Annotated in this window: 58 protein-coding genes (1 of these 58 cut by a window edge); 32 read left to right on the top strand and 26 right to left on the bottom strand. The window is 66.5% G+C overall.

The window, feature by feature from the left end:
* Together OK17_RS03390 and OK17_RS03385 are read right to left on the bottom strand one after the other, a co-directional pair.
* A protein-coding gene (locus OK17_RS03390) for a DUF1542 domain-containing protein (RefSeq protein ID WP_461416667.1) crosses the window boundary here: on the bottom strand, positions 1 to 329 show its 5' portion. The gene continues 469 nt to the left of window position 1, outside the view; the window shows 329 of its 798 coding nt (coding positions 1-329); the start codon lies at positions 327 to 329; the stop codon falls past the left edge of the window.
* A 149-nt stretch (positions 330 to 478) separates the two neighbouring features.
* Complete coding sequence (locus OK17_RS03385) at positions 479 to 1,024, bottom strand: YceI family protein (RefSeq protein ID WP_461416666.1); 546 nt, start codon at positions 1,022 to 1,024, stop codon at positions 479 to 481.
* A gap of 77 nt (positions 1,025 to 1,101) precedes the next feature.
* Between OK17_RS03385 and OK17_RS03380 the strand changes: the two genes are divergently transcribed.
* The gene (locus tag OK17_RS03380) at positions 1,102 to 1,902 is read left to right on the top strand and encodes a crotonase/enoyl-CoA hydratase family protein (protein ID WP_461416665.1); all 801 of its coding nucleotides are present in this window, start codon (positions 1,102 to 1,104) and stop codon (positions 1,900 to 1,902) included.
* A gap of 42 nt (positions 1,903 to 1,944) precedes the next feature.
* Here OK17_RS03380 and OK17_RS03375 read toward each other — a convergent pair whose 3' ends face one another.
* The gene (locus OK17_RS03375) at positions 1,945 to 3,522 is read right to left on the bottom strand and encodes an FMN-binding glutamate synthase family protein (protein WP_461416680.1); all 1,578 of its coding nucleotides are present in this window, start codon (positions 3,520 to 3,522) and stop codon (positions 1,945 to 1,947) included.
* A 304-nt stretch (positions 3,523 to 3,826) separates the two neighbouring features.
* Here OK17_RS03375 and OK17_RS03370 point away from each other — a divergent pair, with 304 nt between their 5' ends.
* A complete protein-coding gene (locus OK17_RS03370; protein ID WP_461416664.1) occupies positions 3,827 to 4,531 on the top strand; it encodes an esterase/lipase family protein in 705 nt (234 codons plus the stop codon).
* Between the two features lie 104 nt (positions 4,532 to 4,635).
* Positions 4,636 to 5,040 carry a VOC family protein gene (locus OK17_RS03365; RefSeq protein WP_232715327.1) on the top strand — a complete coding sequence of 135 codons (405 nt, stop codon included), beginning with the start codon at positions 4,636 to 4,638 and terminating at the stop codon, positions 5,038 to 5,040.
* A 7-nt stretch (positions 5,041 to 5,047) separates the two neighbouring features.
* Here OK17_RS03365 and OK17_RS03360 read toward each other — a convergent pair whose 3' ends face one another.
* Positions 5,048 to 5,779: a DUF6319 family protein gene (locus OK17_RS03360; protein ID WP_232715326.1), complete on the bottom strand. Its 732-nt coding sequence runs from the start codon at positions 5,777 to 5,779 to the stop codon at positions 5,048 to 5,050.
* Between the two features lie 91 nt (positions 5,780 to 5,870).
* Between OK17_RS03360 and OK17_RS03355 the strand changes: the two genes are divergently transcribed.
* The 6 genes from OK17_RS03355 (at position 5,871) to OK17_RS03330 (ending at position 10,582) form a co-directional block, all read left to right on the top strand.
* On the top strand, positions 5,871 to 6,074 hold the full coding sequence (locus tag OK17_RS03355) for a zinc-ribbon domain-containing protein (RefSeq protein WP_232715325.1): 204 nt from the start codon (positions 5,871 to 5,873) through the stop codon (positions 6,072 to 6,074).
* Positions 6,075 to 6,120: 46 nt separating this feature from the next.
* On the top strand, positions 6,121 to 7,626 hold the full coding sequence (locus tag OK17_RS03350) for a protein adenylyltransferase SelO (protein ID WP_461416663.1): 1,506 nt from the start codon (positions 6,121 to 6,123) through the stop codon (positions 7,624 to 7,626).
* Positions 7,627 to 7,707: 81 nt separating this feature from the next.
* The gene (locus OK17_RS03345; protein WP_461416662.1) at positions 7,708 to 8,145 is read left to right on the top strand and encodes a hypothetical protein; all 438 of its coding nucleotides are present in this window, start codon (positions 7,708 to 7,710) and stop codon (positions 8,143 to 8,145) included.
* Positions 8,146 to 8,207: 62 nt separating this feature from the next.
* Positions 8,208 to 8,579 (top strand): TraR/DksA family transcriptional regulator, encoded by a 372-nt coding sequence (locus tag OK17_RS03340; protein WP_232715322.1) that lies wholly within the window; start codon positions 8,208 to 8,210, stop codon positions 8,577 to 8,579.
* 118 nt (positions 8,580 to 8,697) lie between these two features.
* A complete protein-coding gene (locus tag OK17_RS03335; protein WP_461416661.1) occupies positions 8,698 to 9,741 on the top strand; it encodes an NAD(P)-dependent alcohol dehydrogenase in 1,044 nt (347 codons plus the stop codon).
* A 112-nt stretch (positions 9,742 to 9,853) separates the two neighbouring features.
* Positions 9,854 to 10,582: a lysophospholipid acyltransferase family protein gene (locus OK17_RS03330; RefSeq protein WP_232715320.1), complete on the top strand. Its 729-nt coding sequence runs from the start codon at positions 9,854 to 9,856 to the stop codon at positions 10,580 to 10,582.
* A gap of 9 nt (positions 10,583 to 10,591) precedes the next feature.
* Here OK17_RS03330 and OK17_RS03325 read toward each other — a convergent pair whose 3' ends face one another.
* Positions 10,592 to 10,942: a winged helix-turn-helix transcriptional regulator gene (locus OK17_RS03325; RefSeq protein ID WP_232715319.1), complete on the bottom strand. Its 351-nt coding sequence runs from the start codon at positions 10,940 to 10,942 to the stop codon at positions 10,592 to 10,594.
* Positions 10,943 to 11,039: 97 nt separating this feature from the next.
* Between OK17_RS03325 and OK17_RS03320 the strand changes: the two genes are divergently transcribed.
* Positions 11,040 to 11,699 (top strand): FMN-dependent NADH-azoreductase, encoded by a 660-nt coding sequence (locus tag OK17_RS03320; protein WP_461416660.1) that lies wholly within the window; start codon positions 11,040 to 11,042, stop codon positions 11,697 to 11,699.
* 84 nt (positions 11,700 to 11,783) lie between these two features.
* On the top strand, positions 11,784 to 12,857 hold the full coding sequence (locus OK17_RS03315) for a YihY/virulence factor BrkB family protein (protein WP_232715317.1): 1,074 nt from the start codon (positions 11,784 to 11,786) through the stop codon (positions 12,855 to 12,857).
* Positions 12,858 to 12,939: 82 nt separating this feature from the next.
* Here the strand turns inward: OK17_RS03315 and OK17_RS03310 are convergent, their stop codons facing one another.
* From OK17_RS03310 to OK17_RS03300, 3 genes are all read right to left on the bottom strand, one after another.
* Entirely contained in the window at positions 12,940 to 13,728 is a 789-nt protein-coding gene (locus OK17_RS03310; RefSeq protein WP_461416659.1) for a thioesterase family protein, read from the bottom strand.
* A 121-nt stretch (positions 13,729 to 13,849) separates the two neighbouring features.
* A complete protein-coding gene (locus OK17_RS03305; protein WP_461416658.1) occupies positions 13,850 to 14,485 on the bottom strand; it encodes an isochorismatase family protein in 636 nt (211 codons plus the stop codon).
* 102 nt (positions 14,486 to 14,587) lie between these two features.
* Entirely contained in the window at positions 14,588 to 15,007 is a 420-nt protein-coding gene (locus tag OK17_RS03300; protein ID WP_232715314.1) for a DUF1622 domain-containing protein, read from the bottom strand.
* A gap of 158 nt (positions 15,008 to 15,165) precedes the next feature.
* On the opposite strand from OK17_RS03300, the gene OK17_RS03295 reads away from it, so the two are divergent.
* Positions 15,166 to 16,413, top strand: coding sequence for a cation:proton antiporter (locus OK17_RS03295; protein WP_232715313.1), 1,248 nt, complete (start codon positions 15,166 to 15,168; stop codon positions 16,411 to 16,413).
* Here OK17_RS03295 and OK17_RS03290 read toward each other — a convergent pair.
* Entirely contained in the window at positions 16,406 to 17,881 is a 1,476-nt protein-coding gene (locus tag OK17_RS03290) for a flavin-containing monooxygenase (RefSeq protein WP_232715312.1), read from the bottom strand. The two genes, OK17_RS03295 and OK17_RS03290, sit on opposite strands and share 8 nt — an antisense overlap.
* Positions 17,882 to 18,008: 127 nt before the next feature.
* Between OK17_RS03290 and OK17_RS03285 the strand changes: the two genes are divergently transcribed.
* Positions 18,009 to 18,344, top strand: coding sequence for a hypothetical protein (locus tag OK17_RS03285; RefSeq protein WP_461416657.1), 336 nt, complete (start codon positions 18,009 to 18,011; stop codon positions 18,342 to 18,344).
* 10 nt (positions 18,345 to 18,354) lie between these two features.
* Here the strand turns inward: OK17_RS03285 and OK17_RS03280 are convergent, their stop codons facing one another.
* Entirely contained in the window at positions 18,355 to 20,145 is a 1,791-nt protein-coding gene (locus OK17_RS03280; RefSeq protein ID WP_232715310.1) for a thiamine pyrophosphate-requiring protein, read from the bottom strand.
* Between the two features lie 211 nt (positions 20,146 to 20,356).
* On the opposite strand from OK17_RS03280, the gene OK17_RS03275 reads away from it, so the two are divergent.
* Positions 20,357 to 21,013: a hypothetical protein gene (locus OK17_RS03275; RefSeq protein ID WP_232715309.1), complete on the top strand. Its 657-nt coding sequence runs from the start codon at positions 20,357 to 20,359 to the stop codon at positions 21,011 to 21,013.
* Positions 21,014 to 21,077: 64 nt separating this feature from the next.
* Here OK17_RS03275 and OK17_RS03270 read toward each other — a convergent pair whose 3' ends face one another.
* Positions 21,078 to 21,872 carry a hydroxymethylpyrimidine/phosphomethylpyrimidine kinase gene (locus OK17_RS03270; protein ID WP_232715308.1) on the bottom strand — a complete coding sequence of 265 codons (795 nt, stop codon included), beginning with the start codon at positions 21,870 to 21,872 and terminating at the stop codon, positions 21,078 to 21,080.
* A 166-nt stretch (positions 21,873 to 22,038) separates the two neighbouring features.
* On the opposite strand from OK17_RS03270, the gene OK17_RS03265 reads away from it, so the two are divergent.
* From OK17_RS03265 to OK17_RS03235, 7 genes are all read left to right on the top strand, one after another.
* Positions 22,039 to 23,187 carry a zinc-dependent alcohol dehydrogenase gene (locus tag OK17_RS03265; RefSeq protein WP_232715427.1) on the top strand — a complete coding sequence of 383 codons (1,149 nt, stop codon included), beginning with the start codon at positions 22,039 to 22,041 and terminating at the stop codon, positions 23,185 to 23,187.
* A gap of 12 nt (positions 23,188 to 23,199) precedes the next feature.
* Positions 23,200 to 23,775 carry a hypothetical protein gene (locus OK17_RS03260; RefSeq protein ID WP_232715307.1) on the top strand — a complete coding sequence of 192 codons (576 nt, stop codon included), beginning with the start codon at positions 23,200 to 23,202 and terminating at the stop codon, positions 23,773 to 23,775.
* Positions 23,776 to 23,886: 111 nt separating this feature from the next.
* A complete protein-coding gene (locus OK17_RS03255) occupies positions 23,887 to 25,143 on the top strand; it encodes a lipase family protein (protein ID WP_232715306.1) in 1,257 nt (418 codons plus the stop codon).
* A gap of 71 nt (positions 25,144 to 25,214) precedes the next feature.
* Entirely contained in the window at positions 25,215 to 25,868 is a 654-nt protein-coding gene (locus OK17_RS03250) for a UdgX family uracil-DNA binding protein (protein WP_461416656.1), read from the top strand.
* Between the two features lie 178 nt (positions 25,869 to 26,046).
* Positions 26,047 to 26,484: a nuclear transport factor 2 family protein gene (locus tag OK17_RS03245; protein WP_461416655.1), complete on the top strand. Its 438-nt coding sequence runs from the start codon at positions 26,047 to 26,049 to the stop codon at positions 26,482 to 26,484.
* Between the two features lie 123 nt (positions 26,485 to 26,607).
* On the top strand, positions 26,608 to 27,930 hold the full coding sequence (locus tag OK17_RS03240) for an NAD(P)H-binding protein (RefSeq protein ID WP_461416654.1): 1,323 nt from the start codon (positions 26,608 to 26,610) through the stop codon (positions 27,928 to 27,930).
* Positions 27,931 to 28,061: 131 nt separating this feature from the next.
* Positions 28,062 to 29,078 (top strand): YihY/virulence factor BrkB family protein, encoded by a 1,017-nt coding sequence (locus OK17_RS03235; RefSeq protein ID WP_232715302.1) that lies wholly within the window; start codon positions 28,062 to 28,064, stop codon positions 29,076 to 29,078.
* Positions 29,079 to 29,083: 5 nt separating this feature from the next.
* Here OK17_RS03235 and OK17_RS03230 read toward each other — a convergent pair whose 3' ends face one another.
* From OK17_RS03230 to OK17_RS03215, 4 genes are all read right to left on the bottom strand, one after another.
* A complete protein-coding gene (locus OK17_RS03230; protein WP_461416679.1) occupies positions 29,084 to 30,598 on the bottom strand; it encodes an acetyl-CoA hydrolase/transferase family protein in 1,515 nt (504 codons plus the stop codon).
* A gap of 141 nt (positions 30,599 to 30,739) precedes the next feature.
* Positions 30,740 to 31,060, bottom strand: a complete 321-nt coding sequence (locus tag OK17_RS03225) for a DMT family transporter (RefSeq protein ID WP_232715301.1) — start codon at positions 31,058 to 31,060, stop codon at positions 30,740 to 30,742.
* Positions 31,061 to 31,062: 2 nt separating this feature from the next.
* Entirely contained in the window at positions 31,063 to 31,413 is a 351-nt protein-coding gene (locus OK17_RS03220; RefSeq protein ID WP_232715300.1) for a DMT family transporter, read from the bottom strand.
* 99 nt (positions 31,414 to 31,512) lie between these two features.
* Positions 31,513 to 31,977: a DoxX family protein gene (locus tag OK17_RS03215; RefSeq protein WP_461416653.1), complete on the bottom strand. Its 465-nt coding sequence runs from the start codon at positions 31,975 to 31,977 to the stop codon at positions 31,513 to 31,515.
* 115 nt (positions 31,978 to 32,092) lie between these two features.
* Here OK17_RS03215 and OK17_RS03210 point away from each other — a divergent pair, with 115 nt between their 5' ends.
* Positions 32,093 to 32,563, top strand: coding sequence for a MarR family winged helix-turn-helix transcriptional regulator (locus tag OK17_RS03210; RefSeq protein ID WP_232715298.1), 471 nt, complete (start codon positions 32,093 to 32,095; stop codon positions 32,561 to 32,563).
* 3 nt (positions 32,564 to 32,566) lie between these two features.
* On the opposite strand, the gene OK17_RS03205 is transcribed toward OK17_RS03210, so the two are convergent.
* Positions 32,567 to 33,418: a helix-turn-helix transcriptional regulator gene (locus tag OK17_RS03205; RefSeq protein WP_232715297.1), complete on the bottom strand. Its 852-nt coding sequence runs from the start codon at positions 33,416 to 33,418 to the stop codon at positions 32,567 to 32,569.
* Positions 33,419 to 33,518: 100 nt separating this feature from the next.
* Here OK17_RS03205 and OK17_RS03200 point away from each other — a divergent pair, with 100 nt between their 5' ends.
* Entirely contained in the window at positions 33,519 to 34,277 is a 759-nt protein-coding gene (locus OK17_RS03200; protein WP_232715296.1) for an SDR family oxidoreductase, read from the top strand.
* A gap of 11 nt (positions 34,278 to 34,288) precedes the next feature.
* On the opposite strand, the gene OK17_RS03195 is transcribed toward OK17_RS03200, so the two are convergent.
* The 4 genes from OK17_RS03195 to OK17_RS03180 form a co-directional block, all read right to left on the bottom strand.
* Positions 34,289 to 37,753: a protein kinase domain-containing protein gene (locus OK17_RS03195; protein WP_461416652.1), complete on the bottom strand. Its 3,465-nt coding sequence runs from the start codon at positions 37,751 to 37,753 to the stop codon at positions 34,289 to 34,291.
* Positions 37,754 to 37,918: 165 nt separating this feature from the next.
* Complete coding sequence (locus OK17_RS03190; RefSeq protein WP_461416651.1) at positions 37,919 to 38,932, bottom strand: nitronate monooxygenase; 1,014 nt, start codon at positions 38,930 to 38,932, stop codon at positions 37,919 to 37,921.
* A gap of 18 nt (positions 38,933 to 38,950) precedes the next feature.
* Positions 38,951 to 40,420, bottom strand: coding sequence for a sugar porter family MFS transporter (locus tag OK17_RS03185; protein WP_461416678.1), 1,470 nt, complete (start codon positions 40,418 to 40,420; stop codon positions 38,951 to 38,953).
* A 177-nt stretch (positions 40,421 to 40,597) separates the two neighbouring features.
* A complete protein-coding gene (locus OK17_RS03180; protein ID WP_461416650.1) occupies positions 40,598 to 42,994 on the bottom strand; it encodes a sensor domain-containing protein in 2,397 nt (798 codons plus the stop codon).
* Between the two features lie 293 nt (positions 42,995 to 43,287).
* On the opposite strand from OK17_RS03180, the gene OK17_RS03175 reads away from it, so the two are divergent.
* The 3 genes from OK17_RS03175 (at position 43,288) to OK17_RS03165 (ending at position 46,347) form a co-directional block, all read left to right on the top strand.
* Positions 43,288 to 44,445 (top strand): beta-ketoacyl synthase N-terminal-like domain-containing protein, encoded by a 1,158-nt coding sequence (locus tag OK17_RS03175; RefSeq protein ID WP_461416649.1) that lies wholly within the window; start codon positions 43,288 to 43,290, stop codon positions 44,443 to 44,445.
* Between the two features lie 96 nt (positions 44,446 to 44,541).
* Positions 44,542 to 45,432, top strand: a complete 891-nt coding sequence (locus tag OK17_RS03170; protein ID WP_232715291.1) for a hypothetical protein — start codon at positions 44,542 to 44,544, stop codon at positions 45,430 to 45,432.
* Between the two features lie 48 nt (positions 45,433 to 45,480).
* Positions 45,481 to 46,347, top strand: a complete 867-nt coding sequence (locus tag OK17_RS03165) for an LLM class F420-dependent oxidoreductase (protein WP_232715290.1) — start codon at positions 45,481 to 45,483, stop codon at positions 46,345 to 46,347.
* 125 nt (positions 46,348 to 46,472) lie between these two features.
* Here the strand turns inward: OK17_RS03165 and OK17_RS03160 are convergent, their stop codons facing one another.
* From OK17_RS03160 to OK17_RS03145, 4 genes are all read right to left on the bottom strand, one after another.
* On the bottom strand, positions 46,473 to 48,065 hold the full coding sequence (locus tag OK17_RS03160; RefSeq protein ID WP_461416648.1) for an ABC transporter permease: 1,593 nt from the start codon (positions 48,063 to 48,065) through the stop codon (positions 46,473 to 46,475).
* A 1-nt stretch (position 48,066) separates the two neighbouring features.
* Positions 48,067 to 49,008: an ABC transporter ATP-binding protein gene (locus OK17_RS03155; RefSeq protein WP_232715288.1), complete on the bottom strand. Its 942-nt coding sequence runs from the start codon at positions 49,006 to 49,008 to the stop codon at positions 48,067 to 48,069.
* Between the two features lie 80 nt (positions 49,009 to 49,088).
* Positions 49,089 to 49,928: an alpha/beta fold hydrolase gene (locus OK17_RS03150; RefSeq protein ID WP_461416647.1), complete on the bottom strand. Its 840-nt coding sequence runs from the start codon at positions 49,926 to 49,928 to the stop codon at positions 49,089 to 49,091.
* A 95-nt stretch (positions 49,929 to 50,023) separates the two neighbouring features.
* Complete coding sequence (locus OK17_RS03145; protein WP_232715424.1) at positions 50,024 to 50,227, bottom strand: hypervirulence associated TUDOR domain-containing protein; 204 nt, start codon at positions 50,225 to 50,227, stop codon at positions 50,024 to 50,026.
* Between the two features lie 81 nt (positions 50,228 to 50,308).
* Between OK17_RS03145 and OK17_RS03140 the strand changes: the two genes are divergently transcribed.
* From OK17_RS03140 to OK17_RS03115, 6 genes are all read left to right on the top strand, one after another.
* On the top strand, positions 50,309 to 50,905 hold the full coding sequence (locus OK17_RS03140) for a sulfite oxidase-like oxidoreductase (RefSeq protein WP_232715286.1): 597 nt from the start codon (positions 50,309 to 50,311) through the stop codon (positions 50,903 to 50,905).
* Entirely contained in the window at positions 50,902 to 51,618 is a 717-nt protein-coding gene (locus tag OK17_RS03135) for a ferredoxin reductase (protein ID WP_461416646.1), read from the top strand. Before OK17_RS03140 ends, OK17_RS03135 begins: the two co-directional genes overlap by 4 nt.
* Before the next feature lie 65 nt (positions 51,619 to 51,683).
* Positions 51,684 to 52,160: a glutathione peroxidase gene (locus tag OK17_RS03130; protein WP_461416645.1), complete on the top strand. Its 477-nt coding sequence runs from the start codon at positions 51,684 to 51,686 to the stop codon at positions 52,158 to 52,160.
* Positions 52,161 to 52,186: 26 nt separating this feature from the next.
* Complete coding sequence (locus OK17_RS03125) at positions 52,187 to 53,092, top strand: DUF1295 domain-containing protein (protein ID WP_461416644.1); 906 nt, start codon at positions 52,187 to 52,189, stop codon at positions 53,090 to 53,092.
* Positions 53,089 to 54,246: an FAD-dependent oxidoreductase gene (locus OK17_RS03120; protein ID WP_461416643.1), complete on the top strand. Its 1,158-nt coding sequence runs from the start codon at positions 53,089 to 53,091 to the stop codon at positions 54,244 to 54,246. Before OK17_RS03125 ends, OK17_RS03120 begins: the two co-directional genes overlap by 4 nt.
* A gap of 348 nt (positions 54,247 to 54,594) precedes the next feature.
* Complete coding sequence (locus OK17_RS03115) at positions 54,595 to 54,972, top strand: hypothetical protein (RefSeq protein ID WP_461416642.1); 378 nt, start codon at positions 54,595 to 54,597, stop codon at positions 54,970 to 54,972.
* Positions 54,973 to 55,056: 84 nt separating this feature from the next.
* Here OK17_RS03115 and fadD5 read toward each other — a convergent pair whose 3' ends face one another.
* On the bottom strand, positions 55,057 to 56,664 hold the full coding sequence (gene fadD5 / locus OK17_RS03110) for a fatty-acid--CoA ligase FadD5 (RefSeq protein WP_461416641.1): 1,608 nt from the start codon (positions 56,662 to 56,664) through the stop codon (positions 55,057 to 55,059).
* 110 nt (positions 56,665 to 56,774) lie between these two features.
* Positions 56,775 to 57,082 (bottom strand): AMP-binding enzyme (locus tag OK17_RS03105; protein ID WP_461416640.1); only part of this gene is annotated, 308 nt, incomplete at its 5' end.

Genomic DNA, 57,082 nt, shown 5'->3' with positions numbered 1-57,082 from the left:
TTCATCGCGACCCGCGCCGCACGGATGTAGTAGAGACCCTCGATCGCGGTCTGCTTGGCCAGGCGCGCCTGCGCGGGCGAGTTGGCCTGCTCGATCTGTGACCCCGCCGCGGTATAGCGCTCCCCGGCGTCGGCGAGAGCCTGCTTTGAGGCCGGTCCGTCGCCCACCAGCATGAACACCTGCCCGCCGAGACGTTCGATCGCTTGCCTCGCGTCGGCCTTCGCATCGTCCAGGGTCCGAGCGGCGTTGGCCCCGGAGCGCTGCTGTGCGACGACCACCACCGCGACGACGATCAGGACTATGACGGCGATCAGGATCAGTGCTTCCATGGGTTTCTCCAGCTCATATGTGTCCGACGGACTCGTCCTGCTCAAGCCGCTGAGCGCAGACGGCCTGGCCGACAAATCGGGCACCCTCGAGCGTACCGATCGGGCAGGCACCGGAACCTTACTCGGCCCGGCGTGCGTCTCTCCGGAGGTCAGCGAGTGCGGGCGGCCTCGACGACGATGCGGACGTCGTCGACGACTTTCAGTGTGCCCATCATCAAGGAGTACGGTTTGATCCCGAAGTCACTCTGGGTGACGGTGGACTCGGCCGAGATCCGCCAGCCATCCGGGGCCTCGACGACCTGTAGGTCCAGCGCGTGCGGGCGTGACCTGCCGTGGATCGTCAGTACTCCGTCGGCTCGGTAACCGCCGTCCGTGGCGCTGAATATGCTTGCCTCGTAGGTGATCTCGGGGTACTTGTCGGCGTCCATGGACTTCAGGGCGTTCATGCGGGCCAGCGACTTCTCGGCCCCGGTCATCGGGGTGAGTCCGCCTTCCCCGGATTCCACATGCAACGAGTCGACCGAGACCGTGGCCTTGAGATCCGTCGGCACGAGGTCGGTCAGTGTCACCGACGCCGACCAGGTGCGCATCGCGATCGTCAGCCGGTGGCCGGTGCGCGCCGCCCGCCCGCCCACGTCGGTGTGCACGACAACCGAACCATCGGATTCGGTGAATTCCCAGACAGATTCCGCCACGGCCGTAGTGTAAGCGCTCGGAGTACGCGGCCGGGCTCATTGCACGGCGGACGACACACGGCGAGGTGGTGAAGACGATGACGGAACAACGGATTCTGCTCGAAGTCGACGATGCGGGAGTCGCGACGGTCACGCTCAACAGGGCGGACAAGCACAATGCCTTGGACCCCGCGATGTTCGATGCGTTACTCGCGGTGACAAGCGAACTGGCGGCCGATCGTCGAGTACGGGCGGTCGTCGTCCACGGCGCCGGGAAGAGCTTCTGTTCCGGCCTCGACATCTCGTCCCTCGGCGGTGACGAACTCGGCGGCTCACTGCTGGATCGCGACGACGCCGACCGCGGAAACCACGCGCAACGGGTGTCTCTCGACTGGGGCCATGTGCAGGCACCGGTGATCACCGCGATCCACGGCAACTGCTTCGGAGGTGGCCTGCAGATCGCACTCGGCGCCGACATCCGCTACGCGACCCCGGATGCGCGACTGTCCATCATGGAGGTCAAGTGGGGTCTGGTGCCGGACATGGGCATCACCCAGACGCTTCCGCGTCTCCTTCGGGCGGACGTCGCCAAGGAACTCACCTTCACCGGCCGTGTGCTCTCCGGAGCCGAGGCCCACGAGCTCGGGCTGGTCACCGGTACTGCCGACGACCCACTCGCCCGTGCATTGGAGCTCGCCCACGAGATCGCGGCGATGTCGCCGCACGCGGTCCGCGCCGCGAAGCGCCTCTACGACGAGACATGGACCGGTGCCGACCCGTCGGCCGCGCTGTTGCTCGAGAGCAAACTGCAGGTCGAGCTGATCGGTTCACCGAACCAGCTCGAGGCCGTGCACGCCGGAATGGCCCGGCGCGAACCGCGGTTCACCGACCCGGACTGAGCGACCGAACCGGTGGGTTGGGATGGTCACCCGGTGCTCTCTTCAGCTCGGGCCCGCTGCCGATGGCGGCGCCGACCCGCCGCTTCCCTGGCCGAGCATCAATCGGATCACCGCGGCGCGATCCGCCTCGGATGGCAGACCCATCCCCGGCGAGTACCCGTACACCTCACTCAGCGGGCTGGACCCCTGTCTGCCGTCGACGATCTCCACTGAATCGGTCGAGATGAGTCCGGGGTGCTCCACTCCGCACGCCTGCGACACTTTGACCAGGTCACGCCGCAGCGTCGTGATGTAGTTCGCGACACGAGTTGCTTTCTCGTCTGGCACCAATCCTCGTGTGAGCCAGTTGTTCTGGGTGGCGACGCCTGTCGGGCACGTGTCGGTGTGGCATTTCTGGGCCTGGATGCAACCGATCGACAGCATCGCCTCGCGCGCGACGTTGACCATGTCGCACCCGAGCGCGAACGCTAGGACCGCATTGTCGGGCAGACCCAGCTTGCCGCTTCCGATGAACGTGACCTGTTCGTGGAGGTTTCGCTCGGCGAACACCCGATAAACCCTGCTGAAACCGAGCAGGAACGGCAGCGACACGGAGTCGGAGAACAACAGGGGCGCCGCTCCGGTGCCTCCCTCCCCTCCGTCGATGGTGATGAAGTCGACGCCACGGTCGGTGTCCGCCATCAGGTCGGCGATCTGGTACCACGCATCGATGTCGCCCACTGCGGATTTGATCCCGACCGGCAGTCCCGTTTCGACCGCCAGGAGTTCGACCCAATCGAGCATGCTGTCCGCGTCGGAGAATTCCGCATGCCGTGACGGGCTCACGCAATCACGTCCCGCGGGAACGCCGCGCGTCGCGGCTATCTCCGCAGACACCTTCCGGCCGGGTAGGAAACCACCCAGGCAAGGTTTCGCGCCTTGGCTGAGTTTGATCTCCAAGGCGCGGACCGGGGCTTCGGCCACGAGGTCTCTCAATCGGGCGAGGTCGAACCGTCCCTCTGCGTCTCGGCAGCCGAAATAGGCTGTGCCGAGCTGGAAAACTAGGTCGCCACCGTGTCGGTGATAGGGCGAGACCCCGCCCTCGCCGGTGTTGTGCAGCGCGCCCGTCAGGGCGGCCCCGCGATTCAATGCCTCGATGGCGTTCGCTGACAGGGCCCCGAAACTCATCCCGGAGATGTTGACCAACGACTCCGGACGGAATGCGTTCCTCCGCCGGCGCGCTTCGCCGACGACTTTCGCGCAGGGCAGCATGACCTCGTGGCCCGCCTCGGGTGTCGAGGCCGGCACCGAACCCGGATTGAATGTTCGATGCTTGATCACCGGGTAACCGGATGTGTACTCGACATCGTTGTCGGTGCCGAACCCGAAGTAGTTGTTCTCCTTCTTGGACGAGGAATAGATCCAACGTCGCTGGTCGCGGCTGAACGGACGCTCCTCGTCGTTCGAGGCGACGATGTACTGGCGCAGCTCGGGCCCGACGGTCTCCAGCAGGTAACGCGCATGCCCGATCAGGGGGTAGTTGCGTAGCAACGAATGTCTGCGCTGGAACAGATCGCGAACGACAACCGCCGCCGCGGTGGTGGCGGCGCCGACCGCGACAGCAGATCTCCTCCGGCTCATGGAGCCAGTGTTCACCCGTCCGGATCGCCGGTGTCCCGAATCGGTCAGCTCTGCACATGACATTCGTGCAACGGTCGGGTCGCTTGGCCTCGACCTGACGCCGTTGGTCTGGTCAGTGCGGGTTGGCGACCTGTTGTCACCGGTGGTGAACCACCCATACTGGCAGCGGAGTCGGGCGTGAACACTGCCATGGCCGCCCACACCCGCCCGGCTCGACGACGGTCGTCTCTGAAGGGAGAGGTCACGAACCATGAAGCAGTTCAGCCGGTTGGCGGCCATTTGGCCACCGGTTCGATTGTCGGTCTTGTCCATCGTCTCGGTGATCGCCGTCTCGGTTGTCTTCTCCGCCGCCGCTTCGGCGGATGCCCCCGGCACTCGTAACCCGGTGATCCTCGTCCACGGTTGGACGGCGGGCGGTCTTCTGCCAGCGGATCTCTCGGTCTTCGAGCCGATGCGAGACGCACTCGAGTCCGACGGTCACCCGGTCTATATCGCGAAACTGCCCGGCGATACGAACAGGGTCAACGCCGCTGTGATCGCCGGGATCGTCGCAACAGCGCTACACCGACACGCAGGCTCGAAGGTTGACCTCGTCGGCCACAGCATGGGCGGGCTGTCGACGCGCTACTACCTCAAGTACCTGAACGGGGCCGCACGCGTGGACAACTACGTGTCTCTGGGCACCGGCCAATACGGCTGGTCGGTGACGTGCGCCCTGCCGCTACACGCGGGTGGGGAGATGTGCCCGACCGGCGCCTTCCTGAGCGCTCTCAACCGAGGCGACGACACTCCCGGCGGCGTTGACTACACAACCCTGCGGACCGTCGCCGACGACGAACCGTCGCAGGGCCGACCCGCCCGGCACCTCGACGGTGGCGTGTGCGCGAAAGACGCCATCGACGGCGGACCGCACGAGGACGAACCGGGCAACCCGACGATGATCGCGCTGGTTCGCCAGACGCTCGACGGGATGTGCCCGGGCAAGCCGATCGATCTGCCGATCACCTGATCGGTCGTGGTCGGGTAGAACGAGCGGTCTGGTTTGTAGCTCCGGCGATAAACTGTTCGGTGCCCGGAGTTCCATCCGGCGCCCTTCCTCGGAGGAGGCATCCGATGCCTGCATTTCCCGCTCTCACCCACGTTGCCATCACCGTGAGTGACCTGGCTGCGAGTACCGCTTGGTACGCGAAACTGTTCGACGCCAAACCGGTCCTGGACGAGGACGAAGAATCCGGGGATTTCCATCACACGGTCTTCGCACTCGACGGCGGAACACTTTTCGGACTCCACACCCACACCTCGAGTGGGCCGGACACAGCCGGCTTCGACGAACGGAACGTGGGACTGGATCACATCGCGTTCGCCTGCACTCAGTCCGAACTCGAGGAGTGGGTTTCGCGTCTGGACAAAGCCGGGATCCCGCACAGCGGCATCAAGCACGCCCATTACGGCTCAGGAATATCGTTCCGCGACCCGGACAACATCGCGCTGGAGCTCTTCGCCCCGCCGGCGGGATGACGACGAGTCAGCTCTCGGTGGGCCCGACATCGAGGTGAGCGAGTGCGGCTCGCGCATTCTCGAGTTCGCGCGTCAGTTCCTCGATCTTCCTCTGCGCGGCTTCGCGCGCGGATTCGATGACCTCGTCCACCGCTGTGATCGCGGCGTCGTCACCCAGCTCCTGCATGGCGCGGGCCACGCGGTCCGCGGTCACCTCGGCGGGTTTGCCCTTCTTGCTGCCGTGCGCCACCGACACCGTCCAGGTGCTCTCCCCCGCTGACGTGATGGTCACGCTGACCGCAGCTGTCGAGGTCTTCGACCGTCGTGCAGCCTTCGGGTGAGCCGGCTTCGGCGTGGCCGATCGAGCCGGCGTGGCCTCCGGACGCGGAGCGGGCTCGGGTGTCGGCTTCGGTTCCACTGCAGCTGCTTTCGGTGTCGGTGCAGGTCGGGTCGCCGGAGTCGGCGTCTGGTCGGCAACCGCGGTCTTGGCGGCACGCGGAGCGGACTTGGCCGGTGCGGCGGCGGATCGTGTGCGTTGCAGTTCGTCGGCTTCGAAGGGCAACTGATCGTCGACGCCCTTGGGCCGGACCGTCACCGTCGAACCGTCGATGGACAGGACACGCGCCGATGTTCCGGCGTCGAGTCCGAGCGACGGCATCGGGTCACGAAGGTAGACGGTCACACGCTTGCCGGCCGCGAGTGCCGCGGACAGAGATTCCAGGTCACCGGCGGTCAGGCCGGTCCTCTTCTGCGAGCTCACGCGTACATGTTCGCACACGCGTGCGACTGATGGGTGTCCGGTGTCGATCCGAGTCAGACGCGTCGGCCGGTGTCCTGCCTACGATGACGGAGTGTTCTTCCTCTTCGGATACGGCCCCAAACAGCAGCAACTCGGCGCGGGACAGACCCGGACCTGCCCCCGTTGCCACAACACCACCCAGTGGGCCCGTATGCGGGAGTTCAAGCAGTTCACCGTGTTCTTCATCCCGATCGCCCGCTGGGGGCGCCGGGAGTTCGAGTCCTGCGGCATCTGCGGCGCTTCCATCGCCCTCTAGCGATCGGCGAAAGTCGGACGACGCGACAAGTGGTTACGCTCGAAGAGTGGCTGCCACCGACTCCCCCGCCCGCACCTCCGACGCGATCACCGGCTTCGAGAGCACTTTCGCCGACGAGCTGACGCCGCTCACCGTCGAGTGGCGCGGCGCCGACGTGCCCGATCCGCAGCTTCTCGTCGTGAACGATCAGCTCGCTGCGTCGCTGGGCATCGATCCTGCGACCTTGCGCTCCGACGACGGCGTTGCGATCCTTGCCGGCGCAGCCGTGCCCGCCGACGGCAGGCCGGTGGCGACGGCGTACTCCGGACACCAGTTCGGCGGATATGCCCCGCTACTCGGCGACGGTCGGGCTCTTCTCCTCGGCGAACTGCTCGACACCGAAGGTCACCGTGTCGACCTGCAGTTGAAAGGTTCGGGCCCGACACCGTTTTCGCGAGGTGGAGACGGCTTCGCAGTCGTCGGACCGATGCTGCGCGAGTACCTGATCAGCGAAGCGATGCACGCCCTCGGTGTGCCCACCACGCGGTCCCTGTCGGTGGTGGCGACGGGGCGCGGGGTCCACCGCGACGGCGTCGAGCCCGGGGCTGTACTCGCCCGCGTCGCATCGAGTCACCTGAGGGTGGGCACCTTCGAGTTCGCCGCCCGCAACGGCGACATCCTGCAGCCCCTCGCCGACTACGCGATCGCCCGTCACTACCCCGACCTGACCGATCTGCCGACGACCGGCGGCGGGAACCGCTACGCGAAGCTGTTGGAGCGCGTCGTCGAACGGCAGGCCCGCCTCGTCGCCCAGTGGATGCTCGTCGGTTTCGTGCACGGCGTGATGAACACCGACAACACCACCATCTCCGGCGAAACCATCGACTACGGACCGTGCGCATTCATCGACGCCTTCGACCCGGCGGCGGTGTTCAGCTCCATCGACCACGGCGGGCGTTACGCCTTCGGCAACCAACCCGCCGTCCTGAAATGGAACCTGGCACGGTTCGCCGAAACACTTCTCAGGCTGATCAGCCCCACACCGGACGACGCGATCGCCATCGCGACCGCCACCCTGTCCACCTTCGACAGTCTCTACGAACAGCACCTCAACGAAGGTCTGTCCGCCAAGCTGGGCCTGGCCGACACCTTCGTCGACCACGCACTGATCGACGACCTGCTGGCCCTGATGGCGGAACACCGCGCCGACTGGACCGGCACCTTCCGTGCGCTCGCCGATGAACTCCGCGGACGAACGGCTCCCCTCGACCAACTCCTCCCACGGGAGGTCTCGGCGCCCTGGCTCGCGCGATGGCGAGAAACGCTCACACAACACGACCGCGCCGACGAGACCACCGCCGACGCGATGGACCGCGTCAACCCGCTCTACATCCCACGCAACCACATGGTGGACGCCGCGCTCCGTGCCGCGCACGAGGACGACCTCGCGCCATTCCAGGAGTTGCTCGACGTGGTGACGCACCCGTTCGAGCGGCGCGTCGACCGGGTCAAGTACACCGCCCCCGCGTCGGACGAGTTCACTTCGTCATTCCAGACGTTCTGCGGGACCTGAGAGTCGGGAGCGTTCCGCGGAACACCGGTGAGTTGTCACCGAACCCCTGTGTGCGTGCTGGGACTGCGCGACCATGGACCCATGTGGACACTCGCCCGCGATGAGGCTTCCGTCGTCGGATCACCCTCGACCGTGAACTCCTCTGCGGTCGCCGGTTCGATCGCGACCACGTCGAGTGTGGCGGTGGCCGGTTCGGTCGGCACCGTCGCGAGCGCTGCCGTGGCGGGGTCGGTCGGCACGGTGTCCAGTGCCGGTGTCAGCTCCTCGGCGGCTACGGTGGCGAGCGCGATCGTGACGGGTTCGGCGGCGACGATGGCCAGTCTGCTCGTCGCCGGAAGTTTCGCCACCGCAATCAGTTTCGGGGTCGCCGGCAGTGTCGGTGTCGTGGCCTGTCTGCTGTGCCGGCGATGCGCCGGGTGCGTCGGCTGCGTCCGCTGCACGAACTGCGTCGGCTGCGTGGGGTGCGTCAACTGTTCCGGGCTGCGCGGCGCCGTCGGTCTCCGCGACGTTCATGAGTGAACGCGATCGTCAGACCTGCGGCGTACAAATGGATCCGTGAGACGACACACCCGGGTGCGGTCGTGACCCAGTCCGACCCGCACGAATCGGAAGCATCGCTGACCGCCGAACGCGAGAGAACGGCGGCCCTCATCGAGTCGTTGTCTGCTCGCCTGGCCGCCGTCATCGAGGCGACCGCCGACGCCGCCTCGGACGACGAACACGATCCGGAAGGGACGACGCTCGCCGTCGAGCGTGGCCAGTTGGTGGCCCAGCTCGAACGTTCGCGGGTTCGTCTGGACGAGATCGACGCTGCTCTCGAACGGGTCGGTCGCGGAGCCTATGGTCGCTGCGAGACGTGCGGCGAGATCATCGATCCCGAGCGTCTCGAGGTGCTCCCCGCGGCGCGGCAGTGCGTGCGATGCGCGGCGAGGAATCCGTCCCGCCGCTGGTGAACACCGAACCACGACGCCGCGAGGATCGTGCCGAGTTCGCCAGAAGACGCTTGCCCTGACGACCGACCGAGTAGACCGGAAGACGGGTTCCCTCTCCGCCGGGTCGAAAGGTGTGCGCATGAAGGCCATTCAGATCATCCAGCCGGGCAAGCCGCCGGAGCTACGTGAGGTCGACAAGCCCACGCCCGGCCCGGGACAGGTGCTGCTGAAGGTGACCGCAGCGGGGGCCTGCCATTCCGACGACTTCGTCCTCAACCTGCCTGAAGAAGGATTCCCCTATCCCCTGCCGATGACACTCGGCCATGAAGGGGTCGGCGTGGTCACCGAGGCCGGTAGCGGCGTCACCGGAATCTCCGAGGGCACCTCGGTGGCCGTGTACGGAGCCTGGGGGTGCGGGGTCTGCCACTTCTGCTCGCGCGGACTGGAGAACTACTGCAGCCGGGCCGGCGAACTCGGCATCACACCACCGGGGCTCGGCAACCCGGGCGCCATGGCCGAGTACCTACTCGTGGACGACGTGCGGCACCTGGTTCCCCTCGGTGATCTCGACCCGGTGGCCGCGGTCCCCCTCACCGATGCCGGCCTCACTCCCTACCACGCGATCAAACCCTCGCTTCCAAAGCTCGTGGGGGGCACGACGGCGGTGGTCATCGGAGCCGGTGGTCTCGGGCATGTCGGGATCCAGCTGCTTCGCCATCTCACCCCGTCCCGGGTCATCGCCCTCGACGTGAGCGACGAGAAGCTCGAGTTCGCCCGCGAGGTCGGGGCTCACGAGGTGGTGCTCTCCGATGCGGATGCCGTCGCAAGCGTCCGCAAGATCACCGGAAACGACGGTGCGACCGCTGTCTTCGACTTCGTCGGCCTGCAACCCACTCTCGACATCGCGATGGGCGTCGTCGGCACGATGGGCGACGTGGTGATCGTCGGCATCGGGGACATGGTCGCTGCGGCGAAGGTCGGCTTCTTCACCCAGCCCTATGAGGTGTCGGTACGGGCGCCGTACTGGGGAGCACGTGACGAACTCATCGAGGTGCTGGATCTCGCACGCAATGGTGTTCTCGAGGTTGCGGTCGAGCGGTTCTCACTCGATGACGGCGTCGAGGCCTACCGGCGGCTGGCGGCGAATGAGTTACGTGGCCGAGCCGTCGTGGTGCCTGACTGATCACTGCCCCACGTAGTGCAAGCCCGTCACCTGCGGTTCTTCGTCGCCGACGGACCGACCGGGTTTCGTCGTTCTTTGGGCAGGAACGCTAACCTACGGTACCGTAACTTACGTGGATGTAGAGCTCACCCAGTCTGAGGCCGTATACGCGCACTACCTCGATCACCAGCAGGATCGTGTGCGCGCGAAGTTGATGTACGGGGTGCTCGCCGCCAAGATCCGGCCCGTCGTGCGGTTCACCGCCCGCGATCGGCTGGTTCGTGCGGTCCGCAGCGAAAAGCCTTTGCTGATCGCGGCCAACCATGTGTCCGAGCGCGATCCGCTGGTGCTGGCGGCAGCAGGTTTCCGCTCGCCCCTCCGCCCCCGGATCGGTCACATGCGCGTGCTGGCGAAGGACGAACTCTTCGAGGATCCGGAACAGCGACGCAAGATCGACACCCTGGGCGGCATCCCGGTTTTCCGCCAGAAGGATCACGGTGTCCGGGCCGCCGCGGAAGCCGGTCGGCAGATGTTCGGTGTCTGCGTCGAGCGGATGGTCCGTGGCGACAGTATCGCCGTTTTCCCGGAGGGAACCTGCAACGAGGGCGACGTCACCCGGCTGCAGAAGCTCGGAACAGGCATCGGCCACATTGCCTACCGTGCGCTGAAAGCCGGTGTCGATGTCACGCTGGTGTCCGCCGGTATTGCCTACCCGCCCCACGGTGATCGGGCTCGTCCGATGGTGACCTTCGGAAACCCCGTCGACCTCGTCGACTTCAAGGACGAGACGCCCGCCGCACTGACGAGAATGATCCAGGGCGATCTGCAGGGCGTGGTCGACGAGGTGTGTCGGGCCGCCTGATTCCTGGAGCTACTCTGTCGCCGACGGCGGCAGGTTCTCCCACGCCCAAGCGGTGAGGGCGGTCAGCGCCGGCATGAGTGCGCGTCCCGATTCGGTGAGCTCGTAGGACACCGATACCGGCGGTCCCGGGTCCACCAGACGCTCGACCAGATTGGCCTCGGTGAGCTCCGAAAGTCGGCCGGACAGCACCGAATCGCTGATTCCTCCGACTGCGCAACGCAATTCGGCGAACCCCGCCGGTCCGTTCATGAGTGTCGCGATGAGAATGCCGTTCCACCGCTTTCCCAGAAACCCGAACGCGCGACGCAACGCCTCGTCGCATGTGCGGGGCTCGTGGTCGGGCGCGGAGATTTCGGACATCGAACACATCCTAGTCGTACCCCTGGCGTTCCAACGACGACAGTACTACCTTGTGACTAGTCACTTCTAAATACCTAGTCACTCTCGAGGAGATCGCATGTCCCTCTTCCGCCTGGATGCCAGCATCTTCCCCTCCACGTCGGCGAGCCGCGCACTCGGTGAACTCGTCGAACGAGAATGGACCAGCGCACACTCGGACTCGACGGTGATACGACGCGACCTGTCGACCGATCCTGTTCCCGCGACCGCCTGGCGCGATGCTGTGATCGCCGGGACGGTCCCGCCGGCCGACCGCGACGATCCGCAGCGCGAGGCCGTCGCCCTCGCCGCCGAGATCGCCGACGAGGTCATCGGTGCCGAGGCGTTACTGCTCACCGTTCCGCTCTACAACTTCGGTGTGTCCCAACACTTCAAGACCTGGTACGACCTCACGGTGACCGACCCGCGGATCGGCGTCGACCCGGCCGAGCTGCGCGGCAAGCCCGCGGTCCTGGTCACGACCCAGGGTGGCAACTACGACCCGGGGACACCGAAGGAAGGCTGGGACCACTCGACGCCGTGGCTGCGCCGCGTGCTGGAGGATGTCTGGGGCCTCGATCTCCGGGTCGTCAAACGCCAGTTCACGCTCGTCGGGGTGAATCCTGCACTCGACGCCTTCACCGAGGTCGCGGCCGAACTCGAGCTCGAGGCCGAGGAGAACGCGCGCGCCGCAGGTCGCGACCTCGCCCTGTCACGTGAGGTCGCCTCGGCGGGTTGACCGCCACCGCCGGTACGCTCCCCCCGTCTCGCCTGGTCAGGGCACGGGGAGTTTGGTCTGCGAATCCGGCGGCTACACCGGGGTATGAGCAAGGACGAGCAGACCATCGACAAGACCGGTCGGGACGTCGACGATGACCCGACTCAGGCCGATCCCGACGATCCACGCAAGCCGGATTCGCCCACCGATCTGACCAAACCGTCGCTGATGTTCGTGCTGCGCAAGACGGCCCGCGAGTTCTCTCGCGACCAGTGCACCGACCTTGCGGCCGCACTCACCTACTACTCGGTGCTGTCGCTGTTCCCTGCACTGCTGGCCATGGTCTCTCTCCTCGGCGTCTTCGGGCAGGGAGAGAAGACGGTCGACGCGGTGCTGACGATGGTCGAGGATCTGGGGCCGTCGGACGCGGTGGACACCCTGCGCGCACCCGTCGAGCAACTGGTGTCCGCGCCGAGTGCCGGCTTCGCCCTGGTGCTCGGTCTCGTCGGTGCTCTGTGGTCGGCATCGGGGTACGTCGGCGCCTTCGGGCGCGCGATGAACCGCATGTATGAGGTCGATGAGGGGCGTCCGATCTGGAAGCTTCGACCTGCCATGCTGCTGGTGACGCTCGTGGCCCTGATCCTCGCCGCCGCCGTCGCCCTGATGCTCGCGGTCAGTGGGCCGATAGCGCGGTCCATCGGCGATGCGATCGGCTTGGGCGATACCGCTCTCACGGTGTGGAACATCGTCCGCTGGCCCGTGGTGCTGGTCTTCGTCGTGGTGATCGTCGCCGTCTTGTACTGGGCCACACCGAATGTGAAGCAGCCGAAGTTCCGGTGGATCAGTGCCGGGGCAGTGCTGGCGATCGTCACCTGGATCGTGGCCTCCGCGGCGTTCGCGCTGTATGTGTCGAACTTCGGCAGCTACAACAAGACCTACGGCGCGCTGGCGGGTGTCATCGTATTCCTGCTGTGGTTGTGGCTGACCAACCTGGCCCTGCTCTTCGGTGCGGAGTTCGACGCCGAACTCGAGCGTGGCCGTCAGCTCCAGGCGGGCATGGCTGCCGAGGAGCGCCTACAGCTGCCGCCTCGGGATACCACCGTCTCGGACAAGAACGAGAAGATCCACCAGGAGGACATCGAGAAGGGTCGGGCCCTCAGGGAATCTCACGGCGGCTGAACGCCGCACTGCTCGGTGGAATCTCTCGTATGACGTTGTGCCCGTAACCCGGGCACAACGTCATACGACTCCCTGGGGGTGGTCAGGCGAACAGTGCCACCGTCTGAGAAGCCTGGACGATCGGACGCGATGCGCTGTCCCACAGGGTCATCGACTGATGGGAGTAGCCGTCGCGGGTGAAGGTGCTCGATGATTCCAGGAGCATCCAGTCGGTCGGCTTCGGCAGGTCGTCGGTGCAGATGTGCAGCGACCAGCTCATCGTGCTGACCGGTGCCCACTCGGTGAACGCGGCCGTCGTCGCCGGCGGCAGGGCGTCGGCGAGCGCGACGAGAGCAACCGCCGGATCGACTCCCTCGGCGCCGCGATGCCGCACCCAGGCGCGGAACCGCGGATCCCCGTCGTTGGCCAGCGGGACCGTGCCGCCCGCCCGAACCATCTCGATGTTGTCGACGAATGCCGGGCGAAGGGGCGCCGACGCGTCGCCGAACGGTGCGCATTCCTCGGGTGCCGGCACCTCGGGAGCACCGACATGGTCATGACTGATCGCGCTCGGACGCGGCTGCGCGAAGATCAAGGACGCGTGCGCAGCGACCTGTCCCCCGCTGACGGTTTCGACGGCCACGCTCGAGGCCGACCGCCCCTCGCGGAGCCGGCGTGCGGTGAACGTCGCGGAGTCGACGACCGGCGCGCTGAGCAGGAATTGCGCCGACTTGAGCGGTGCCAGCGGCCTACCCTCGGTCAGCTGCGCGGCGAGAACCGACATGGCCGCGGTCAGTCCACCGTAGGCAGTACGACCCTGCGTCCACTGTGTGGGCACAACGAATTCAGAGGTCGGGTCGAAACCCGACACGAGTTCGGCGAGTGTGGGCATGTCAGGTTCCTCACGCACTATGACGACCGCTATAACTCGGTCCACGCTACTCTATGCCGATCGGCATAGACGTCCCGGGTGGGCGCCGGATGAGGTGGGTTCGGCGAGGAAAGTCCAGGGGTCAGTCTCCGAACGCGTCCCGTCCCTGCACCGCCGATGCGACCAGATTGTCCTTGTCGAGCGGCGCTCGCCCGGCGCTGGCCTCGATCCATTGCTCGGTGGTGGCGACCGCGGCGAAGTTGGAGTTGAGGATCGCCATCAGCGTGTTGTGAACCTGCTCCGCCGAGGCCTTCCCGGCGGCGTTCGCGATGTGGATGGCGCCGGTGGCATCGGAGATCACCTCGGCGGCTACGCCCAGTTCCTCGGCGCCCGTGGCGGAGGCCAGGTCGCAGTTGTTCGTCATGTAACCCGCCAACGTCACGGTGTTCACGTCCTGGGCCCGCAACCAGTCCGCCAGGTCGGTACCGGCGAACACGCTGCCGAGGTTCTTGCGCACCCGCTTCCACGACGGTGTCGCCCGCTCAGCCACCTCCGGGTGCAACTCCCACGATGGCGAACCCTCCGCGAACGCCGGGGCGTCGGCCGGATACGTGTGCTGGACCGCCACCACCGGGATGCCCTCGGCCTCTGCGTGGTCGATGAGGCGAACGATGTTCTGCAGGCTCGTGTCTCGGGGCGGGTACTGGATCGTCAGCGGGCCGTCGAAGTACTGGTTCTGGACGTCGACGAGGATCAGTGCGCGGCGGATCGTGGTCATGGTCGGAGCTCCCATCTGTGCGACGGCCGGGGATGTCGACCGTCCTCTCCCACTATGCGTCGCTGCGAAGTGCGGTCGCCACTGCTGTCGTGCCTCAGCCGATCACGACTCCTTGGCCGCACGACTCGCGGCCGCGTCCCGTGCCACCGCCTCGCCGAGCAGCTGACCGCCGTTGGTGAGCACAGCCCGCCGCCACGGCAGCGTGCCCTCGATCTCTATCTGGATGGACATCGACAGCACCGTCCGGATCACCACGATGATGCCGAGGATCAGTGCGTCCTCGATCGAGGGCTTCGAGGTGATCGTTCTGATGAGGTCTGCGGCGACGAGGATCTCGAGGCCGAGGAGGATGGCCGAGCCCAGGGTCGTCCGGAGGATCGAGAAGGCGTCGCTTCCGGATTCCTTGCGTGACAGCGACCGCGCGCCGAGGACGAGCGCGATGAGAAAGCCGATGACCATGGCCAGAGCGCCGAGCGCTTCGAATGCGACCGCCACCGCGGTGAAGATGTCCTCGAAATCCATGGCAGTCAGCCTATCCGCGTCCTCGCCCCGGCACGGGCGGTCGTCGCCGAGTCCGTTTCTCCGGTCGCTCCTGACGTGTACCGATCTCGTTGCGCCTTACCCGATCTACGCAGCCGGTCGGGATACGATCCGTCAATGCTGACACGTGGGCGAGGTCGATGACCCCCGTATTGATCGCGATCGTGGTGATCGTCGGGTGGACCCTGGTCGCGGGCCGGTTGTCGCGGCTCCAGATCTCCGGGGCCATCGTGATGGTGGTCGCCGGCATCGTGATCGGGCTGACCACCAACAACTCGATCGGCAACGCGCTCGACACCGACGCGGCCGAACCCGTCGTCGAACTGATCCTGGCTCTTCTGTTGTTCGTCGACGCGATCGAGGTGCGCGGCGGTTACTTCGCCGGTGAACGACGAACATCGCTGCGTCTGTTGGTCATTGCGATGCCGATCTCGGTCGCGCTGGCGACCCTTCTGGGTGTCGCTCTTCTTCCCTCGATGTCGGTCGGTGTCGCGCTGCTGATCGCCTGCGTGGTGATCCCGATGGATCTGACGCCCGCCTCGTCGCTGGTACGTGATCGGCGGTTCCCCACCCGGGTTCGACACCTGCTGAACATCGAGAGTGGCTACAACGACGGCATCATCGCGCCGCTCTTCATCTTCGCCCTGACACTTGCGGGCGACCACAAGCACGCCTCCTCCCCCGCCGAAGCACTCGAACAAGCGGTGCCGTCTGCATTGTGGGCTGTGTTGGCGGGCAGCGTCATCGGACTCCTCGCCGCGCGACTGACGAACTTCTCGATGCGCCGCGGGCTGGCCACCGAACAGTCCATCCGGATCAGCCTCGTCCTGATCCCGATCCTCGCCTACGGCTGTTCGGTACAACTCGGCGGCAACGGCTTCGTCGCGGCCTTCCTCTGCGGAATCGCCTACAAGGCGGCACGAGTCGATGGTCCGGGCGACGAGCAACTGCGCCTCGCCGACGACGTCAGCGCGCTCGCGGCCCTCACGATGTGGTTCGTCTTCGGTTGTGCCGCCGTGCTGGTCTTCGAACTCGGGTTCGTCTGGCAGATCGTCGTCCTGGCCCTGGCCGCGCTGACCGTCCTCCGAATCGTCCCCGTCTATCTGGCACTGATACGCACCGACATCGGCCCGCGTGACCGGCTCCTGATCGGCGTGCTCGGTCCGCGCGGGACCGCGTCGATCGTCTTCGGGCTTCTGGCGTTCAACGAACTCGACGGCATGGTCGCCAACGAGACGCTGTACGCGATGACCGTGACAGTCCTCGCGAGTGTCGTGCTACACGGCTTCGGGGTGAGTCTCGTCGCCCAGCGCTTGCACCGCCGAGAGGCGCACGGAACTCGGCGAGCCAGTGAACCGGACGGCCGCGAGCTCGACGACGCTACGTGAGCACCTCGGGCTGCCGCGCCCGGGCAAACCGTAGGTTCTCGTCGGCGACATCGCCCTTGAACAGACGGCGGTCGGCGTAGTAACTCATCGACATCACCCACGGTGCGTGCGGTCCCTGCTTCGGCAGGGTGTCGAGAGCGCGTTGGACGTAGCCGGCGCCGAAGTCGAGTAGCGGACGTGTGGCCATGTCCGGATCGGCGACCGCCCAGACCGCGTCGTGACCGTGAGAGTCCATGTAGCCGAGCAACTTACAGAAATACTGGCAGAGCAGACCGATCTTCAGTGTCCACGAGGCATTGGTGTACCCGATCGCCAGCGCGAAGTTCGGTACTCCCGACAGCATGATCCCGCGGTAGACGACGGTTTCCGGCAGCGACACCGGCTCCCCGTCGACGGTGAGGTCGATGCCGCCGATGATCTTGATGTTCAGACCTGTTGCGGTGACGATGATGTCGGCTTCGATCTCGGCACCGCTCTCCAAGAGGATCCCGGTCTCGGTGAAGGATGCGATCCGGTCGGTGACGATCGATGCCTTGCCCGCCCGGATGGTGCGGAACAGGTCGGCATCGGGTACCACGCACAGACGCTGATCCCACGGGTCGTAGGGCGGATTGAAGTGGACGTCGACCGGAAAGTCCTCCGGCAGTTGCGACTCGTTGATCTTCCGGATCATCCGCCGCGCGACCTGCGGGAACCGTTGACACAGTTCGAAGAGGATTCGTTGCTGGGCGACGTTCTTCTGGCGGGTGAGCGCGTAGCCACGCTCGTTGCCGAAGACCTTCTTGAGCGTGTTCGCCAGGGCGTCCTCGCGTGGCAGGGGGATGACATACGTCGGCGTCCGCTGCAGCATCGTCACGTGCTCGGCTTCGTCGGCCATCGCCGGCAGCAGTGTGACTGCCGTTGCGCCGCTACCGATCACGACGACGCGCTTCCCGGCGTAGTCCAGATCCTCCGGCCAGTGCTGCGGATGGACGATCTGGCCGCGGAACCGGTCCTCGCCGACGAAGTCGGGGCTGAACCCCTCGTCGTAGTCGTAATAGCCCGAACCGCAGAAGATCCATCCCGCGCTGATCTGTGTGCGCTCGCCGGTGTGAGTCAGTTCGATGTCGACCAGCCAGCGCGCGTCATCCGAGGACCAGGCGGCCGAGACGACCTTGTGGTGATATCGGATGTGGTCGGTGAGGTCGTTCTCCTCGATGGTCTCGTGCAGGTAGTCGAGAATCCGTGGGGCGTCGGCGATCGCCTGCTTGTCCGTCCACGGCTTGAACTCGTAGCCGAAGGTGTGCAGGTCCGAATCCGAGCGGATGCCGGGGTAACGGAAGAGGTCCCACGTGCCGCCGGCAGCACCACGTGCCTCGACGATCGTGAACGTCTTCGACGGTTGCTCGGTCCGCAGATAGCGGGCAGCGCCGATCCCTGAGATCCCGGCTCCGACGATCAGGACGTCGACGTGTTCTGGTGCGCTCACTGAAACTCCTGGGCTGTGCGGCGTGATACTGCATCCAGGATGCCTCAGCCGGCGGCGGGACAGCACCGAGCCCGGTCGATCCCGTCGAACCACGTTAGGAAAGCGTGTGTCCGGGTACGCCCACGACATGAGCGCAACACCTGAACTCCCGCTACCCGATTTCGACCAACTATCCGTCGGAGACATCACACACCGCATCAGGTCTCTCCAGCTCGACCAGGTCAGACAGCTGCTGGAACACGAGCGGTCCACCGCCGGCCGCGTCCAGGTGCAGGAGATCCTGGCCGCGCGGGTCGAACAACTCGAGGCCGGTGCGGAACCGTCCGCCGGCGACCCCTCCAAGGCGTCCCCGGTTCAGGGAGCCGACGCCGGGTCATCTGTCGGCCCGGACACCGCAGCGGAGGCGACCACGCCGCTGCGCCACGGTGTCGCCGAGCAGACGCCGAAGCGCGGTCAACCGTGAACCGGTCCCGCTAGCGGTGTCGGCCCGGTAGGAACTGTTCGAGGCTGTGCTTGGCGACGTTCTTCGCCACGTCCCAGGCGTCCTCGTCGCCCTTCACCAGCGCCTCACTCAGGGCTTTGGCCTGTTCGCGGGTCGAGTGCGGCGGGATGGGCGGCACGGTGGGATCGCACCGGACATCGAGCAACGCGGGACGACCGGCGGCCAGCGCCTCATCCCACGCCTCGCCGAGTCGGTCGGGGTCGTCGACGTTGATCCCGGTGAGACCTATCCCTCGGGCGAATGCGGCGTAGTCGACATCCGGAAGTGTCTGAGACGGTGGGAACTTCGGCGATCCGGACATCGCTCGCTGTTCCCAGGTCACCTGGTTGAGGTCGTTGTTGTGCAAGACGGCCACGACGAAGGTCGGGTTGTCCCACTGCTCCCAGTAGCTGGCGACGGTCACCATCTCGGCGAGCCCGTTCATCTGCATCGCGCCGTCACCCTCGAAGGCGATCGTGGGCCGGCCGGGATGCGCCCATTTGGCGCCGATGGCGTACGGAACCGCCGGACCCATCGTGGCAAGGGTCCCCGACAGCGATCCACGCATGCCGTCGCGGAAGACGATGTGCCGTGCGTACCAGTCGGCGGCGCTGCCCGAATCGGCGGTGACGATCGAGTCGCTCGGTGCACGCAGCGAGAACTCGTGGAAGATCCGCATCGGGTTCACCGGGTCGGCAGCGGTCATCGCCTGATGCTCGGCGGTCGACCACCATCGCGACACGTCGGCCTCCACCTTCTCGCGCCAGGAGCGATCGGGCTTCCTGTCCAGCATCGGGATCAGCGCGCGCAACGTGGCCCGGGCGTCACCGACGACGTTGAGTTCATTCGGGTACCGCATGCCGATCAGCTTCGCCGAGCTGTCGATCTGCACGCCCCTAGCCTGTCCGAACGGCGGAAGGAACTGCGAGTACGGAAAGTTCGACCCAACGGTGAGGAGCGTGTCGCAGTCGGTCATCATGCGGTGACTGGCCGTGGTGCCGATCAGACCGACCGATCCGGTGACCCAGGGCAACGTGTCGGGTAGGACATCTCGTCCGAGAAGGGCTTTCGCGCAGCCGGCGCCGAGGATGTCGGCGACCTCGGTCAGTTCGGGCACACAGTCACGGGCGCCCTGGCCGACGAGCATGGCGACACGCTCGCCGGCGTTGAGGATGTCCGCGGCCCGCGCTAGTGCACCTTCGTCGGGTACCGGGGTCCCTGGTTCGACACCGAAGCTCGACGGCACCTGCTTGAAGGCCTGGGCCGGCGGTTCGTACTCGAGCTCGAGGACGTCAGACGGGAAGATGATGGCGGTCGGTGCCCGTTCGGCCTGGGCGACCCGGATGGCACGGTCGAGTAGATTCGGCAGCTGTTCGGGCACCGTGCACATCTGCACGAAGTCGCTGCACACGTCCTTGAAGAGCGCGTGCATGTCGATCTCCTGCTGGTAGGCCCCACCGATCGCGGAACGCTCGGTCTGTCCGACCAGGGCGACCACCGGAACATGGTCGAGCTTCGCGTCGTACAGGCCGTTCAGCAGATGAATCCCTCCCGGGCCGCTCGTGGCCGCACACACGCCGACCTCGCCGGAGAACTTCGCGTACCCGACGGCCTGAAACGCGCTCATCTCCTCGTGGCGGGACTGCACGAACTGAGGGGCGTCGTCGGCGCGCACCCATGCCGACAACAATCCGTTGATCCCGTCCCCCGAGTATCCGAAGACCTGCCGAATCCCCCATTCGCGTAGGCGTTTCAGGATGACGTCGGCGACTGTCTCCGTCATGGTTCTCCTCTGTGTTCGACGATGCCGCTGTCGGCTCGGCGCCGAGGGCTTGCCGGTCGCATACCCGGGACGTCAGGTGCCGACACGTTCGGTCTGGCGATGACGCGCCGGTATCGAAGATCATCCACATCAGCGGATTTGGTTCGTTAGGGTCCGATGCGGGTGGGCAGTGGCCCTCCCGATCCTGAAGGTTGTGAACCGAGAGGAAGTCATGAAGCACAACAGCGTCACACGACGTCTGGTCGCAACGGCAGCGGCGGTGGCCATCGGAACGCTCGGCCTGGCGGGTTGCAGCAACGACGACGACAACGACAACACGTCCGCGGTGTCCTCGGCTGTATCCGGTGCGGTCGAGTCCGGGATGTCGAAGGCCGAGTCGGCCATCTCGTCGGCGGAGTCGGAGGCCGCCGATGACGACAAGAAGGTCGAACTGACCGCACCGGACGGCACGAAAATCACGCTCAGCGGATCGATCGCGGCCAAGTACGACTCGGCGACCGAAGCGCAGAAGGCCGATCTCGGCAAACCGCTGACCGGGCCCGATGCGGCCGGTGAAGGCGAGAACGGCGTCGTGTTCCAGCAGTTCGAGGGCGGTGTCATCACCGCGAAGAACGACGACGCGGACACCCCCGCCTACATCACGTGGGGCAAGATCCGCGACGCCTGGAACGTCCCGCGCAACGACGAGGGTGCGCCCTCCCCCGACGGCAAGGGCGGTTCACAGGGGCCGCTCGGTGTGGCCACGAGCGACGAGACCGAGAAGGACGGCGTCAAGGAGTCGACCTTCGAACACGGCAAGATCACCTGGACCGAGGCCACGGACAAGGTCGAGGTGACCGTCGACGGCAAGGTCGTCCCCACCGAGTGACCCCTCGACAGACCGAACCGCGCCCATCCGCTCCGGCGGGTGGGCGCGGATTTGCGTCGGGGCCCTACTGCTGTCCGTGCCAGACGGCGTCGAACGGGGCCGTCGAGCTGATGCGCCCGACGATCCCGCGGTGGGTGAACTCCTTGGCCGCGCGGACCGCGTCGAGGACGTCGGTGCCCTTGGTCAGTTCGGCGGTGGTCGCGGCCGCGAACACGCAGCCCGCGCCGGACACGCGCTCGTCGCCCACCTTGGGCGCGCGCAGGACGGTGATGTCGGTGCCGTCGAAGACGACGTCGACGGCTTCGTCACCGGCGAGTCCGACCCCGCCCTTGACGATGACGTACTTCGGCCCGAGATCGGCGATCCGACGAGCCGCTTCGGCGAGGTCGTCGACGCTGGTCAGTTCGTCCATGCCGGCGAGCGTTGCGGCCTCGAACAGATTCGGCGTGACCACGGTGGCCAGCGGGAGTATCTCCGCACGCAGCGCATTGTCGGTGTCGAGGGCGGCACCGGGTTCCTGCCCTTTGCAGATCAGGACGGGGTCGACGACCACGTGTCGCCAGGTCCGGGATGCCAGCGCCTCGGCGACCGTCGAGATGGTCGCGGGCGTTCCGAGCATGCCGATCTTGACGACCTCGGGCTCGTGGGCAACGGTGGCCGCCTCGATCTGGTCGGCGATGACGCCGGCGTCGACCGGAACGAATCGATGGCCCCAGCCCGCCTTCGGATCGAAGGACACGATGCAGGTGATGGTTCCGACGCCGTAGGTGCCGAGCTGAGCAAAAGTACGCAGGTCGGCCTGGATTCCCGCACCACCGGTCGCCTCGGAGCCGGCGATCACATACGACACCACTGACATTGCTCGATCCTTTCGTGGTTCGCAGATGAACCGGGTCCTTTTGTACACCCCCAGCACTACTCCACTCGCACTGGAGTCGGTCGTCGCGGCCTCCCGACCGCGACGTTTGCCCGGAAAGCAGCCGGGTACCCGGCACCACATGACAGCGTCGACGAGCACCGACACGATGCGGGCCATGGTCTACCGAGGCCCGTACAAGGTTCGTGTCGAACAGAAACCCATGCCCCGCATCGAGCATCCCAACGACGCGATCGTCCGGGTCACCCACGCCGCGATCTGCGGCTCCGACCTGCACCTCTATCACGGGATGATGCCCGACACCCGGCCCGGCATGACGTTCGGTCACGAGTTCATCGGCGTGGTCGAGTCGGTCGGCGGGTCCGTGCAGAACCTGAAGGTCGGCGACCGTGTCATGGTGCCGTTCAACGTCTACTGCGGCACCTGCTACTTCTGCGCCCGCGGCCTGTACTCCAACTGTCACAACGTGAATCCGAACGCGACGGCGGTGGGCGGGATCTACGGCTACTCGCACACCTGTGGCGGATACGACGGCGGGCAGGCCGAATTCGTGCGGGTGCCCTTCGCCGACGTCGGGCCCAGTGTCATCCCCGACTGGATGGACCCCGAGGACGCACTCCTGCTCACCGATGCGCTGTCGACCGGTTATTTCGGGGCACAGCTCGCCGACATCCGTCAGGGCGAGACCGTCATCGTGTTCGGGGCAGGTCCGGTGGGGCTGTACGCGGCCCGGTCGGCGTGGTTCATGGGTGCCGGGCGCGTCATCGTCATCGATCACCTGCAATACCGGCTCGACAAGGCCGAGTCCTTCGCCTATGCCGAGACCTACAACTTCGCCGACTGTGACGACATCATCGTCCACCTGAAGAACATCACCGACAACATCGGCGCCGACCGCGTGATCGACGCCGTCGGAGCTGAAGCGGACGGTAACTTCCTCCAACACGTCACCGCAGCCAAGCTCAAGTTGCAGGGCGGATCGCCGGTCGCCCTGAACTGGGCCATCGACTCGGTCCGCAAAGGCGGCACGGTCTCGGTGATGGGTGCCTACGGCCCCATCTTCAGCGCGGTCAAGTTCGGCGACGCCATGAACAAGGGCCTGACGATCAACATGAACCAGTGCCCGGTCAAACGCCAGTGGCCCCGGTTGTTCGAACACATCCGCAATGGCTATTTCAAACCGAATGACTTGGTCACGCATCGCATTCCGCTCGAGCACATCGCCGACGGGTATCACATCTTCTCGTCGAAGCTCGACGGCTGCATCAAGCCCATCATCGTCGCCGACGCCGGCTGAGGAGACAACAGCATGCCCGCCTATCCCGCTGACCGACCCAACGATCCGGACACCACCGATCTCGTCGACCGCATACCCGGCTGGGGCGTCGACGCCGACCCGGCCAACCGGCCTGCCGTGCCGAAGGAACTGCCCGTCGGACCGGCTCCCGGCGTGCACTGGGACGTCCCGGAAGATCAGCCCAACCGCGAATCCAGGGAACGATCCAACGAACATGCCTTCCTCACACCGGTTTTCGGAACGTCCACACCGCCGAGTGGGCTCTCCGGTGTGATCCGACGATCCGCCTACCGATTCAGCGAGGGCCGGGCCGCGCACTGGCTGATCCTCATCGGAGCCGATCGCGTCGCCGCGGCCGAGGCCCATGTGCGGTCGATCGCCGAGGGGCGGCCCGACAACCCCCTCACCGAAACGGGCATCGGGACCGAACTCAGTCACCACGGCTGGTCGTCGCGGGCCGGGCGCAAGCGGGTGGACAACAACCACGCGTGGCTCGATCCGATCCTCGTCGGCGGGCCGTGGGTCGCGGCCGCTGCCGCCGCCGGGTTGGCGTCGCGCGCCGTTCTCCGGCGTTCACGGGGACACTGACCCGAAGCGCGACCAAGGCCGTCGTCGCAGGCATGCGATTTTCCCGGATCCGCTGACAAACGGGCCGACGCCATGACTAATGGACACATGTCCAACGGGGGTCGGGGAAGAATGCAGTTCAGTGGCGATCGCGTGCGACGAGGCCGACGCCGCTGGTGTGCCGTCGTCGTGGCGTGTGCGGTGGCTGCCACCGGCTCGCTGGTCGGTGTCGGGTCGGCCACGGCGGACCCCTACGCCACCTTCTACAACCCGCCGTCGACCTTTGACCCGCAGCCCGGGTCGCTGATCAGGTCGGCGCCTTCCTACGCCGCGGTCATCCCGTTCACCGGCGCGAACATCGACGCCCGGACCACGACGGTCATGTATACGAGCACCGGCGCGAGGAACCGTCCGACGGCCGTGACCGGAAGTGTCCTCGTCCCCCGTAAGCCCTGGACCGGACGTGGTGAGCGTCCGGTCGTCGTGGTCGGTTCGGGGACCATCGGTGCCGGCGACCAGTGCGCACCGTCCCGTCTGTTGCGGTACGGACAGGCGTACGAGGAGCTCGCGATCGGAGCATTGCTCGCCAACAACTATGCGGTGGCGCTGACCGACTACGAAGGACTCGGTACGCCAGGCGATCACCCCTACCTGAACCGCAGGTCGCTCGGGACATCGATGCTCGACATGGCCCGTGTGGCGCGCAACCCGAAGTTCGGTGTGAGCGCGAAAGCCCCGGTCGCGCTGTGGGGTTACTCCGAGGGTGGTTTCGCGGCCGGGTCCGCTGCCGAACTGGCCGGCACATATGCCCCGGAGCTCCCGATCTTCGCGGCCTTCGCCGGTGCTCCCGCACCGGATCTCGCGGACCTGGCGCGACTGGGAGACGGGAGCCTCCTCGGAGGTGGCGTCGGCTGGGTTGTCAACGGTTTCATCGCCGCGTACCCGCAGCATCGCGAGAAGTTCCTCGCCGCGTTCAACCCGCTCGGTCGGAGTGTTCTGCGAGATGTCAACTCGTACTGCGTGTTCGACGTGCTGAGGATGCTCCCGTTCGTACCCACGACCTTCTACACCAATGATGGCCGTCCGATCGCGGCGCATCTGCGCAAGGAGCCGTGGCTGACCGCGGTGAACGACCAGCGACTCGGCGGAGTGGCCCCACGGATGCCGGCCCTGGTGAGCCAGAATCGTGGCGACGACGTGGTCGATCCACGCGGAACCGATCGCATGGTGCAGTCCTGGCGCGCCAAGGGCGCCGATGTCACCGTCGAGACGATGCATCTGCCCGTCATCCTGCCGGGTACGTTCCTCGGTCACGGAGTCGGCCTGACCTCCGAACTGCAGGCTCTGAGGTGGTTGAACGGCAAGGCTGCGACCCTGCCGAAGAACTGAGACACAGGGTGTGGCGACCTGGGCGTCCGGGTATGACGGACGCGGGTCGACAGTCGCCGGGAAGGAGCGCCATGGCATTCCCCGGTGCAGAGCAGTTCCTGCCGGATTCGCGTGATCTCGACGATCTGATGGCGGCTGCGAGCACGTGCCGCGGCTGCGACCTCTACAAGGCGGCCGACCAGACGGTCTTCGGCGCCGGCTCGCCGGGTTCGACGATCATGTTCGTCGGCGAACAACCCGGCGACCAGGAGGATCGAGCGGGTGAGCCGTTCGTCGGACCGGCAGGACGCGTATTCGACCGTGCTCTCGACGCCGCCGGCATCGACCGCGAACTCACCTACGTCACCAACGCGGTGAAACACTTCAAGTTCACCCGGGCGGCCGGTCAGAAGCGTCGGATCCACGACAAACCCTCGCGCACCGAGGTGGTGGCCTGCCGCCCGTGGTTGCTGGCCGAACTCGACGCCGTCGCACCCCGCATCGTGGTCTGCCTCGGAGCCACCGCGGCACAGGCGTTGCTGGGCAGCAAGTTTCGGCTCACTCGACACCGCGGAGAGGTGTTCAACCTGGCCGACGACGGCGACGTCGGACCCGAACGAACCGAAGACGTGATCGCAACCGTCCACCCGTCGTCGATCCTGCGCGGGCCGTCGGACAAGCGAGACCAGGCGTTCGACGATTTCGTCGACGACCTCCGCGTGGTGAGCAACCTCCTGGCCTCCTGAGCGGTGCCGTCAGTCGGAATTGCTGAGCCGCACATGCTGCGGTTCTCGAGTGTCTATAGTCAGCGAGGAGCCGGTCGACCTCAATCTAAAGGGCCACTGCGCCAACGTGAATCGTCGTGCTCCCCCACCTGTGGGTCATCCACCGAGGCGTCGCGCAGCGCGACCAGAACGGAGAGTAGTGAACACCCAGGAGATCGCGGATCGGTTCGAGATAGCCGACACGCTCCACCGGTACGCCCGTGCAGTCGACACCAAGGACTGGGATCTCTGGCGGTCGGTGTTCACCGCGGACGCCACCGTCGACTACACCTCGGCTCCGGCCGGGCGAGCCGGGAGTCGGGACGAGATCGCCGCGTGGCTCGAGGAGAACTTCGCGTTCGTCTCGGTCAGTCAGCATTTCATCACCAACATCGAGTACTCCTTCGACGGCGACCGTGCACAGGTTCGGGCGATGTTCTACAACCCCATGCAGTTCGTGGGGATGACCGAGCTCAGTACCTGCGGCGGCAACTATCACCACTCGATGGTCCGCACCGAGACGGGGTGGCGGAGCGAACGCCTGTACGAAGAGAGCCTCTGGTTCGTGAACTCGCCCCTCGAGCAGGGCAACACCTGAGACGGCGCGTTACCGACCCGTGGCCGCTGGGAACGATCCGGCACCGACTCCCACCGGCCAGGCCATGTGCGACGTTTCCGCTCCTAGCCTGAGGGGTACCGCCCGAAAGTACAGAGGAGTCATGTGAACGAAGCGCGAACCTGTCTGGTCACCGGAGCCACCGGCTATGTGGGAGGCCGTCTGGCACCCCGGCTGCTCGAACGTGGGCACCGTGTCCGTGCACTGGCGCGGACACCGTCGAAGCTGCCCGACGCACCGTGGACGGCAGACTCGCGTGCCGAGGTCGTCAAAGGTGATCTGTCAGAACGGGACTCGCTGATCTCTGCTTTTCGCGGCGTCGACGTCGTCTACCACCTCGTGCATTCGATGAGCAACGACGCCGACTTCGCGGCCGAGGAACGACGCTCCGCGGAGAACGTGGTGGCGGCTGCCCAGGCTTGCGGGGTATCGCGGATCGTCTATCTCGGCGGCCTCCATCCCGAGGGCACCGAACTGTCCGAACACCTGGCATCGCGAGCCGAGGTCGGCGACATCCTCATCGACTCGTCGATCGAGACCGTCGCACTGCAGGCCGGAACGCTCATCGGGTCCGGATCTGCATCATTCGAACTCATCCGCCACCTCACCGAGCGCCTCCCCGCGATGACGACGCCGCGTTGGGTGAGCAACAAGATCCAGCCCATCGCCGTCTCCGACGCGTTGCACTACCTCGTCGAAGCCGCCACGGCGGACGTGCCGGAATCGCGGACCTGGGACATCGGCGGACCGGACGTCCTCGAGTACGGCGACATGATGCAGGTCTACGCACGAGTCGCCGGTCTCCGCCCGCGCGCCATGGTCGTCCTCCCGTTTCTCACTCCGTCGGTGGCAAGCCGCTGGGTCCGCCTGGTGACCCCGATCCGGGGCAAGATCGCGCGACCGCTGATCGAGTCGTTGGAATGCGACGCCGTCTGCCGGAACCGTGACATCGACTCGGTCATCCCCCGCCCGCCGGGCGGCCTGACGCCCTACAGCCGGGCGGTGGCCGAGACGCTGAGCCGTGCCGAACGTGGCTCGGCAACCGCGACGTGGGCGAACGCGACCGCGGACACCCCCGCAGCCGAACCCATCCCGACCGACCCGGACTGGGCCGGAGAGGAAGTGTTCGAGACGACGTCCACGACCGTCGAGGACGGTACGCCCGACGCCGTCTGGGACTCCCTCGAACGGCGTGGACGTGTGATCGCGGAGAAGCACCCGGAGTTCCTCCGCGTCCAGGTGTGCGACGACTCGCGCGGCAACGGGTTCGTCGAGTACGCGCTTCGCGACCTCGGTGGCGATCCTGCGCGCACCGAGGTCACCACCACGAGCCGCTTCTTCCCCCGCGGGATCGTCGGACTCGCGTACTGGCGGCTCGGGTGGCCGTTGCGCACGCTCGGCGTGCCGGCCGCGAACCCGTTTCACTGAGGCACAGATCGAGTTCAGTGCGGCACGGACCGGGCTACGACTGATCGGCCGTCGGCCGGGATACAGTCAGCACACCCGCCGCCCGGGCGGTGCCGGGAGGACCGGCTGGACGACGAACAGAGGGTGAGCGGGTGTCGCTGTCGGAACGGATCGACGACTTCCAGCGACGACACCCGGCGACCGGATTCCCGCTCGCGGTGATCTACAAGTTCGTCGACGATCAGGGCGCCTATCTGGCCGCCCTGTGCACCTACTACGCGTTCATCTCGCTGTTCCCGCTGTTGCTGTTGTTCTCGACGATCCTGGGCATCGTGCTCGCCGACAATCCGGCGCTGCAGGAGCGCATCCTCGACTCGGCGATGAGTCAGATCCCGGTCATCGGGAGCCAACTCGGTGAGCCCGAGAAGCTCAGCGGAGGAATCCCGGCACTCATCATCAGTGTGCTCGTCTCGCTGTACGGCGGCCTTGGCGTCGCCGTCGCCGCTCAGAACGCGATGAACACCATCTGGGCCGTGCCCCGCAACGAACGACCGGATCCGATCTTCGTGCGCCTGCGGGGCCTGGTGTTGCTGTCCACGGTCGGCCTCGCCGTCATCGGACTGACCGTCGTCAACGGCATCGCCGCGAGCTTCGAGCTGGGCGTCGCCGGACGGTGGTTCGCGATCCTCGGGTCCGTGGTGCTGAGCACATGCGTGTTCATCGTGGCGTTCCGGTTCGGCACCGCACGTGACCTGTCCGTCCGTGACGTGCTCCCCGGTGCTCTCGCGGCCGGAATCTGCTGGCAGATCATCCAGACGTTCGGCGCGGTGTACGTCGAACGCGTCATCGCCAATGCGAGCTCGACGAACGGTGTCTTCGCGATCGTTCTCGGCCTGCTCGCGTTCCTCTACGTGACCACGATCGTGCTGGTCTTCTGCCTCGAGGCGAACGCAGTACGCGTGGACCACCTGTATCCGCGGTCGCTGCTGACGCCGTTCACCGACAACGTCATCCTCACCAAGGGGGACGAAGCCGCGTATGCGGCACAGGTGCGGGCGCAGCGGAACAAGGGGTTCCAGGAGATCGACGTGACCTTCGACAACCCTCGTGAGGACCGGACGAACGGCGAGAGCACCTCGGACGGTCAGCGCGACGACGAGCCGCGCTAGACCACTCAGCGCATCGAGCCGGTGTCCATGAACCGCTGGTGGAAGCTGAACGCCTCACCGAGGATGTGCGGGGTCTGGCCGGCCGAGGGCATCGCGTCGGCGCGGATGAAGTAGTCGTTCAACATCGGCCGGAACTCCGGGTGCGCACACTTCTCGATGATCTCCCGGGCACGGCGCCGGGGTGACATGCCACGCAGGTCCGCGAGTCCCTGCTCGGTGACGATCACCTGGCAGTCGTGTTCGGTGTGGTCGACATGGGGCGTCATCGGGACGATCGACGAGATCGCACCGCCCTTCGCGGTGGACGGGCTCATGAACAACGACACGTAGCCGTTGCGCGCGAAGTCGCCCGAGCCGCCGATGCCGTTCATGATCTTGGTGCCCATCACGTGCGTGGAGTTCACGTTGCCGTAGATGTCGGCCTCGAGCATGCCGTTCATCGCGATCACACCGAGACGCCGGACGACCTCGGGATGGTTGCTGATCTCCTGCGGACGCAGAGTGATGTGGTTCCGGTAGAAGTCGACGTTGGCTGTCAACTCCTCGATACCGGACTCGCTGAGCGCCAGCGCGGTCGACGATGCGTGCGCGACGGTCCCGTCCTTGATCAGCCGCAGCATGCTGTCCTGGATGACCTCCGAGTAGCAGGTCAGACCCTTGTAGGGGCCGCGGTCCAGACCGCCGAGAACGGCGTTGGCGACGTTGCCGATGCCCGCCTGCAGTGGAAGCAGCGTGTCGGCGGGCAGCCGGCCGTTGCGGACCTCGTAGTCGAAGAACTCCAGGACGTGGCCGGCGATGGCCTCGCTGATCGCGTCGGGCGGTGTCACCGGGCTGGCACTGTCACGGCAGTTGGTCTCCACCACTGCCACGACCTTGGCCGGGTCGACCCGGAACGTCGGCTGCCCGATCCGGTCCTGTACGCGGGTCAGCGGGATCGGCTTGCGGTCCGGCGGCAGCGCGGTGCCGTAGTAGACGTCGTGCATGCCCTCGACGGCCTCGGGGATCCACGAGTTGACCTCGAGGATCACCTTCTTGGCGACGTCGAGCCAGGTCTTGTTGTTGCCGATGGATGCGGCCGGAATCAGCTCCCCCGATTCGGTGATTCCGGAAATCTCGACGACGGCGACGTCGACCTGGCCGTAGTAGCCCACCCAGACCTGCTGCGCCACGTGGGACAGGTGGATGTCGACGTAGTCCATCCGACCGTCGTTGATGCGCTTACGGGCGGTGCTCTCCGACTGGTACGGCATGCGCAGTGCGATGCCGTCGACCTCGGTGAGGAGACGCTCGGTCTCGGTGGAGACCGAAGCGCCCGTCAGCAGGTTGATCGTGAAATTCGAGCCGGTCGCCCGGGCTCCTCTGATCTTCTCGGCGAGCGCCGGGATCATGACTTTCGGTGTTCCGGCACTGGCAAAACCGCTGATCGCCACGGTGTCGTCGGGCTGGATGTACTTCACGGCGTCGTCGGCGGACATCACCTTCGATGCGAACGCGGTGTTGCGAATACGTCCCGATGGCACGGAACTACCTACTGTGGGGGTCACGCTCCTCAGGATAAGCACAGGCGCAAATGAGCAAAATCACGGATTACCGAGACATGTCGATTCAGACATGGTATAGAGCGACGGGTGAGCTGGTCGATCGACCGACTCCGGGGAGTCTCAGTGCACCGCTCCCAGCTCGACCAACAGCACCCCCACGACGATCACGGCGATGCCGGCCAGCATCCTCGGGGTGAGCCGTTCCCGGAACAGGAAGTGAGCCGCTACGGCCGTCGCTGCGACGCCGGTCGCTGCCCAGATCCCGTAGGCGACGCCGAGGGGAACGCCCTGCCGGAGCGCCACCGTCAGCGCGGCGAATGCGGCGAGGTAGCCGGTCACGACGATCCCGTAGAACCGCGGCCGCCCGTTGGTGGCCACGCGGAGTGCCAAGGTCGCGCTGACCTCCGCGACGATCGCGAGGATGACGAAGACGTATCCCACGCTCAGGCCTCGTCGATCAGTGTCGCGACAGGTGCGTGGGACGAGGATCCGGACTCGACCAGCACGACGCCGATCATGATGCACACGATTCCCACCGCCATGACGGGACTGAACGCCTCGTCGAAGATCAGCGAGGCGAGTACGGCTGTCAGGGCGACGCCGGTCGCCGACCACACGCCGTAGGCGACGCCGATCCCCATCCCCCGCTTGAGAACTGCTGCCAGCAACAGGAATGCCGTCGCATAACCGACGACCACGACCAGGTAGAGGGCAGGGAGCGATTCGGAACCCTTGAGGGACAACGTCGCGGCGACCTCGGACGCTATCGCGCCGAGAAGGAGGATCCAGGGCAATGGGGGTCCTTCGGTGAGGTGGGCACTGCGCGTGAATCTACTCCGGTACAGAACGGACCCGCAGCAGTGCTGCGGGTCCGAATCCGGTTGCGTATCCGGTCAGTTGGCGGCACCGACGGGAGCTGCCGGACGGTTTCCGTCCACGGCGAGCCAGGGCAGCCTGGTGCCGAGGATCGCATCGACGCTGAACCGGCCTGCGCCCACGACGGCGAGGAGGAGTGCGCCGGCGCCGAGGGTCAGCACGAACTCGTAGCCGCCGTCCGATGCCCAGAGGCCGTTGTCGATGTGGGTGATGAACAGCGCGCCCAGCATGTCGATGACGAAGAGGATGGCGACGATCGGGGTGAGCGCGCCGACGATCAGGGCGATGCCGCCGAGGATCTCGAGCCAGGTGACCAGGAACGCGGAGACCGCAGGCAGCGGAACGTCCATCATCTCGAATCCGGCCTTCGGTCCGGCCCAGCCGTTCTGCTGGAACTTCTGTAGGCCGTGGGCCAGGAACACGACGCCGATGGCGATGCGTGCGAGGAGGATTCCCACGCTGCGGACGATGGGATTGGACATGGAAACCGCCTTGGATTCGATAGGGATGACTTGACGTGTCAATTGACGAACCTAGGTGGGATGAGTTGAAGAGTCAAGTGACGCTTCAAGTGAATTGATCCGATAGACTGCCCGGGTGTCCCAAGAGCAGGAGCCCGAGTGGCTCGACGACGAGGAGATGGACGCCTGGATTCAGGTGGCCACGGCGCTGGCCAGGCTCCCCCACGCTCTCGACGCCCAACTGCTCCGTGACGCTCAGCTGACCCACTTCGAATACGAGGTCCTCGCAGCGCTTTCCGAGGCGCCCGAGCACACCTTGCGGATGAGTGAGCTCGCCGAGATGTCGTACGGTTCCCTCTCGCGACTCTCCCATGTGGTGAGCCGGCTGGAGAAGCGGGAATGGGTTCGCCGCTACCAGTGCCCGGAGGACGGACGCTTCACCAATGCCGTGCTGACCGAGGCGGGATGGGAGAAGGTGGTGGCCACTGCGCCGGGTTATGTCGCCAACGTGCGTCGGCTCGTCGTCGACCGCCTGACCCGTACCCAACTACGTCAGGTGTCGTCGATCGGGCGGCGGATCAACAACGTCGAGCCCGACTCGCGCTGAGCGTCATTCACGACTCGGGTTCATCTGCTGCGTGCCCAGAACGTTGAGCAGCTCGATCTTGGCCGCCGCATCGGTTCGCGGGGCCGCGGTGAGGACGAGCAGGACCTGGGTCTGGTCTTCGGTGAACAGTGCCTGACAGTCGACCTCGATGGGCCCCAGCTCGGGATGGATGAGGGTCTTGTGGTCCTCGAACCGTCGGCTGACCAGGTGGGTTTCCCACAGGGCGGCGAATTCCTCACTCTGACGACACAATTCACGAACCATCTCACCGGCACGGGATCGTGCGCCCATGACGCCGTATGCGGCTCGTAGTGACGCCACCTGGGCGCGGCTCTGGCGATCGTGGTCGTCTTCCGGATAGCGGCGCCGCTCCTCGTCGGGGCGGGTGAACCACCGGTAGATGGCACTGCGTTCGAATCCGGTCTGATGCCTGACGTCGCCGAACAATGCTCGCGCGGAATCGTTCTGGACCAGCGTCTCCCCCAGTGCGGACAGGATGAGCGCGGGGGTACCGGTGAGCCGGTCCAGAACGCGCAGGAGACCGGGTGCGATGTAGTCGGAGCCGACGACGCGATCGGGAGCACTGTGCCCGGCGACGCGGTACATGTAGTCGCGTTCATCCGGCGTCAGCCGCAGGGCGCGTGCCAGCGCCGATAGCATCTGCGTACTCGGTTGCGGTCCGCGCTTCTGTTCGAGTCGGGTGTAGTAGTCGGTGGACATCGTCGCGAGCTGTGCAACCTCTTCCCGTCGCAGACCGGCGGTCCGGCGACGCGCGCCGGTCACCAGTCCGACATCCGACGGCTGGAGACTGTTGCGCCGGCTGACGAGGAAGCCGGCGAGCTCATCACGATCCATCTGTGCAGTATCGCGCGCACGCCGACGCTCAGCCAGGGATCGCCGATCCCCCGATGACCGCTCTCTGGATGTCTCGCGGCCACGGGCGAACACTGAGTTCATGAACATCACCGGAAACACCATCTTCATCCCAGGCGCCACCAGCGGCATCGGCCTCGCACTGGCCCTCCGCTTCCAGCAGAAGGGCAACACCGTCATCGTCGGTGGTCGGCGCACCGAACTCCTCGAACAGATCCGCACCGAACACCCCGACATCCACACCGTCGCCATCGACACCACCGACCCCGACAGCATCGACGCCGCGGCGGCATCGGTGATCGCCGACCATCCTGATCTGAACGTGCTCGTCACGATGGCCGGCATCATGCGCACCGAGGACTGGTCCTCTCCGGCCGGATTCCTCGCCACCGCCGAGGCGACCGTCACGACCAACCTGCTCGGACCGATCCGCTTGATCGGGGCGTTCATCGAACACCTGCAGACACGTCCGCACGCCACGATCATGACCGTGTCGTCGGGTCTGGCCTTCACCCCGCTGAGGGTGACGCCGACGTACAACGCCACCAAGGCGGCCATCCACATGCTCGGCGAGTCTCTCCGCCTGCAACTCGACGGAACGTCGGTCGAGGTCGTCGAACTGGTACCTCCGGCGGTCCGCACCGACCTGATGCCGGGACAGCGGGACAGCGAATTCGCCATGCCCCTCGACGATTTCGTGACCGAGGTGGTCGAGCTGATCGATTCGCAGCCGGACGCCACCGAGATCCAGGTGGAACGGGTCAAGTTCCTCCGTCATGCCGAGTCCCGAGGGGACTACGCCGAGGTCGTCGCTACGTTGAACCAGCTCGACCGGCACTGACCTCGTCGCCGTCACTCGGCCCGCGGCGCCGAGTGCAACCTGTCCAGGTACGGGACCACCGCCGGATCCACGTCTCCACGACCGGTCGTTCCGAGCCTCCGGACCAGTTGTCGCACAGCGGGCCCCGCGTCGAGTACGGGCTGTACCAGGCCCAGGCGAGCGCAGCGGTCGAGGATCGGGAGCAGCAGTTCCTCCGCCTCCGCGTTCGATCCGTTCGCGGCGACGCATTCGGTCAGCAACAGCCGGGCGTTGAGCGCTGCTCGCGGTCGGGCCTGCCCGTCGATCGATGCGGTGAGGGCGCGTGCGCGACGGCACGCCTCGTGGTGGGCGTCATCGTCGCCGATGGCCAGCAGCGCCCGGATGGCCGCTTCCTCGGTCTTCTCGGCGGTGACCTGGACGATGCCGTCGGATAGGTCGTGTGGCATCGCGGCGGGGAACGACTTCGCGGTCAGGGCCGCCGCGCCGATTCCCGAGCGGAGACGTTCGGCGGTGATGTGCGCCGCCATTCGCGGCAGATGGAGAGCCTGCGCCAGCCGCTCCCCGGTGTCCAGGCGTTCGGCGGCCTGACCATCCTGTCCGAGAGCATGTTTCGCGCGTGCTCCGACGACATGGGTGGCAAGCATGATCTCCACGATGCCGCCCTCCGCGCCCAGGTTGTAGGTGCCGTCGAGGAGCCGCACCGCCTCGGCGACCTGACCCTTTTCGTACAGCAACTCCCCCAGCAACGCGCCACTGAGGCGCGACCCGTAGGACCGGTCCTCGTCAGACGCGCGGGCGAGGCTCATCGCGTGACGGAACGCTGCTTCGGCCGCGTCGAAATCGAGTTGTTCTCGAGATGCCACCCCGCTGAGGATGTACCCGTAGATCACGCTGAACGGCCCGTTCGTCCGCCGATGGTGCGGCCGCGCCCAGCGCTGCCAGTCCCGTGCCTCGTCGTAGGCGAACCGCTGCACCTCACGGAACGACGCGATCGCGGCGACACCGGACAGGACCCATGGGCGGAGATTGTCGGCACGGAGGACACACGCCTCGACCGCCTCGTCGAGGCCGTCGAGCTGGTCGTCGAGAACGGTCATCGCGGCACGGATGAGCGCCGTCTCCGCGCGGATGTCGGCGACATCGCCGTCGGCATCGGACCCGGCGGGGAGTGCGGCGTCGATGTAGGCCAGCGCCGTGTTCGCCGGCGCCCGGTGGTGCAGCAGCGCGTGCGCCCAGGCGATCACCAGCTGAAGATCGGGCCGCTTCCGGCGCGTCGTGAGCGGGAGCTTCGTGGCGAGGCCGAGCACGGTGATCATCTTGGACTGCTCGAGCATGTCGTAGCCCTCGCGTTCGACCAGGTCGATTGCATCGGAGTCGTCGCCTGCGGCGAGGTAGTGGTCGACGGCTGCGCTGAACATGCGGCGGTCGGCGAACCACGTGGCGGCCCGCCGGTGGAGCTCGTCGCAACGGTCGGGCTCCTGCTTCTCGAGTCGGCGACGCAGGAAGTCGGCGAACAGATGGTGATAGCGGAACCACTGTCCTTCGGGATCGAGCCGGGTGAGGAACAGGTCGCGTTCCTCGATGTCCTCGAGCATGCTCTGCGCGCGTCGCCGACCGGTCAACGCGGTCGCGAGGGACGCGCAGATCCGCTCCGCCACCGACGTCGCCAGCAGGAAGTCGAGCAGATCGGGGTCGAGACTGTCGAGGACGTTCTCGGCCAGGTAGTCCCCGAGTTCCCGGTGGTTCGCCGAGAACTGCCGGATCGCCGCCCGGGGATCGGAGTGATCGCGCAGCGCCAACGATGCCAGCTGCAGGGCGGCCACCCAACCGTCGGTCGTCTCCTCGAGTTCGGCGACATCGGTGTCGTCGATCGACAACCCGGTGCCGCCGACGAGCAGCTCACGCGACTCGTCCATGTCGAAACGCAAAGCGGTGGCGTCGATTTCGATCAGTTCGTTCTTCACGCGGAGGCGACTGAGCGGCAGATTCAGGCGGGTACGGCTGGTGACGACCAGCTGAAGGTGATGGCAGCCGTTGTCGATGAGGAACAGTGCGATCGCCCGGCTCTCGGGGTTGGTGACCCGATGCCAGTCGTCGAGCACGACGCGGATGTGCTCGTCGGTCGTGTGGGCGCGATTGATCAACGTGGTCAACACGTACCGCTCGGCACCCTCGCCGTATTCCTCCAGCGTTCGGGTGAGCTCGGTTCCGAGGCCCGGGAGCGTCACGCTGACGGCGTCGACGAGATGGGACAGGAACCAGGCGGGGGTGTTGTCGTCCTCGTCGATCGCCATCCATGCGGTCTTGCCCCCGGAGGCTTCGGTCGCATGGACGTACTGGATCGCCAGAACGGTCTTGCCGTACCCGGCGGGTCCGTGGATCAGGATCAGACGGGCTCGATTGTCGGTGGCGAGCCGCTCGAGCAACCGGGTGCGCGGAACCGTCGCGTGCGCCATGACCGGTGGCCGGTACTTGGTGGCGACGACCGGTGGACGCCCGGACTCCGACCCGCTGCCCGGGCTGCCGAGGTGGAGGTACCCCGACGTGTCCATGGACGAGTCCGTGTCGATGCGCGTGGGGCCGTCGAGGTCGGTGAGGAGCGGGACGGGCACGTCGGCTACGGGGAGGCCGAGTTCGAGGCCGGCCTGTCGCAGTGCCTCGCCGAACTCGAGTGCGGTCGCATAGCGATCCGCCGGTGTCCGCGCCACCGACCGCGCGATGACCGTCCACACCGGCTCCGGCACACCCTGCGCCCGCAGGTCCGGGAGCTCGTCGGTGGTGATCCGCAGGAGTTGGGCGACCAGGTCCTCGTTCTTGCGGCGTCCGTACGCCGGTCGCCCGGCGAGCGCGGCGTAGAGAGTTGCACCTAGCCCGTACACGTCCGAAGCCACCGACGGAGAGTCGCCGCGCAGGACCTCCGGTGCGGTGTAGGCGGGGGTTCCGAGGACCAGGCCACGGCTGGTGTCGTCCCGATCGGCGAGGCGGGCGATGCCGAAATCCGTCAGCTGTGGCTGCCCGTACTCGGTGAGGAGGATGTTCGACGGTTTGAGATCGCGGTGCAGGACGCTGGCACGATGCGAGGTCTCCAACGCCCCGGCCATCTTGATACCCAGGTCGATGACGTCGGCGACATCGCAGCGTCCTTGTCGCCGGAGACGGGTGTCGAGCGAACCGCGGACGTGAAAAGGCATGACGATGAACGGGAATCCCGACCGCGTCACGCCGGCCTCGAGGATGTGGACGATGTTCGGGTGACCGGACAGGCGCCCCATCGCCTGCTGTTCGCGGAGGAACCGCACCCGGTCGGTCTCATCGCCACCGGTCCGCAGCACCTTGACCGCCACTTCCCGATCGAGCGAAGGCTGGCGGCACCGGTAGACGACGCCGAAACCGCCACGTCCCGTGACCCGGGCGTCGGTGAAACCGGCTGCGCTCAGATCCTCCGCGATCTCCCGGGAGGGGGGATCGGCGGGCTTCGTGACTGTTCGACGGGCCATCGAGCGTCCTAGGGATCGGATCGTGGCGTCGTCGATCGCGGCCGGTCGGATGGACTCACGGTGTCCGGTTCCGCCGACTGCTGCATCTCATGCATGGTCATGGCGTCCCCTCGTGTCGTGCTCCCGAGTCTAGGCGCCGAGACGCGGCGACGGCCGCGACATCAATCAGCCGAGACGACGGATCGTATCCGTCGCGGACTCGACGACCGCCTCGCGGAAACCGGTCCCGGCCCAGAGGTTGATGCCGTCGGGATCGGTGGCGGCGGCGCGTCGGACGCCACCCGTGAGCTTGTTGACCGCCGGATACTCGGCGACCGCGGCCTCGGAGAACTCGTCGGTGAAGCGGTTGCGCAGCGTCCGCGCGGGGCGTCCGCTGAACGCGCGGGTCACCACCGTCTCGGTGCGCGCCGGATCGGCCAGGGCATCCGCATGAGCCGGTTTCGTGCCGGCCTCCCGGGTACGCAGCAGAAGGGTGCCCACCTGGACGGCGACCGCCCCGGAAGACCGCAGCCGGTCGGCTCGATCGCGGGTCGCGACGCCCCCGGCCGCCACCAGCGGGAGTGCGACGCGGGCACGCACCGCTTCCAGGAGGTCGTCGAGTGACTGGGTGGGCGGTTCGGTGCGGCGGTCGAAGACAGAGCGATGTCCGCCTGCGTCGGGTCCCTGTACGCAGAGCCAGTCGGCCCCGGCATCCGCGGCGACGACCGCATCGTCCGCGGTGGTGACCGTGACCCCGACGGTGCAACCGTGTCGTCGTAGCTCGGCGACCGCGTCCGCCGGTGGGCAGCCGAAGGCGAAGGAGACGACCGGGATCCGCTCGTCGCACATCAACGCGATCTTGGCGTCGAAGTGGTCGTCGTCATCCCCGAGCTCCGCGACGGCGGGCAACTCCACGCCGAGCGACGTGGCGTAGTCGAGCAGCCGGTCGCGGTAACGGGCCACGGCGTCCCGATCCACCGGCTCGGCCTCGGGGACGAAGATGTTGACACCGAAGGTGTCGACGCCGCCGGCGCGTACGGCAGCGATGTCGGCCGCGACGCGTTCGGGCGACAGGTATCCGGCGGCCAACTGGCCGAGTCCCCCGGCAGCGCCGACGGCGACCACCAACTCGGGCGTCGTCGGGCCGCCGGCCATCGGTGCCCCGACGACCGGCACGGCGAGGTCTCGAAGGTCAACCATGCGCCGATACTCCTCTGGTCATGCCTTGTCGTGCGTTCCGCGGGCGGTGGCCAATCGGGACAACCGCGATTCTGCGACCGAATCCATGTCCTCGAGTTCCAGGCCCTTGGTCTCCTCGACCTTCCTGAAGACGTAGAGGAAGGACGCTGCGGCGCAGAAGGCGAAGAAGCCGTAGATGATTCCCAGTCCGACCGCCTCGGTCATCGGCGGGAACAGCATCGAGATGGTGAAGTTGGCCAGCCAGTTGACCGCGGTACACACGCCGAGTGCGACGCCACGGATGCGGTTCGGGAACATCTCCCCCAGCATCACCCACATCACCGGACCCCAGGTGGCGGCGAAGGCGACGACGAACAGATTGGCGCCGATCAACGCGATCACGCCCCACGGATCGGGCAACGACACGTTCTCGCCCTCGCCGATCTGTTGGGTGAACGCCACACTCGCCATGAGGAGTCCGATGAACATTCCCACCGAACCGGCCAGCAGCAGCTTCCGCCGACCGATGCGGTCGACGAACAGGATCGCCACGAACGTCATGCCCACGTTGATGACCGCGGTGATCACCGACGTCTTGAACGAGTCGCTCTCGGAGAAGCCGACCGACTGCCAGAGCGTCGTCGAGTAGTAGAAGATCGCGTTGATGCCGACGAACTGCTGGAAGACCGCGAGCCAGATGCCGACCCAAACCAGCGGATGAAGCCCGAACGACGGGCCGGCGATGTCCTTGATCGAGGTCTTGGACTCCCGTTTGACCGTCAGTTTGATCTCCTTGACGCGGTCGAGCGGATCGCTCTCTCCGGTCACCGTCTGGAGAATGCGAGCGGCTTCCTCGTCCCGGTTGCGGCCCACCAGGTATCGCGGCGATTCCGGGATCAGCAGTGCGAGAACGCCGTAGACGATGGCGGGGACCACGCCGACGAGGAACATCCAGCGCCAGGCCTCCAAACCCCACCAGAGGTTGTTCGACGCGCTTCCGGCGCTGTTGGCCAGGACGGCATCCGACAGCAGTGCCGCGAAGATGCCCATGGTGATGGCCAGCTGCTGCATCGAGGCGAGTGCGCCGCGATACCGGGCCGGAGCGATCTCGGAGATGTAGGCGGGCGCGATGACCGAAGCGATGCCGATGCCGATACCGCCGAGAACGCGCCAGAGCAACAGATCCGGGATCGTCTGTGTGTAGGCGGTACCGATCGCCGAGATGATGAACAGTGCCGAGCCGAACAGCATCACGCGCTTGCGGCCCCAGACGTCGGCGAGTCGCCCGGCGAACCAGGCGCCGAGCGCGCAACCGAGCAGCGCGATCGCAACAGCGAAGCCCGTCATCAGTTTGCCGAGACCGAAATTCGATTCGATCGAGTCGACGGCGCCGTTGACCACCGAACTGTCGAAGCCGAAGAGGAAACCACCGACGGCTGCGGCGACTGTGACGCCGATGACCTTCGCGGTGTGTTGTTCGGCGATCTCTCGCTGCTGCGGGTCGGCCATCACATGGCCCCGATCGCCGGTGTGGTGCAGCACGAATCCTGGGACATGTCCGTGACCTCGCTGTCCGGTTGCATGGTCGTCGTCTCCGACGTTTTCGCGCTCAATCTACTCGGGCGGCGAGGCCGGGCGGCGCACATCCGAGCACGCGTCGGTATCGATCTGGTCTGGACCGCCAGGTCAGGACTCGTCCGGGGCGCCGGGCGGGGTCGAGATCACCGGTGTCCCGGACAGTATCTCGGCGAGCGGCTTCGGGCGTCCGTAGTGGTATCCCTGCGCGAGGTCGCAGCCGACGGCTGCGATCGTGGCTGCCTGGTCAGCGGTCTCGATTCCCTCGGCGATCACACGGACCCCCATCGCGTGGGCGACGTCGACGATGCCGGCGAGAATCGTGCGTGCACTCGGATTCTCCCCGAGCGCATCGACGAATGCCTTGGCGGTCTTCAGGATGCCGACCGGCAGCCGGTACAGCTCGCTGAGCGAGGAAGCGCCGGTGCCGAAATCGTCGAGCGAGATGCTGATGCCGAGAGCCCGGATGTCGCGCAGCAGGTTCAGCAGGCCGCTCTCGAGCGGCGCGAGTGCGCTCTCGGTGATCTCGAGGCACAGGGATCGGGGATTCATGCCGGTCTGTGCACACGTCTCACGGAGACGGCGGAGGAAATCCTCGTTGGTTAGTTCACGCCGGGATGCGTTCACGCACAGCATCACCTGTTGCAATTGTGGCGTCCCCGCCACCTCGGCGCAGGCCGTGGCGAGGACATGGGCGCCGACCTTGTCGATGAGTGTGGACTGCTCTGCCAAAGGGATGAACTCGGTGGGCGGGATCGAGCCGAGTTCGGGATGGTTCCACCGCAGGAGGGCCTCGAGTGCGACGAGCTGCCCGCTCTCGGTGGAGACGATCGGTTGGTAGTGGATCTCCAGCTGCGAGGGATCGGAGACCAGCGCGCGACGGAGTTCCTCTCCGATCCGTTGACGGCGCTGGAGCTCCTCCCGGTGATGCGTCCGGAATTGGACATAGGGCTCCCGAGATGCCTTGCGCGCCTGGTACAGAGCGATGTCGGCGTCCCGGAGGAGATCCTCGGGGGTGGAGTTGTCGCCGGCGGCCACGGTGGCGACGCCGATGCTCACGCGCACCGTCAGGGGTTCGCTGCGGTCGGTCACGCTCACCGGCGGTCTGATCGCGGCGCGGATCGACTCGATCTGGTGCTCGATCTCCGCCGGCGTGTTGGTCTTCGGGTGAGTGGTGACCAGAACGAACTCGTCTCCCCCGATCCGCCCCACCGCACCCTCCCGGGGCGTCGCGCCCGCAAGCCGTTGGGCAACGGTGTGCAAGACCTCGTCGCCGACGGCGTGACCGAGTGAGTCGTTGACGAGTTTGAAGTTGTCGAGATCGATGTAATAGATTGCGACGCAATTAGTGTCGTGACCGGCGAGTGCCTCCATGTGCGACTCGAGTTCGTTGAGGATCCCGGCCCGGTTGTACAGCCGGGTCAGCGGATCGTGGACGGCATCCCATGCCAGCCGGGTGCGCTCGCGGTAGCGCTCGGTGATGTCGGCGAAAGACACCAGCACGACCGCCTCCGCGGTGTCGTCGTCGATCGGGCGGCAGCTGCAGGACAACCATCGCTCGCCACCCGGCGTGTTGATCGTCGCCGTGGCATCGGTGATCGCAGTCCGCGTCCGCAGGCAGCGGATGATCGGCGACTCACCGTCGACGAAGTCGAGCGGCAGGTCGTGGACGGACGAACCGGGAACGCCCTGCGGGCCGAGCATGGTCGCGGCCGCGGGATTCGCGAGCTCGATTCCGCCGTCGGCCCGCACCACGATGACCGCCTGGTGCAGGGCGGCGAGGATGGTGCCCAGGCGCTCGATCAGCGGTCTGCGGGTGGGCTCGGCGACGATCAGGAAGCCGTCGTCCATCGACGTGACCGAGATATGGGCGAGGAAGGTCCGGTTGTTGTCCGCGCGGCGGTGGAGCTGGTCGACCGTGCCGCCCAGGGCCACCGCGGCCCGGACGTCGAGGTTGCCGCCCGTGACCGAACCCAGCTCGCGACCCACGGCGTCGTCGGCGGTGATGCCGTACATCTGCTCCGCCGCGGGATTCCACGACCGCACCGTCATGTTCCGGTCGACGGCGATCACAGCGTTGCTGACATGATCGAGCAGCGCCGCCTGACGTCTCAGTGCCGCTTCGATGGCCTTTTGCGCGGTGATGTCGCGCAGTATCACCTGATACGCCGGTTTGTCGTGCCAGACGGTGCGAACCGAGGTGACCTCCATCGGACGCGACACGCCATGGGCGTCGACCATCACGACTTCCTCCGGATACGTCGCCGCGCCGGCTTCGTCGCCCATGCTGACGATCCGCTCGATCATGTGCGGGAGTTCGTCGGGGTGGACGAAGTCGGTGATCGGGCGGCCGAGCATCTCCTCCCGGTCGGCGACCCGGGCGAAGTCGAGCGCCGCGGAGTTCACGTACACGATGACACCGTCCTGGTGTACGGCGATCGCGTCCGGGCTCAGTTCGAGGAGAAGGCGATAGCGTTCGGCCACCGCGGCATCGTTGGATCGGGTCATGGGCTCGGCATGGGGTGCGACGAGATCACTGTGGCCACCGTCCGTAGGCATCGATTCCGGCACTGCGTCAGTCCCTCCCCCCGGCCCTGCTCCAACCCCGCCGTCCATGTTCCCCCAAAAAGGGGGTGTCGGGTGGGCTAAAACGACGCAGAGTCGTGCGAAAGTCGAGTGGAAACCCCGTCCGTCGCGAAATGAGTCGATTGCCGCTCTCTGGGGGATTCTTGAGGTGGCGTTCGGTCAGATGACCTCGCAGAACTGCCGACAATTCAAAAATCCATGAAGAGGGTTCACCAATGACGAATCATCGATCGACCATTTCGGGTGTGGGGGCCGTGACCGGATACGGCTGGGGTAGAGAGGCCTTGTGGAACGGCCTGGTCTCCGGGAAGTCCGCAGCCGCGTTGCACGAGGGCTTCGGTTCCGGGGACGACGGTGGCCCGGGATGGATAGTGCGCGTGCCGGAGGGCGGCGACCAGGCCGACGGGAACACCCGCTTCGCCCGCGCAATGCGAAGTGCGGCGCGGGAAGCCATCGAGGACGCGATCGCACACGGTTGGCGCGCCGGTTCGCGGGTCGGTTTGGTGCACGCCTGCGTGCTCGGCGATCTCGACATGTATCCGATGGTGACCTCCGGTGCAGGGCAGTACACCGGCCGGCAGTATCTGTCGGTGACACCGTCCACGCCGGTGTCGCTGCTCATGCAGGAGTACGGCTTTCACGGTCCGGCAATGAACGTGTCGGCGATGTGCACCTCGGGTTCGGCGGCGATCGTGACGGCAAAGTCATGGCTCGACGCCGATCTCGTCGACGACGTCCTGGTGGTCGCCACAGATCTGTCGGCCAAGCCGGAAGTGGTCGGCATGTTCGTCCAACTCGGCGTCGCCATCACCGACACCGACGCACTCGACGCCTGCCGTCCGTTCCAGGAAGGCAGCCGGGGCTTCACCTTCGGCGAAGCGGCCATCGCTTTCACGATGACCAACCGCAGGACCGACGGTTATGCAGATGTGTTGGGCGGGGCCATGTCCCACGACGCCTTCCACGTCACGTCGATCGATCCGCAGCTCACCAACGTCGTCGGTTGTGTGGAACAGGCGCTGTCGACCGCCGGTGTCTCCGGGGACGAGATCCGGTACCTGAATGCGCATGGTCCCGGCACCCGGCAATGTGACCGCGCCGAGGCGACCATCGCCGAGACGATGCTGCCCAACAGTGAGGTCTTCTCCGTCAAACCCCTTGCCGGGCACTGCCAGGGCGCGGCGGGTGCGGTCGAGCTGGCCGCGTCGCTGCTCGGATACGACCGGGGCGAGATCCCGGCGCCGCCGAGTGTTTCCGACGGAATCCCACAACTTCTCGACGGACTGACGCATCGGGATGCGGGCCCCACACTGAAGACCTCCCTGGGCATGGGCGGCCACAACTCGGCGGTGGTGATCGCACCCCAGGTCTGACCCGGGATCGCCGCGATCAGGCGCCTATCGGCACTTTTTGCGAACGTATTTCGCCAGATCGGTGCGGAACCACCAGGAAAGCCCCACAATTCAGACATGTCGAACGCGCCGGAGAACTCGGCGGCTGACCGACCGGCTTCGGGAACCGGGCCGGAGTCGGGAGCGCGTCGTGTGCTGACAGCTTTTCTGAACTCCCCCTTCGCGGGAATGTCGCCGTGGATCGTGATGGCACTGGTGACGGGCCCGGGCCGCTTCGAAGAAGCAGCGGCCTCGGCATTGGCCCTGTCGTTGCTTCTCGTCGTGGGGACTCACCGCCGCGGCAGCAGCTTCAAACTGCTCGAGTTGTTCGACGTCGCCTACTTCGCGGCGATGGCCGGTCTCGCTCTGTTCGCCTCGGCCGGGGTCATCGGCTGGCTGGAGAAATGGGGCGGCGAGATGACCAACATCGCGTTGGTCGCCTTCGCCCTCGGCTCGATCATCGTGCGCCGGCCGTTCACCCTGCAGTACGCCCGAGAAACCACCGAGAAGGAACTCTGGACGAGTCCGCTGTTCCTGCGGATCAACTACGTCATCACGTGGGCGTGGGTCGTCGGGTTCGCGGTCGGAGCGATCTCGGGTGCCGTCGGGGATCTGGTGCTCGACGATTCGAACAACTTCTGGACGGGCTGGATCATCCAGATCGGCGGCATCATCTTCGCGGTGTCGTTCACGGAGTTCTACCCCGATTACGCCACCTATCACGCTGCTCTCCGCGAAGGATGGCTCACGGACGAGACGCCGCAGAGCATGCTCCACCTGTTCGACTGGGTGCCCGGCTATGTGCTTGCCATCGGCATCGCCGGCTTGCTGACCGAGGAGTTGAGCACGGTTGTCGGGATCATCGTGATCGTCGTCGGCGCGGTCGGTATCAAGGTGTTCCGACAGCTGACGACCGCTTTCGACGCCCGCCTGGCCCAGACGGCACCGGGAACATCGACCAACGCCTGAACCGGTGCTCGTACCCCGACGCCGGATGTCGTCGGTAGGGTCGAGAACATGAATCTCGACGGGGTTGGAATCTGGAGTTCGCCACTACGCTATGGAGACGCCGGGGAGGCCGCGGAAGCCGCAGCCGAGCTCGACGAGTTGGGCTTCACCGCCCTGTGGATCCCCGACGTCGGTGGCCCTGTTCTCGACTCGGTGCGCAACCTCCTCGGTGCCACCAAGAAGGCCGTGATCGCCACCGGCATCCTCAACATGTGGATGCATGAACCACACGATGTCGCTGCGGCGCACGCGAGTTTCGCCGACGAGTTCGGTCCCCGGTTCCTTCTCGGCCTGGGTATCAGCCACGCACCGCTGATCGACGCGAAGGAGGCGGGTCGCTACCAGAAGCCGTTGGCCACCACCCGTGCGTTCCTCGACGGACTCGATTCGGCGCCGACGCCGGTACCGGCGGACAGCCGGGTTCTTGCGGCCCTCGGACCGAAAATGCTCCGACTCGCCGCAGACCGCACGCTCGGTGCACACCCGTACCTGGTGACACCGGACCACACCGCGACCGCACGTGAAACCCTCGGCGCCGGGCCGCTGCTCGCACCCGAGCAGACCGCCATCTTCGCCGCAGACCGCGACGAGGCACGTTCGATCGGCACCAAGTGGCTCACGAGCTACCTCGCCATGCCGAACTACGCCAACAACCTCCGCCGCCTCGGTTTCACCGACGAGGACCTCGACACGGTCAGCGATCGGCTGTTCGACGCCCTGATCGTCTGGGGTGACGAGTCGGCGATCCTGGGCCGCATCGACGAGCACCGCTCCGCCGGTGCCGACCACGTCTGCGTCCAGGTCCTCCAGGAGGACCACCGCGGATTCCCGCGGGAGCAGTGGCGTCGCCTCGCGGAGGCTCTCGGCCAGAACTGATCACGTTGCGTCTTGTCCCGGTGTCCGGGACAAAACGCAACCTGTCTTCGGGGCCACCGCCCGAAACTCCGTATGACGTCGAGCCCGGAACCCGGGCTCGACGTCATACGCATCTTTCGGGCCTCTCACGGGATGTCGCGTCGTCGGAACCCGGCGAAGCCGATCAGCAGGAACCCGACGGTCACGAGGCCGATCCACAACAGGCCCCACCAGTTCGTATCGATGGCGGCCACGTCCGGGTCGTGGTGGAACGGGCTGAAACCCAGTGCCCAACCGGGCAGTTTGAAGCTCGGTCCCAGGATCGTCATCACGAAGGACACCAGCACGCCGAGCCAGATCACCGGCCGGGCCACGGGGCGGGCACCGATCACCATGACCGCAAAGGCGATGACCGTCCACGTTGCCGGGACCGTCACGACCGCCTGCAGCAGCGCGTTGCCGAAGCCGATGCCGATGTCGGCGGTCGACGCGAAGACACCGACCACCACCCCCGCGATCGACAAGAACACCGCCGACGCCAGGAACGCCACCAGCACGCTCGCGGCGAAGTAGCGGACGCGGGCAACCGAAGTGGCGAGAACCGCTTCGGTCCGGTCCTCGAGTTCCTCGGTGCGCACACGGTTGACGATCTGTACCCCCGCCACCGCGGCGATGATCCCGACCAGGCTCAGGATCGTCGTGACGAACGCCGCGATCAGATCGGCCGGCGACGCTGCACCGGACGCGAAGACCATCGCCAGTGCCGGATTCGTCTCCAGCAGACTCTTGACCGATCGGGTGAAGTAACCGAATGCGACGCCGAGTCCGATGAAGGCCACCGACCAGGATGCGATGGATGCTCTGTTGAGTCGGATGGCGAGGGCCGTCGGCGATCCTGTACGGCCCCTCGGCGGGCCCGGTTTCGAGGGGATCAGTCCCTGCCCGAAGTCGCGCGAGACCTGTAGAGCGAAACCCACTCCGGCCACCACGACCGCGAAGGCGAGCCCGAGCCCCAGCGGCCACCAGTGGTCGCCGGTCGCCGGCCGCGTCTCCTGGATCCAGCCGAGTGGGTTGGCCCAGGTCGCCCAGGTCGGTGCGCTGACCGAGTACAAAAACCCTCGGAGGATGAACAGCACACCGAGCAGTGACACCGAGATCGTCGTCGCCGCACGGGCATCGGCGCCGACTTGCGCACTGACCACGGCGACGGCAGCGAACATCCAACCGGTGACGGTGAATCCGGCACCGAGCAACATCGACGAGCCCCAGGCGCCGCCGCACAGCCCGGTGGTCACGCCGGCCACGACGCCGATCGCCACCGAGCACGTCATCGCCATGACCAGCGCGGCCAGCAGTCGCGACGACCTACCGAGAACACCCGAGGCCAGTAGTTCGGCCTGTCCCGAGTCCTCTTGTCCGCGACTGGCCTTGACGACGATGAAGATCGCACCGAGCGCCGCGATGAACCCGCCGAGGGCGAGGCTGCGCCACGCGGTGAAACCGTCGGTTGTCGCCAGGTCGTAGGCAGGACCGAAGATCAACCCCAGCGCCGGGTTGGCCCCGACCGTCGCCGCGAACGCCTTTCGTTCCAGCGCATCGGGAAACAGCCACGGGTACACGAGGACCGACGACACCGCCAACGCGGTCGGCAGCACGATCCACGGGGCGAAGGTTCTCCCCTCGTGGTGCAGGGACGCCTTCAGCAGCGGTCGTGTACCGGCGATGGAGGCGACGGTCATCTCACCGCTCCCCCGGCGCCGCACCTTCGGCTTCATAGAGCCGAAGGAACAGGCTCTCCAGCGACGGCGGCTCGACGGTCAGCGACCGTAGGCCGCACGACGTCAGCATCGCCATCGCATCGCCGATCCGGTCCGAATCGACTGTGGCACCGAGACGGTGCCCGTCCACGGTGACATCGTGAAGTTCCGCGAGCTGTTCATCGGAGGGGATGGTGTCGAGGTCGGCGCGGACCGACGTTCGGGTGTGACCACGGAGGTCGGACAGGCTGCCCGTGGCGACGATCGCGCCGTCGCGGATGATGCTGAGTCGATCGGCGAGGGTCTCGGCCTCGGCGAGGATATGGCTCGACAACAGCACCGTCGTACCACGGGATTTCGCTTCGCCGACCACGTCCTGGAAGACGCTCTCCATCAACGGATCCAGGCCCGAGGTCGGCTCGTCGAGGATCAGCAGCTCGACGTCGGAGGCCAGCGCGGCGACGATCGCCACCTTCTGGCGGTTGCCCTTCGAATACTGGCGACCCCGTTTGGTGGTGTCGAGTTCGAAACGTCGGACGAGGTCGGCACGACGCTCTTCGTCGAGCCCGCCGCGCATCGCGCCGAGGAGATCGATCATCTCGCCGCCGGTCATCGACGGCCACAGGGAGACGTCGCCGGGGACGTAGGCGAGCCGGCGATGAAGCTCGACGACGTCGCGCCACGGATCGCCGCCCAGCAGGCGGACCTCGCCCGCGTCGGCGCGCAACAGACCGAGCAACACCCGGATCGTCGTCGACTTGCCGGCTCCGTTGGGGCCGAGGAAACCGTGGACCTCGCCGCGTCGAACAGTCAGGTCGAGTCCTCGCAGCGCCTCGAACCTGCCGAAGGACTTGCGTAGATCGCGGACGTCGATGGCGAGATCGACAGGTGGCCGCCGGGCGGCGTCGGATACTCCGGTGGGCATGGGGAACCTCCAGGATCGACGATCGCCGTGATCCTTGCACAGCCGCCGACGGAGAGGCCCGAAACGAGACCGAGTTGCCGCTAAGCGGTGGCGGCCTTCTCGATCATCACCGCGGCCACCACGGCCGGGTGCGACACCATGGACACGTGTGAGGCGTCGATCTCCGAGATGCGGCCAGACGCGGCACGCGCCGCCATGAAGCGCTGGAGTGCAGGCGGAATCACGCGGTCCTGTCGCGACACCAGGTACCAACTCGGCACCCGCGCCCACGATGCCGGACCTGAGGGTTCGAGATTGGCGACGAGCGCCGCGGACTTCTGATGCGCGAACATGTCGGCAGCAGTCGCGACGCTCACGTCCTGGGCGAAGACCTCCCGGAAGTACGGCTTCGCTATGAAACCGTCGACGTTCCGTCCCGCCACGCCCGTGGGGTCGTCGACCACCTTGACCTGCAACGCCGGTGGCAGGAGTCGGCTGCCGGGATACACGATCGGATTGAGCAACCCCTGCACGAACTCGCCCTGCGCCGGCGCGAACGCGGCGATGTACACGTTGGCAACGACATCCGGGTCGTCGACATTCGTGATGACCATGCCTCCGTAAGAATGACCGACGAGCACTATCGGACCGCTGATCGTGGCGAGTTTCTTCTCCAGTAGCGCCGAGTCGTGGGCAGGCCCGCGGAGCGGATTGTCGAACCGCTGGACCGGATAACCCTTTGAGGAGAGCCGTGATGCGACGCCATCCCAGCCGGTCGAGTCCGCGAAGGCGCCGTGCACCAGCACGATCGTCGGGGTCGGCGCGGCGGAGGCGGACGAAATGGACACCGTTGTCGCCAGGAGGGCGGCGAGAACAGAGAGCAACGCCAGTACGTTCCGGCGCAGCGCTTTTCGATCGGGATGGGGTGAGTCGGCGGCCATGGGACAACCCTTCGTGCGCGACGGACTCGGCCCCGACGGTTTCCGACGATACGCGGTTCGCCGTGGTTATTCGAGGTCTCGCGGCCTGGCGGCGCCTACTTCTTGGAGAGCGAGGATTCCTTGTGCGCCGCCTTGGCACCGGTCTTCGACGACTTCACGATCCAATACGGTTCGTCTTCACTGGCTTTGAACTTCTGCCCTTCGAAAGTGAACTCCTTGGTCCGCTTCTCCTCCGCGGTCCCCTCGGTCTCACCCTGCGAGGTGTTCCATCGGACGGTGTCGTTCTTGCTGATCGCCATCATCCGGAATGCCCACATGTGGCGTTTCGCCAAACCTCATCGTTCGGCCGGCGGGTACGCCTGCGCGTAGACTCCGCGACCATGGCGATCGTCAACCGAGGCTTCGTGGGCCGCCGCGACCGCGATGCCCGCCGCCTACCCCCGGGCCAGTACACGACCCTCGACTTCCCGGTGCTGTCGGCCGAGCCCACACCATCGGTGCCCCTGGAGAAGTGGTCGCTCGCCGTCCAGTCCGCCGAGCACCGCGCCTCGACGTTCACCTGGGAGCAGTTCCAGGCGCTGCCCCACGACGAGATCACCACCGACATCCATTGCGTCACACGGTGGTCGAAGTTCGCCACGCGCTGGCGAGGGGTCTCCTTCGACACCCTGCTCGCGGCACTACCGTTCGAACCGGCACCGTACGTCATGGCGCACTGCTACGGCGGGTACACCACCAATGTTCCGCTCGCCGACCTGACCGGCGGACAGGGCTGGATCGCCGACACCTACGACGGCGAGCCGCTGGCACCCGAGCACGGCGGACCCGCCCGGCTCCTCGTCCCCCACCTCTATTTCTGGAAGAGCGCCAAATGGGTTCGGCGCCTTCGGTTCATGCCTGAGGACACCCCTGGTTTCTGGGAGGAGCGCGGGTACCACATGTACGGCGACCCCTGGCGTGAGCAGCGGTACTCGTGACCGACTGGCTGCTGACGACGGTCGCCTCCGTCGTCGACATCACCCCGTCCGCGCGCACCCTGCGGTTGGCACTCCCCGAACCCGTCCATGTGTTGCCCGGCCAGCATGTCGACATCCGGCTCACCGCCGAGGACGGTTACTCGACTGCCCGCGCCTACTCGGTGTCGGACGCCCGGGAGACCCGATCGATCGAGGTCACCGTGGAACGTCTCGACGACGGGGAGGTGTCGCCGTATCTGGTCGACATGGTGGAGGTCGGCGACCCGCTGGAGATCAGCGGACCACACGGCTGGTACTTCACGTGGGCTTCCGGCGACGACCGTCCGGTGCAACTGATCGGCGGCGGGTCCGGGGTCGCGCCGCTCATGTCGATGATCCGGAGCCGCGAGGTCGACGCACCGCTGACGCCCTTCTCCCTGGTCTACTCGGTGCGCAGCCCCGAACGCGTCTACTACCGCGACGAGATCCGGCAACTCATCGAGCACCACCGCATGGACCTTCACCTGGTCCACACACGCGTCGCACCCGCGGGATCGCCGAGACCGCCGGGGCGCCTCGACTCGGCGGAGCTGGCCGCGCTCACCATGGATCCGTCGCGCTCGCCGACCGTCTACATCTGCGGACCGAACCGATTCGTCGAGGATTGCTCGAAGTGGATGGTCGATGCCGGCCACGAACCGTCCCGGATCCGCACCGAGCGATTCGGCGACTGACACGACGCAGCGCGGTTTCGGTCCAATGCCTGCTGCTGTGCGCCGACCGGAAGTAGCGTGGCGACATGACTTCCGCGTATGACTTCACCGCGACCGGGATCGACGGCAAACCGGTCGACCTCTCGACGTACCGGGGCGACCCACTGCTGATCGTGAACACCGCATCGAAGTGTGGCTTCACACCGCAATACCAGGGGCTGGAGACGCTGCATCGCGACTACCAGGGCCAGGGATTGCGAGTCCTCGGCTTCCCGTGCGATCAGTTCGCACACCAGGAGCCCGGCAACGAGGAAGAGATCAAGAACTTCTGCTCGCTGACCTACGACGTCACCTTCCCGATGTTCGCCAAGGTCGACGTGAACGGACCGGACGCCCACCCCCTCTTCGAATGGCTGCGCACGCAGAAGTCGGGAGTCTTCGGCGGCCGGATCAAGTGGAATTTCACCAAGTTCCTGGTGAATCGCGACGGGTGCGTCGTCGAACGCTTCGCACCGGCAACCAAACCCGAGAAACTGGTCGGGTCCATCGAGAAACAACTCTGACCCGCCGACGGCAGGGACGTGACATCGTGAGCCGGACAACGTCGTTCGTGCGTGTGATCATCGCCTACGTGGTGGCCCTCGGGGTCGCCGCCGCGTGGTTGTGGCTGGGGCCCGACACCGGCCACCTGTGGCTCGACACCCTCGTCGCCGATCTCTGGGCGACGCTGGTGATCTTCGGCTTCAGCCGCTGGTATGCGAACTCGAGCATGTACGACGCATATTGGAGCGGCATCCCACCCGTGCTGCTGGTGTACTGGTGGGCTGCAGGCGATGTCGGTGCCGGTGCTGTGCACTGCTGGGTCATCGCCGTCGTCGTCGGGGTCTGGGCGATCCGGCTGACCGCCAACTGGGCGACCGGGTGGCCGGGTCTGGATCACGAGGACTGGCGCTACGGGATGCTCAGGGAGCGTGCCGGGGGTGCCGCGATCGTCGTCGACCTGTTCGCCATCCACGTCATCCCCACCACGCAGGTGTTCCTGGGCATGGTGCCGGTGTACGTCGCGGTGACCCGTCAGGGTTCGACGATCGCCTGGCTGACGGCACTGGCTGCGGTCGTGGGCTTCGCCGCGATCGCCCTCGAGTACGTCGCGGACGCGCAGTTGCGTCGCTTCACGGCGCATCGCACGCCGGGAGCGGTCCTGGACACCGGCGTCTGGTCGTGGTCCCGGCACCCGAACTACTTCGGCGAGTTCTCTTTCTGGGTGGCGATGGCGCTGTTCGGGATCGCCGCCTCACCCTCGGACTGGTGGTGGTTGCTCGTGGGTGTCGTGGTGATGCTGGCGATGTTCCTCGGCGCGAGTATCCCGATGATGGAGCAGCGCAGCCTGTCCCGGCGTCCCGGTTACGCCGATGTCGCCGACCGGGTGTCGCTGTTCGTACCCCGGCCGCCGCGCGGTGCCCGACCTCCGCAAACCGAACACGTCCCCGGATGACCCGATCCCGCGTCGTCATCGCCGGCCTCGGTGACACGGGAGTACTGACCGCGATCCATCTGTCCGGGCACGCCGACATCGTCGGGATCTCGTCGAAGCCCGGGCTGGTCAGTGGTCAGGAACTCGGGCTACGTCTCAGCCGGCCCGAGGCCTGGGCCCGCGACTACCGGATCGCGTTCGATCGGTTCCGCAAGCTGGACGGTGTCCGCACGGTCCACGGATCGTTGATCGCGGCCGACCTCCACGGACGAAAGGTGACGGTCACCGGTACCGACGGAACCGAACACGTCGAACCGTTCGACGCCCTGGTTATCGCAACCGGTGTCCGCAACGGCTTCTGGCGGCGTCCCGGTCTCCAGTCCCCGACCGACGTCGACCGGGACCTCGCCGCGGCGCATTCCCGGCTGGCGGAGGCGGATTCGATCGCGGTGATCGGGGGTGGTGCCGCGGCGGTGAGTGCGGTCGCGAACCTGGCCGCGACGTGGCCGGACAAGCACATCGACCTCTACCACCCCGGCGACCGCGCGCTCCCTCGTCACCACCATCGGACCTGGCAGAACGTGTCGGCGCGCCTGCGCAGCCTCGGCGTCGGAGTGCATGGCGGCCACCGCGCGCGGGTGCCCGACGACTTCGCCTGCGACGAGATCACCACCGGACCCGTGCAATGGTCCACCGGGCAGCAAGCCGTGCACGCCGACGCGGTGCTCTGGGCGATCGGCCGGGTCACCCCGAACTCCGACTGGCTGCCCGCGGAGATCCTCGATGACCACGGGTTCGTCCGTGTGACACCGGAACTGCGGGTTCCCGGCCACGAGCTCGTCTACGCCGTCGGGGACATCGCCGCGACCGATGCTCTCCGGAGCTCGGCACGCAACCGCGCCGACCGGTTGCTCGCCCACAACATCCGCGCGGACCTGTCGGGTCGGCCCGGCCGCGCACGAAGCTATGTGCCACCCCGACGACGATGGGGGTCGGTCCTCGGCGCGCAGCACGACGGCCTGCAGGTGTTCGCACCGAACGGTCGGTCATTCCGTTTCCCCGCATGGTCGGTGGACGCGGTACTGCAGCCGTGGATCGTGCGGCGGGGAATCTACGGCGGGATTCGAGATGACGATTCTCTGCCGTCTGCAGATGGTCGGCGGCGTCGCACCTGAAAGCTCATCTTCCGCGCTTACACTCGGCCTCATGAGTAACGAGCAGTTCTCGGGCCATTCGCCAGACCCGGTCGATCCGCCGCCCGGGTCGCACACCGCGCCGCTCCCGCCCACGTCGGCACCGGCCGGCGACATGCCGCCGGGCACCGCCGGCTCGACACCACCGGCAGCGCCGACGACGACCGAGGCGCCGCTGAAGCCGACGGCCGCCGAACGTGCGAACACGATCGTCAAGAAGGTCGTCATCGGCCTGATCATCGCAGCCCTCCTGGTGATCACGTACTTCATCCTGGAGGCGTTCCTACCCCGCTGGTGGGCCGGCAGATCGGTCGCCGGGTCGACGGGTCGATGGCCAGCGGAGTCTGGACCGGCCTCGTGCTGGGTGTCGTCTGCACGTTCGTCCCGCTGTTGCTCTTCGTGTTCGCGTTCCTGAGCCGCAGCCGGATGAGAAACGTCCCTGCGATCGGCTTCGCGGTGCTCGGCGTCATCGTCGCGATCCCGAACCTGCTGACGCTGGCGGTCGTCGCGGGCGGCGGTAACGGGGCGCACGCGGGTGAACGCATCTTCGACGTCGATGCACCCGGATTCCGCGCCGCAACATTGTGGGGCGTGATCATCGGCATCGTCCTGGCGATCGCCGTCGGCTGGTTCATCTGGCGCTACCGCCGGCGTGGCCGGGAACTCGCGGCCACCCGCCCGGCGAAGGACAAGAAGAAAAAGAAGTGACGGTCGGACAGACCCACCACTGAGAAGATCAACCCGCCACCTCGATGAGGTGGCGGGTTGATTCGTTCGTGCTCGCGGGAGCGGTCAGTCGGCCAGCCCGGCATCCTTGCTGCCGTAGGTCTCGCGCAGCTTCGGCTTGACGACCTTGCCGCCCGCGTTGCGCGGCAGCTCGTCGATGATGACCAGGTCCTTGGGATGCTTGAAACGGGCCAGGTTCTCGTTGAGGTGGGGTTCCAGTTCGGCCAGCGTCAGGTCGGTGACACCCTCGGCGAGGACGACGACAGCGACCGGCACCTCGCCCCATTTCTCGTGGGCGCGACCGATGATGGCTGCTTCCATGATCGCCGGGTGGCTGTAGAGGACGTTCTCGACCTCGGCGCAGTAGATGTTCTCGCCGCCGGAGATGATCATGTCCTTGGCGCGGTCGACGACGAAGAGGAAACCGTCCTCGTCCTCACGGACGAGGTCGCCGGAGTGGAACCACCCGCCGCGGAAAGCTTCTGCGGTCGCTTCGGGCTTGTTCCAATAGCCCTTCATCAGATTGGGTCCGCGATAGACGATCTCCCCCACCTCGCCGGGCTTCACGTCGTTCATCAGCGGGTCGACGATGCGCGCGGTCACGGCCGGCACCACCTTGCCGATCGAACCCTTCTTACGCAGTGCGTCTTTTCCCTCGAGGATCGTCGTCACCGGGGACATCTCGGTCTGCCCGAACGCGGTCATGTTGAGCGCCTCGGGAAAAGCCTCTCCCATGGCGTTGAGGACGGTGTCCGACGCCGGGGCGGCACCCCAGCTGATGTTGCGCAGACGAAGCTTTCGCGGACGGGCCTTCTGGGCCGCGCACACCGCCTGCCACTGCGCGGGCACCATGAACACCGAAGTGGTGCCTTCTCTTTCGAGGGTGTCGAGCATGGCGTCGGGGTCGAAGGCGCCCAGCGGGTGGATGACGGCGCGGACGCCACGGTAGAAGACCGGGGCAAAGGCGGCCAGGCCGGCGATGTGGAACATCGGCGGCACCACCGACGCCACGTCGTCGGCGTCCGCGTTGGCGGTGGTGGCCATCGTGGTCACCGCCTGGGCGTGGAAGTTCTGGTGGGTCAGCATGGCGCCTTTGGGCTTTCCGGTGGTGCCCGAGGTGTACATGATCGCCGCGACGGTGTCTTCGGGGACGTCGACGGCCGGCAGGTCCGCGTCGCCCTGGGCGAGAAGGCCTTCGTACTCGAGGTGCTGCGGGTTCTCGCTGCCGTCGACGACGATCAGGGTGTCGATCCCGCCGGTGGACGCAGATACGGCGTCGGCCAGGGGTGCGAGGAGTTTCTCGGTCACGATGACCTTGGCCCCGCTGTCCGAGACAAGGTAGGCGACCTCGGCGGGGCTCATCCGGATGTTCACCGGAACCGGGATCGCGCCGATGAGCGTCGCACCGAGGACTGCCTCGACGTACTCGGTGCGGTTGAGCAGCACCATCAGGATGCGATCACCGAACTGCACACCGAGCCGGCTCAGCGCAGCGCCGAAAGCCCTCGACCGGTCGTCGAGTTGCTTCCACGTCGTGGACTTGTCCAGGTACGTGATCGCCACCTTGTCCGGCGTCATGAGCGCATGCCGGTGAACCTGATTGTTCCAGTGGTTGCGACGCGAGCGGTACGGCTCGGTGGTCAGATCGGCGGTGGCTTCGTACGTTGCGGTCATTCACTGGCTCCCGTGTCGATCGTGCGATGCTCGACATTGTTGCCTGCATCACAGTTGTCTGCGTCACACCCTACGCAGACTCGACGGGTTGCTCGTGAGCTTTCGGCGGGTCAATCGGACAAACCGGCGTCCTTGCTGCCGAAGCGCTGTCGCAGCACGGGTTTCGTCACCTTGCCACCGGCGTTGCGCGGCAGCTCGTCGACAATCACGAGGTCCTTGGGGTGCTTGAACCGTGCCAGGTTCTCGTTCAGATGTGGCTCCAACCCGGCCAGGTTCAGGTCGTCGACGCCGTCGGCGAGGACGACGACGGCGACGGGCACCTCGCCCCACTTCGGGTCCGCTCGTCCGATGACCGCTGCCTCGGCAATGCTCGGGTGGCCGTAGAGGACGTTCTCGACCTCGGCGCAGTAGATGTTCT

The organism is Gordonia sp. GN26, assembly GCF_054823965.1.
This window is presented reverse-complemented; position numbering and strand designations above follow the sequence as displayed.

Bases quoted from the DNA above. Each gene is read 5' to 3' on its own strand.
- OK17_RS03375 (WP_461416680.1), bottom strand. From the start codon at position 3,522: ATGAGCCGGAGGAGATCTGCTGTCGCGGTCGGCGCCGCCACCACCGCG.
- OK17_RS03270 (WP_232715308.1), bottom strand. From the start codon at position 21,872: ATGTCAGTGGTGTCGTATGTGATCGCCGGCTCCGAGGCGACCGGTGGT.
- OK17_RS03305 (WP_461416658.1), bottom strand. From the start codon at position 14,485: ATGACCACGATCCGCCGCGCACTGATCCTCGTCGACGTCCAGAACCAG.
- OK17_RS03140 (WP_232715286.1), top strand. From the start codon at position 50,309: ATGGCGATCGTCAACCGAGGCTTCGTGGGCCGCCGCGACCGCGATGCC.
- OK17_RS03310 (WP_461416659.1), bottom strand. From the start codon at position 13,728: ATGCCCACACTCGCCGAACTCGTGTCGGGTTTCGACCCGACCTCTGAA.
- OK17_RS03115 (WP_461416642.1), top strand. From the start codon at position 54,595: ATGGCCAGCGGAGTCTGGACCGGCCTCGTGCTGGGTGTCGTCTGCACG.
- OK17_RS03195 (WP_461416652.1), bottom strand. From the start codon at position 37,753: ATGGCCCGTCGAACAGTCACGAAGCCCGCCGATCCCCCCTCCCGGGAG.
- OK17_RS03255 (WP_232715306.1), top strand. From the start codon at position 23,887: ATGCAGTTCAGTGGCGATCGCGTGCGACGAGGCCGACGCCGCTGGTGT.
- OK17_RS03265 (WP_232715427.1), top strand. From the start codon at position 22,039: ATGCGGGCCATGGTCTACCGAGGCCCGTACAAGGTTCGTGTCGAACAG.
- OK17_RS03320 (WP_461416660.1), top strand. From the start codon at position 11,040: ATGTCCCTCTTCCGCCTGGATGCCAGCATCTTCCCCTCCACGTCGGCG.
- OK17_RS03275 (WP_232715309.1), top strand. From the start codon at position 20,357: ATGAAGCACAACAGCGTCACACGACGTCTGGTCGCAACGGCAGCGGCG.
- OK17_RS03335 (WP_461416661.1), top strand. From the start codon at position 8,698: ATGAAGGCCATTCAGATCATCCAGCCGGGCAAGCCGCCGGAGCTACGT.
- OK17_RS03260 (WP_232715307.1), top strand. From the start codon at position 23,200: ATGCCCGCCTATCCCGCTGACCGACCCAACGATCCGGACACCACCGAT.
- OK17_RS03155 (WP_232715288.1), bottom strand. From the start codon at position 49,008: ATGCCCACCGGAGTATCCGACGCCGCCCGGCGGCCACCTGTCGATCTC.
- OK17_RS03170 (WP_232715291.1), top strand. From the start codon at position 44,542: ATGTCGAACGCGCCGGAGAACTCGGCGGCTGACCGACCGGCTTCGGGA.
- OK17_RS03175 (WP_461416649.1), top strand. From the start codon at position 43,288: ATGACGAATCATCGATCGACCATTTCGGGTGTGGGGGCCGTGACCGGA.
- OK17_RS03365 (WP_232715327.1), top strand. From the start codon at position 4,636: ATGCCTGCATTTCCCGCTCTCACCCACGTTGCCATCACCGTGAGTGAC.
- OK17_RS03120 (WP_461416643.1), top strand. From the start codon at position 53,089: ATGACCCGATCCCGCGTCGTCATCGCCGGCCTCGGTGACACGGGAGTA.
- OK17_RS03250 (WP_461416656.1), top strand. From the start codon at position 25,215: ATGGCATTCCCCGGTGCAGAGCAGTTCCTGCCGGATTCGCGTGATCTC.
- OK17_RS03190 (WP_461416651.1), bottom strand. From the start codon at position 38,932: ATGGTTGACCTTCGAGACCTCGCCGTGCCGGTCGTCGGGGCACCGATG.
- OK17_RS03150 (WP_461416647.1), bottom strand. From the start codon at position 49,928: ATGGCCGCCGACTCACCCCATCCCGATCGAAAAGCGCTGCGCCGGAAC.
- OK17_RS03200 (WP_232715296.1), top strand. From the start codon at position 33,519: ATGAACATCACCGGAAACACCATCTTCATCCCAGGCGCCACCAGCGGC.
- OK17_RS03180 (WP_461416650.1), bottom strand. From the start codon at position 42,994: ATGACCCGATCCAACGATGCCGCGGTGGCCGAACGCTATCGCCTTCTC.
- OK17_RS03280 (WP_232715310.1), bottom strand. From the start codon at position 20,145: ATGACGGAGACAGTCGCCGACGTCATCCTGAAACGCCTACGCGAATGG.
- fadD5 (WP_461416641.1), bottom strand. From the start codon at position 56,664: ATGACCGCAACGTACGAAGCCACCGCCGATCTGACCACCGAGCCGTAC.
- OK17_RS03165 (WP_232715290.1), top strand. From the start codon at position 45,481: ATGAATCTCGACGGGGTTGGAATCTGGAGTTCGCCACTACGCTATGGA.
- OK17_RS03345 (WP_461416662.1), top strand. From the start codon at position 7,708: ATGTGGACACTCGCCCGCGATGAGGCTTCCGTCGTCGGATCACCCTCG.
- OK17_RS03285 (WP_461416657.1), top strand. From the start codon at position 18,009: ATGAGCGCAACACCTGAACTCCCGCTACCCGATTTCGACCAACTATCC.
- OK17_RS03315 (WP_232715317.1), top strand. From the start codon at position 11,784: ATGAGCAAGGACGAGCAGACCATCGACAAGACCGGTCGGGACGTCGAC.
- OK17_RS03160 (WP_461416648.1), bottom strand. From the start codon at position 48,065: ATGACCGTCGCCTCCATCGCCGGTACACGACCGCTGCTGAAGGCGTCC.
- OK17_RS03325 (WP_232715319.1), bottom strand. From the start codon at position 10,942: ATGTCCGAAATCTCCGCGCCCGACCACGAGCCCCGCACATGCGACGAG.
- OK17_RS03300 (WP_232715314.1), bottom strand. From the start codon at position 15,007: ATGGATTTCGAGGACATCTTCACCGCGGTGGCGGTCGCATTCGAAGCG.
- OK17_RS03185 (WP_461416678.1), bottom strand. From the start codon at position 40,420: ATGGCCGACCCGCAGCAGCGAGAGATCGCCGAACAACACACCGCGAAG.
- OK17_RS03295 (WP_232715313.1), top strand. From the start codon at position 15,166: ATGACCCCCGTATTGATCGCGATCGTGGTGATCGTCGGGTGGACCCTG.
- OK17_RS03380 (WP_461416665.1), top strand. From the start codon at position 1,102: ATGACGGAACAACGGATTCTGCTCGAAGTCGACGATGCGGGAGTCGCG.
- OK17_RS03130 (WP_461416645.1), top strand. From the start codon at position 51,684: ATGACTTCCGCGTATGACTTCACCGCGACCGGGATCGACGGCAAACCG.
- OK17_RS03215 (WP_461416653.1), bottom strand. From the start codon at position 31,977: ATGTCCAATCCCATCGTCCGCAGCGTGGGAATCCTCCTCGCACGCATC.
- OK17_RS03205 (WP_232715297.1), bottom strand. From the start codon at position 33,418: ATGGATCGTGATGAGCTCGCCGGCTTCCTCGTCAGCCGGCGCAACAGT.
- OK17_RS03145 (WP_232715424.1), bottom strand. From the start codon at position 50,227: ATGGCGATCAGCAAGAACGACACCGTCCGATGGAACACCTCGCAGGGT.